General features: G+C 70.1%; 51 protein-coding genes (1 of these 51 running past the window's edge). 31 read left to right on the plus strand and 20 right to left on the minus strand.

Annotated features, from left to right (window positions below):
- On the minus strand, positions 1-3097 hold the 5' portion of the coding sequence (locus AC2XR2_RS28550; protein WP_491516661.1) for a tetratricopeptide repeat protein. Its footprint begins 110 nt before the window's first position; 3097 of the gene's 3207 nt are visible here — the first part of the coding sequence; it begins with the start codon at positions 3095-3097; its stop codon lies beyond the left edge, outside the window.
- A 222-nt stretch (positions 3098-3319) separates the two neighbouring features.
- Between AC2XR2_RS28550 and AC2XR2_RS28555 the strand changes: the two genes are divergently transcribed.
- A complete protein-coding gene (locus AC2XR2_RS28555) occupies positions 3320-5350 on the plus strand; it encodes a thioredoxin domain-containing protein (RefSeq protein ID WP_491516662.1) in 2031 nt (676 codons plus the stop codon).
- On the opposite strand, the gene AC2XR2_RS28560 is transcribed toward AC2XR2_RS28555, so the two are convergent.
- The 4 genes from AC2XR2_RS28560 to trhA all read right to left on the minus strand — a co-directional run bounded on the left by AC2XR2_RS28560 (position 5347) and on the right by trhA (position 9106).
- Entirely contained in the window at positions 5347-6084 is a 738-nt protein-coding gene (locus tag AC2XR2_RS28560; protein WP_491516663.1) for a Mut7-C RNAse domain-containing protein, read from the minus strand. The two genes, AC2XR2_RS28555 and AC2XR2_RS28560, sit on opposite strands and share 4 nt — an antisense overlap.
- Positions 6085-6117: 33 nt before the next feature.
- The gene (locus tag AC2XR2_RS28565) at positions 6118-6747 is read right to left on the minus strand and encodes a TetR/AcrR family transcriptional regulator (RefSeq protein ID WP_330264738.1); all 630 of its coding nucleotides are present in this window, start codon (positions 6745-6747) and stop codon (positions 6118-6120) included.
- A 5-nt stretch (positions 6748-6752) separates the two neighbouring features.
- Positions 6753-8297 carry an MFS transporter gene (locus tag AC2XR2_RS28570; RefSeq protein WP_491516664.1) on the minus strand — a complete coding sequence of 515 codons (1545 nt, stop codon included), beginning with the start codon at positions 8295-8297 and terminating at the stop codon, positions 6753-6755.
- Positions 8298-8398: 101 nt separating this feature from the next.
- Positions 8399-9106 (minus strand): PAQR family membrane homeostasis protein TrhA, encoded by a 708-nt coding sequence (gene trhA, locus AC2XR2_RS28575; RefSeq protein ID WP_381298428.1) that lies wholly within the window; start codon positions 9104-9106, stop codon positions 8399-8401.
- 329 nt (positions 9107-9435) lie between these two features.
- On the opposite strand from trhA, the gene AC2XR2_RS28580 reads away from it, so the two are divergent.
- Positions 9436-11259 carry a phosphoenolpyruvate carboxykinase (GTP) gene (locus AC2XR2_RS28580; RefSeq protein ID WP_491516665.1) on the plus strand — a complete coding sequence of 608 codons (1824 nt, stop codon included), beginning with the start codon at positions 9436-9438 and terminating at the stop codon, positions 11257-11259.
- 634 nt (positions 11260-11893) lie between these two features.
- Complete coding sequence (locus AC2XR2_RS28585; RefSeq protein ID WP_491516666.1) at positions 11894-13915, plus strand: calcium-binding protein; 2022 nt, start codon at positions 11894-11896, stop codon at positions 13913-13915.
- Here AC2XR2_RS28585 and AC2XR2_RS28590 read toward each other — a convergent pair.
- From AC2XR2_RS28590 to AC2XR2_RS28615, 6 genes are all read right to left on the minus strand, one after another.
- Complete coding sequence (locus AC2XR2_RS28590; protein WP_449351729.1) at positions 13902-14516, minus strand: hypothetical protein; 615 nt, start codon at positions 14514-14516, stop codon at positions 13902-13904. The genes AC2XR2_RS28585 and AC2XR2_RS28590 overlap by 14 nt on opposite strands.
- Complete coding sequence (locus AC2XR2_RS28595) at positions 14503-16056, minus strand: substrate-binding and vWA domain-containing protein (RefSeq protein WP_491516667.1); 1554 nt, start codon at positions 16054-16056, stop codon at positions 14503-14505. Before AC2XR2_RS28595 ends, AC2XR2_RS28590 begins: the two co-directional genes overlap by 14 nt.
- A complete protein-coding gene (locus AC2XR2_RS28600; protein ID WP_391191434.1) occupies positions 16053-17228 on the minus strand; it encodes a toxic anion resistance protein in 1176 nt (391 codons plus the stop codon). The genes AC2XR2_RS28595 and AC2XR2_RS28600 overlap by 4 nt, the downstream gene beginning before the upstream one ends.
- A 15-nt stretch (positions 17229-17243) precedes the next feature.
- Positions 17244-18308, minus strand: coding sequence for a hypothetical protein (locus AC2XR2_RS28605; protein WP_491516668.1), 1065 nt, complete (start codon positions 18306-18308; stop codon positions 17244-17246).
- Between the two features lie 224 nt (positions 18309-18532).
- Positions 18533-18958 carry an SCO4983 family protein gene (locus AC2XR2_RS28610; protein WP_381298439.1) on the minus strand — a complete coding sequence of 142 codons (426 nt, stop codon included), beginning with the start codon at positions 18956-18958 and terminating at the stop codon, positions 18533-18535.
- An 86-nt stretch (positions 18959-19044) separates the two neighbouring features.
- A complete protein-coding gene (locus tag AC2XR2_RS28615; protein ID WP_381298441.1) occupies positions 19045-20256 on the minus strand; it encodes a pyridoxal phosphate-dependent aminotransferase in 1212 nt (403 codons plus the stop codon).
- A gap of 126 nt (positions 20257-20382) precedes the next feature.
- On the opposite strand from AC2XR2_RS28615, the gene AC2XR2_RS28620 reads away from it, so the two are divergent.
- Both AC2XR2_RS28620 and AC2XR2_RS28625 read left to right on the plus strand, forming a co-directional pair.
- Positions 20383-21063: a hypothetical protein gene (locus tag AC2XR2_RS28620; RefSeq protein WP_491516669.1), complete on the plus strand. Its 681-nt coding sequence runs from the start codon at positions 20383-20385 to the stop codon at positions 21061-21063.
- A 201-nt stretch (positions 21064-21264) separates the two neighbouring features.
- The gene (locus AC2XR2_RS28625; RefSeq protein ID WP_449351724.1) at positions 21265-22197 is read left to right on the plus strand and encodes a S1 family peptidase; all 933 of its coding nucleotides are present in this window, start codon (positions 21265-21267) and stop codon (positions 22195-22197) included.
- A 76-nt stretch (positions 22198-22273) separates the two neighbouring features.
- Here the strand turns inward: AC2XR2_RS28625 and AC2XR2_RS28630 are convergent, their stop codons facing one another.
- Positions 22274-23878, minus strand: a complete 1605-nt coding sequence (locus AC2XR2_RS28630) for an N-acyl-D-amino-acid deacylase family protein (protein WP_381298447.1) — start codon at positions 23876-23878, stop codon at positions 22274-22276.
- A gap of 26 nt (positions 23879-23904) precedes the next feature.
- Positions 23905-25149: an amino acid deaminase gene (locus AC2XR2_RS28635; RefSeq protein WP_491518521.1), complete on the minus strand. Its 1245-nt coding sequence runs from the start codon at positions 25147-25149 to the stop codon at positions 23905-23907.
- Positions 25150-25335: 186 nt separating this feature from the next.
- Between AC2XR2_RS28635 and AC2XR2_RS28640 the strand changes: the two genes are divergently transcribed.
- The 5 genes from AC2XR2_RS28640 to AC2XR2_RS28660 all read left to right on the plus strand — a co-directional run bounded on the left by AC2XR2_RS28640 (position 25336) and on the right by AC2XR2_RS28660 (position 29701).
- Positions 25336-26361: a sugar kinase gene (locus AC2XR2_RS28640; protein ID WP_381298528.1), complete on the plus strand. Its 1026-nt coding sequence runs from the start codon at positions 25336-25338 to the stop codon at positions 26359-26361.
- Positions 26358-27119: an IclR family transcriptional regulator gene (locus tag AC2XR2_RS28645; RefSeq protein ID WP_123762788.1), complete on the plus strand. Its 762-nt coding sequence runs from the start codon at positions 26358-26360 to the stop codon at positions 27117-27119. Before AC2XR2_RS28640 ends, AC2XR2_RS28645 begins: the two co-directional genes overlap by 4 nt.
- On the plus strand, positions 27116-27526 hold the full coding sequence (locus AC2XR2_RS28650) for a RidA family protein (RefSeq protein ID WP_449351721.1): 411 nt from the start codon (positions 27116-27118) through the stop codon (positions 27524-27526). Before AC2XR2_RS28645 ends, AC2XR2_RS28650 begins: the two co-directional genes overlap by 4 nt.
- 121 nt (positions 27527-27647) lie before the next feature.
- Entirely contained in the window at positions 27648-29126 is a 1479-nt protein-coding gene (locus AC2XR2_RS28655; protein ID WP_491516670.1) for a GntP family permease, read from the plus strand.
- An 83-nt stretch (positions 29127-29209) separates the two neighbouring features.
- Complete coding sequence (locus tag AC2XR2_RS28660) at positions 29210-29701, plus strand: hypothetical protein (RefSeq protein WP_449351720.1); 492 nt, start codon at positions 29210-29212, stop codon at positions 29699-29701.
- Positions 29702-29726: 25 nt separating this feature from the next.
- On the opposite strand, the gene AC2XR2_RS28665 is transcribed toward AC2XR2_RS28660, so the two are convergent.
- Entirely contained in the window at positions 29727-31067 is a 1341-nt protein-coding gene (locus AC2XR2_RS28665; protein ID WP_381298455.1) for a M14 family metallopeptidase, read from the minus strand.
- A 440-nt stretch (positions 31068-31507) separates the two neighbouring features.
- Between AC2XR2_RS28665 and AC2XR2_RS28670 the strand changes: the two genes are divergently transcribed.
- From AC2XR2_RS28670 to AC2XR2_RS28680, 3 genes are all read left to right on the plus strand, one after another.
- Positions 31508-32407: an anti-sigma factor RsbA family regulatory protein gene (locus tag AC2XR2_RS28670; protein ID WP_491516671.1), complete on the plus strand. Its 900-nt coding sequence runs from the start codon at positions 31508-31510 to the stop codon at positions 32405-32407.
- A gap of 179 nt (positions 32408-32586) precedes the next feature.
- Positions 32587-33897 (plus strand): Nramp family divalent metal transporter, encoded by a 1311-nt coding sequence (locus AC2XR2_RS28675; protein WP_381298458.1) that lies wholly within the window; start codon positions 32587-32589, stop codon positions 33895-33897.
- Between the two features lie 1308 nt (positions 33898-35205).
- Positions 35206-35691: a hypothetical protein gene (locus tag AC2XR2_RS28680; RefSeq protein WP_491516672.1), complete on the plus strand. Its 486-nt coding sequence runs from the start codon at positions 35206-35208 to the stop codon at positions 35689-35691.
- Positions 35692-35755: 64 nt separating this feature from the next.
- Here AC2XR2_RS28680 and AC2XR2_RS28685 read toward each other — a convergent pair whose 3' ends face one another.
- Positions 35756-37453, minus strand: a complete 1698-nt coding sequence (locus AC2XR2_RS28685; protein WP_491516673.1) for a chitinase — start codon at positions 37451-37453, stop codon at positions 35756-35758.
- A gap of 255 nt (positions 37454-37708) precedes the next feature.
- Between AC2XR2_RS28685 and AC2XR2_RS28690 the strand changes: the two genes are divergently transcribed.
- The 14 genes from AC2XR2_RS28690 to AC2XR2_RS28755 all read left to right on the plus strand — a co-directional run bounded on the left by AC2XR2_RS28690 (position 37709) and on the right by AC2XR2_RS28755 (position 49071).
- On the plus strand, positions 37709-38605 hold the full coding sequence (locus tag AC2XR2_RS28690; RefSeq protein WP_491516674.1) for a hypothetical protein: 897 nt from the start codon (positions 37709-37711) through the stop codon (positions 38603-38605).
- Positions 38606-38671: 66 nt separating this feature from the next.
- The gene (gene cpaB, locus AC2XR2_RS28695; protein ID WP_381298466.1) at positions 38672-39379 is read left to right on the plus strand and encodes a Flp pilus assembly protein CpaB; all 708 of its coding nucleotides are present in this window, start codon (positions 38672-38674) and stop codon (positions 39377-39379) included.
- A gap of 9 nt (positions 39380-39388) precedes the next feature.
- Complete coding sequence (locus AC2XR2_RS28700; RefSeq protein ID WP_449351713.1) at positions 39389-40639, plus strand: CpaE/TadZ family protein; 1251 nt, start codon at positions 39389-39391, stop codon at positions 40637-40639.
- A gap of 89 nt (positions 40640-40728) precedes the next feature.
- Positions 40729-41052: a pilus assembly protein gene (locus AC2XR2_RS28705; RefSeq protein ID WP_123765151.1), complete on the plus strand. Its 324-nt coding sequence runs from the start codon at positions 40729-40731 to the stop codon at positions 41050-41052.
- A 1-nt stretch (position 41053) separates the two neighbouring features.
- A complete protein-coding gene (locus tag AC2XR2_RS28710) occupies positions 41054-41407 on the plus strand; it encodes a TadE/TadG family type IV pilus assembly protein (protein ID WP_381298470.1) in 354 nt (117 codons plus the stop codon).
- A 13-nt stretch (positions 41408-41420) separates the two neighbouring features.
- Complete coding sequence (locus tag AC2XR2_RS28715; RefSeq protein WP_330264709.1) at positions 41421-42758, plus strand: TadA family conjugal transfer-associated ATPase; 1338 nt, start codon at positions 41421-41423, stop codon at positions 42756-42758.
- Positions 42759-42777: 19 nt separating this feature from the next.
- A complete protein-coding gene (locus AC2XR2_RS28720; RefSeq protein ID WP_330264708.1) occupies positions 42778-43722 on the plus strand; it encodes a type II secretion system F family protein in 945 nt (314 codons plus the stop codon).
- A 13-nt stretch (positions 43723-43735) separates the two neighbouring features.
- Complete coding sequence (locus tag AC2XR2_RS28725) at positions 43736-44623, plus strand: DUF5936 domain-containing protein (RefSeq protein ID WP_381298530.1); 888 nt, start codon at positions 43736-43738, stop codon at positions 44621-44623.
- Between the two features lie 21 nt (positions 44624-44644).
- Positions 44645-46105: a sensor histidine kinase gene (locus AC2XR2_RS28730; protein ID WP_491516675.1), complete on the plus strand. Its 1461-nt coding sequence runs from the start codon at positions 44645-44647 to the stop codon at positions 46103-46105.
- Between the two features lie 44 nt (positions 46106-46149).
- Positions 46150-46947, plus strand: a complete 798-nt coding sequence (locus AC2XR2_RS28735) for a response regulator (protein WP_491516676.1) — start codon at positions 46150-46152, stop codon at positions 46945-46947.
- 112 nt (positions 46948-47059) lie between these two features.
- Entirely contained in the window at positions 47060-47221 is a 162-nt protein-coding gene (locus AC2XR2_RS28740; RefSeq protein WP_491518522.1) for a Flp family type IVb pilin, read from the plus strand.
- Positions 47218-47841, plus strand: coding sequence for a pilus assembly protein TadG-related protein (locus AC2XR2_RS28745; RefSeq protein ID WP_491518523.1), 624 nt, complete (start codon positions 47218-47220; stop codon positions 47839-47841). The genes AC2XR2_RS28740 and AC2XR2_RS28745 overlap by 4 nt, the downstream gene beginning before the upstream one ends.
- Before the next feature lie 19 nt (positions 47842-47860).
- Positions 47861-48439, plus strand: a complete 579-nt coding sequence (locus AC2XR2_RS28750) for a hypothetical protein (RefSeq protein ID WP_491516677.1) — start codon at positions 47861-47863, stop codon at positions 48437-48439.
- An 8-nt stretch (positions 48440-48447) separates the two neighbouring features.
- Entirely contained in the window at positions 48448-49071 is a 624-nt protein-coding gene (locus AC2XR2_RS28755) for an OmpA family protein (protein WP_491516678.1), read from the plus strand.
- 12 nt (positions 49072-49083) lie between these two features.
- Here AC2XR2_RS28755 and AC2XR2_RS28760 read toward each other — a convergent pair whose 3' ends face one another.
- The gene (locus tag AC2XR2_RS28760) at positions 49084-49761 is read right to left on the minus strand and encodes a hypothetical protein (protein ID WP_449351710.1); all 678 of its coding nucleotides are present in this window, start codon (positions 49759-49761) and stop codon (positions 49084-49086) included.
- 232 nt (positions 49762-49993) lie between these two features.
- Between AC2XR2_RS28760 and AC2XR2_RS28765 the strand changes: the two genes are divergently transcribed.
- The 4 genes from AC2XR2_RS28765 (at position 49994) to AC2XR2_RS28780 (ending at position 53911) form a co-directional block, all read left to right on the plus strand.
- On the plus strand, positions 49994-50506 hold the full coding sequence (locus tag AC2XR2_RS28765) for a hypothetical protein (protein WP_491516679.1): 513 nt from the start codon (positions 49994-49996) through the stop codon (positions 50504-50506).
- A 271-nt stretch (positions 50507-50777) separates the two neighbouring features.
- On the plus strand, positions 50778-51014 hold the full coding sequence (locus AC2XR2_RS28770) for a hypothetical protein (RefSeq protein ID WP_491516680.1): 237 nt from the start codon (positions 50778-50780) through the stop codon (positions 51012-51014).
- Positions 51015-51081: 67 nt separating this feature from the next.
- Positions 51082-53352 carry a hypothetical protein gene (locus tag AC2XR2_RS28775; protein WP_491516681.1) on the plus strand — a complete coding sequence of 757 codons (2271 nt, stop codon included), beginning with the start codon at positions 51082-51084 and terminating at the stop codon, positions 53350-53352.
- A gap of 46 nt (positions 53353-53398) precedes the next feature.
- Complete coding sequence (locus AC2XR2_RS28780) at positions 53399-53911, plus strand: hypothetical protein (RefSeq protein WP_491516682.1); 513 nt, start codon at positions 53399-53401, stop codon at positions 53909-53911.
- 27 nt (positions 53912-53938) lie between these two features.
- On the opposite strand, the gene mycP is transcribed toward AC2XR2_RS28780, so the two are convergent.
- From mycP to AC2XR2_RS28800, 4 genes are all read right to left on the minus strand, one after another.
- Positions 53939-55246 (minus strand): type VII secretion-associated serine protease mycosin, encoded by a 1308-nt coding sequence (gene mycP / locus AC2XR2_RS28785; RefSeq protein WP_491516683.1) that lies wholly within the window; start codon positions 55244-55246, stop codon positions 53939-53941.
- An 81-nt stretch (positions 55247-55327) separates the two neighbouring features.
- Entirely contained in the window at positions 55328-56710 is a 1383-nt protein-coding gene (locus tag AC2XR2_RS28790) for a hypothetical protein (RefSeq protein ID WP_491516684.1), read from the minus strand.
- The gene (locus AC2XR2_RS28795) at positions 56707-57039 is read right to left on the minus strand and encodes a hypothetical protein (RefSeq protein WP_449351704.1); all 333 of its coding nucleotides are present in this window, start codon (positions 57037-57039) and stop codon (positions 56707-56709) included. Before AC2XR2_RS28795 ends, AC2XR2_RS28790 begins: the two co-directional genes overlap by 4 nt.
- A 244-nt stretch (positions 57040-57283) precedes the next feature.
- Complete coding sequence (locus tag AC2XR2_RS28800; protein WP_381298488.1) at positions 57284-57634, minus strand: DUF192 domain-containing protein; 351 nt, start codon at positions 57632-57634, stop codon at positions 57284-57286.
- Between the last annotated feature and the right edge of the window lie 37 nt (positions 57635-57671).

Consider the following 57671-nt stretch of genomic DNA (forward strand, 5'->3'; position numbering starts at 1 on the left):
CCAGGAGGAGGGTGTAGGCCTCGACGTACTCGTCCAGCTTGCCGTCGCGGGTGGTGTGGCCGTTGCGGGCGAGGTCGGCGAGTTCCTCCGCCGCCACCGCCGCGCCCACCTCCACCCCGCCCGGCGCCGCGTACGGCAGCAACGTGCAGCGCAGGAAGCGGGCCCAGTCCTCGCCGCGGCGGTCGCCGTAGGAGGTGAACAGGGCCGTCGCCTCCTCGCACAGGGCGAGGGCCTGGGGGGTGCGGCCGTTCCCCGCGTCGACCACCGCGAGTTCCAGACAGGTCCAGGCCTCGCCGTGGGCGACACCGATGCGCTGGAAGTCGGCCCGGGCGTCGACCAGGAGCTGGCGGGCGAAGCCGGAGTTGCGCAGCGAGCCCGTCTGCGCGGCGCGCTGGTCACGGGTGACGCGGGCCGAGTGGTGCCGGGCGCAGGCCAGGCCGTAGACGTCCCGCATCCGGGAGAACATCGTGCGGGAGCGTTCCAGTTCGCGGACCGCGAGGTCCAGGTTGCCCGTCTCCTCCAGCGCCTGCCCCAGGTAGTACACCGTCCACGCCTCGCCCCGCGCGTCCTCGTTGTCGCGATGGCGGGAGGCCGCCTGGCGCAGCCCGTCCACCGCCGCCGACGGGTCCCCGGCCACCAGACGGGCCCGGGCCAGCTGGGTCAGCGCCCACGCCTCGCCACGGGCGTCGCGCGTACGGCCGTACAGGTCGAGCGCGGTCCGCAGTTCCGACTCGGCGCGCGATATGTCACCCATCCGCAGGCTCAGCTGGCCGAGCTGGAAGTGCGCCCAGGCCTCGCCGTGCACCGACTCGCCGGCGCGGTGCAGGACCAGGGAGCGGGTGAGCAGGTCCAGGGAGTCCGCCACCCGGCCGCGGTCGCGTTCCACGGCCGCCAGGGCGTGCATCGTCCAGGCCCGGTCCGTGGCCAGTTCGGGCGGCGACTGGAGGGCCAGCGCCTCCTGGAGTCTCGCGGCCGCCTCCGCCAGATTGCCCTGGTGGTGCAGCGTGATGCCCAGGGAGCACAGGGCCCGCGCCGCGCCCGCGTCGTGATGGGCGTCCATGTAGAGGTCGACCACCGAGGTCAGCGTGGTGCGGGCCTTGTCCAGTTCACCCAGCTGACGGGCGGCGATACCGGTGCGCCACTGCACCGAGCGGACCAGCAGCCCCTGGTCCACCGCCTGCGCCAACTCGCTGATCTCGCCCAGCCGGTAGAGGTCGCCGCGCAGCAGGCAGTAGTCGCACAGCGCGCCCAGGAGGTTCAGGACCGCCCCCTGGTTCACGCCCTCCGCGTGCCGCAGCGCCGCCGTGATGAAACTCGACTCGTCGTCCAGCCAGCGCAGCGCCTCGTCGAGGGAGGTGAAACCGTGCGGGCTGAAACGGTCCGAGCGGGTCGACATGTTGCCGTCCACCAGCCGCAGCACGGAGTCGGCGAGATCGGCGTAGTTGACGATCAGGCGTTCCTGCGCGGCCGTGCGCTCGGCCGGCTCCTCCTCGTCCAGGAGCCTGGCCTGCGCGAACGCGCGCACCACGTCGTGAACGCGGTAACGGCTGCCGCGCACGTTGTCGATCAGGCCCGCGCGGGCCAGTGCGACCAGGTGCCGGGTCGCCTCCGTCTCGTCGGTGGCCAGCAGCGCGGCCGCCGCGGCGGCACCGAGCGAGGCCCGGCCCGCGAGCGCGAGCCGGCGCAGAAGCCGGCGGGCCGGCTCCGACTGGTCGGTGTAACGCAGCCACAGAACACGCTCGATCGGTTCCACCGGGCCGTACGCGCTGAGATCCGTGGCCAGTTGGCGGGGCGAACGGGGACCGAGGGACGAGCCCGCGATGCGCAGCGCCAACGGCAGGCCGCCGCACAACTCCCGGATGAGATCCGCCGATTGGGCGTCGTACGGGCCGGTGGCCGACTGCGCCGCCGCGTCCAGGAGCTCCTCGGCGCCCGCCGCGTCCAGGGCGTCCACCGGCAGTTCGTGCACCTGGGCGGCGAGGTCGCCCGGCAGGTCGAGCGGCCCGCGCGCGGTGACCAGGACCAGGCTGTCGGAACGCTCCGGGACCAGGACCCGGACCTGCTCGGGGTCCGAGGCGTCGTCCAGCACGATCGTCACCGGCAGCCCGGTCAGATGCTGGTGGTACAGCTCGCTCAACCGCTTGACCTGCTGGTCCGGCGAGGAACGCTCACGGAACAGCAACTGCTCGCGCGGCGCGCCGAGCCGGTTCAGCAGGTGCAGCAGCGCGTCCCGGGTGGACAGCGGGGACTCTCCGTGGCTGTCGCCGCGCAGGTCCACGACACACGCGCCGCGGAAGTAGTCCTTGAGGTCGTGCGCCGCGCGGACCGCGAGTGCCGTACGGCCGCTGCCGGGCGGTCCGTGCAGCACGACCACCGTCGGCCGGGTCTCGGTGGTGGCACGCGAGGCCTGCACCCACTGCCGGATGCGCCCCATCTCCACCCGGCGGTCCGCGAACTCCCCGACCGGCTCCGGGAGTTGCCCGAACGACTGCTCCAGCACACTCCGCCCGCGGGCCGCCGCGCTCTTGTCGGTGCCGCGCAGTCGCGGACCGCCCGCCTTCTTCGGGCCGGTGGACGCGTTCAGCACCCGCTGCTGGTCGAGGAAGGGCCGGATGCCCCGCACCTCCAACGCGGTCAGCCACTGGAGCCGCAACTGCTCGGGGCCGCCGGGCTGGCCGAGCGCACCCGCCCGGTGGTGTGCTGCCGGCAGATGCGAGCCGGCCACCTTCACCACGGTCGCCGCCGCGCCGACGACCCCCACGACCACGCCCGCGCCCAGCGCGGTGCCCGTGTCGGTGCCGAGCGCGAGGTCGGCGACGGCGGCCGCGACCGCGGCAACCGCAGCCACCAGCAGGGGAGTTCCGGACGCTTCCTTCGCGTACCGCTGCCCGAAGGTGAGCTGACCGGCCTGCGCCTCGTCCAGCGCCCGCGTGTACGCCTCGTACTCCTCCGCGGCCGACTGCGCCATCGCGTCCAGCGATCCACGGGCCCGCGACAGCAGTACGGCCCCGTCGACCCGCCCGCCCGACCGCCGCACCTCCTCCTCCACGGCCCGCCCCAACAGCCGCTCGGCTTCCGCCCGATGACTGTCCCGCATGTCACTTCCCCCTCCGGCGGCAACGGCTTTCTTGGTCAAGTGTGCTGCGGACGGGGCATCGGGGCGAGAGGGCAGGGGCGCCGGACCCTCATGCAGGGTCGGTGAGGGCGGGCCGCGGGCCCGCGGCCCGGAGGCCGATGCCCCGCCTCCGGAAGACCCGACGTCACCCTCCGGGGCACGCCTGACGGCCGGTCGCCGGGGTACTGCGGCAGGATGGACCCCATGCCGAACCGACTGGCCCACGAGACGTCCCCCTACCTCCTCCAGCACGCCGACAACCCCGTCGACTGGTGGCCCTGGTCGGCCGAGGCCTTCGAGGAGGCCCGGAAGGCGAACAAGCCAGTCCTGCTGAGCGTGGGGTATTCGAGCTGCCACTGGTGTCATGTCATGGCCTACGAGTCCTTCGAGGACCAGGCCACCGCGGACTTCCTCAACGAGCACTTCGTCAGCGTGAAGGTCGACCGCGAGGAGCGCCCCGACGTCGACGCCGTCTACATGGAGGCCGTGCAGGCTGCCACCGGGCAGGGTGGGTGGCCGATGACCGTGTTTCTCACCCCCGAGGCCGAGCCGTTCTACTTCGGTACCTACTTTCCGCCCGCGCCCCGGCAGGGCATGCCCTCCTTCCGGCAGGTGCTGGAGGGGGTGCGGGCCGCCTGGAACGACCGGCGGGACGAGGTCGCCGAGGTCGCCGGGAAGATCGTGCGGGATCTCGCCGGGCGGGAGATCTCCTACGGCGACTCGCAGGCACCCGGTGAGGAGCAGCTCGCCGCGGCGCTGCTCGGGCTGACGCGGGAGTACGACGCACAGCGCGGCGGGTTCGGCGGGGCACCGAAGTTCCCGCCGTCCATGGTCGTGGAGTTCCTGCTGCGCCACCACGCCCGCACCGGCGCCGAGGGCGCGTTGCAGATGGCGCAGGACACCTGTGAGCGCATGGCCCGCGGCGGTATCCACGACCAGCTCGGCGGCGGTTTCGCCCGCTACTCCGTCGACCGCGACTGGGTCGTGCCGCACTTCGAGAAGATGCTCTACGACAACGCCCTGCTGTGCCGCGTCTACGCCCACCTGTGGCGCGCCACGGGTTCCGAGCTGGCCCGGCAGGTCGCTCTCGACACCGCCGACTTCATGGTCCGTGAACTGCGCACCGAGCAGGGCGGTTTCGCCTCCGCGCTGGATGCCGACAGTGACGACGGGAGTGGCAGGCACGTCGAGGGCGCGTACTACGTGTGGACGCCGGAGCAGTTGCGGGAGGTGCTCGGGGAGCGGGACGCCGAGCTTGCCGCGCGGTACTTCGGGGTCACCGAGGAGGGGACCTTCGAGCACGGGCAGTCGGTGCTGCAACTCCCGCAGCAGGACACCGTGTTCGACGCCGAGGCCGTCGAGTCGATCCGGCGGCGGCTCCTCGACGCGCGGGCGCGGCGGCCCGCCCCCGGCCGGGACGACAAGGTCGTCGCCGCGTGGAACGGTCTCGCCGTCGCCGCGCTCGCCGAGACCGGCGCCTACTTCGACCGTCCCGACCTGGTCGACGCCGCGCTCGGGGCGGCCGACCTTCTCGTACGGCTGCATCTGGACGAGCAGGCCCGGCTGTCCCGTACCAGCAAGGACGGTCAAGTCGGTGCCAACGCCGGGGTGTTGGAGGACTACGCCGATGTCGCCGAGGGCTTCCTCGCGCTCGCGTCGGTGACCGGGGAGGGCGTCTGGCTCGACTTCGCCGGGTTCCTGCTCGACCACGTGCTGAGCCGGTTCACGGGGGAGGACGGGGCGCTCTTCGACACCGCAGCCGACGCTGAGCGGCTGATCCGGCGGCCGCAGGATCCGACCGACAACGCGGTGCCGTCCGGGTGGACGGCCGCGGCGGGGGCGTTGCTGTCGTACGCCGCGCAGACCGGGTCCGAGCCGCACCGCGCCGCCGCGGAGCAGGCCCTCGGGGTGGTGAAGGCGCTCGGGCCCCGGGTGCCGCGGTTCATCGGGTGGGGCCTCGCGGTGGCGGAGGCGAACCTCGACGGGCCCAGGGAGGTCGCGGTCGTGGGACCTTCCCTGACCGACCCGGCGACAAGGACCCTGCACCGTACGGCACTTCTGGGGGCCGCGCCGGGGGCGGTGGTCGCCGTAGGGACTCCGGACAGCGGTGAGCTCCCGCTGCTCACCGACCGGGTCCTGGTGGGCGGCGAGGCCACCGCGTACGTCTGCCGGCACTTCACGTGTGACGCGCCGACGACGGACGCGGAGGCGTTGCGGGTGGCGCTGGGCGGTTAGGCGTCCGCCGGGCCGCCGAACTCGGCCTGGGCGCGCTCCACGATCGCCTCCAGCTGGTCGTGGTGGGCGCCCTTCCAGTACGCCCTGCCGCAGTCCTGGCACTGGGCGAAGACGTCGTACGACCGCTCCGTCCCGCCCTTGAGGCGGTCGGCGACCTCCTCCTTGGTGGCCTCCTTCAGCAGGCCGTTGCAGGCCGTGCAGCGGGACCACGGCTTCAGCTCGGGGCGGAAGCGGTCCAGGACGTCGTGGAGCTGGTCGTCGGGGCGGGTGCTGTAGACGTAGGCGCCGGCCCAGAGTTCCCTGCGGTGCAGCAGGCCCCGGTCGCGGCTGAGCATGACCCGCTTCTCGGTCGCGGAGCGGGTGGCGAGGGCGGGGTCGCCGATGTCCGTGGACTCGTACGCCGTGTCCACGCCGAGCAGGCGCAGCCGGCGGGCGAGGGTGCCGAGGTGGACGTCGAGGAGGAAGCGCAGCGGGGCGCCGGGGACCTGCTGGGGGCGGGTGACCGGGGTGATCTCCACCGCGTCGCCCGCGACGGGGACGTAGGACCTCGGGACCTCGCGGCCGCCCACCCGCAGGGCGCCGACCTCGGTGAGCGGGACGCCGGTGGACTCGACGACATGGCCGAGCGAGGAGACCCCGTCGGTGGTGAGCGGGGTGGCTCCGCTCCGGCGTCCGTGCGGGAGGAAGAGGGCCAGTTCGGGGGCGAATTGGATGTGGATCTCCGGTGCGCTCACCCGGTCAGGATGCCATGCGGTACGGCGGTGACCTCAGGGTTTTTTCGTGGGCAGGCCGTGCTCGATGACCGTGAGGGCGCGTTCGAAGAGGTCGGCGAAGTCGTCCTGGAAGTCGTTCTCCGCCCAGTACAGGGAGACCTCCGCGAGGCCGCCGATGAGGGACATGGTGTAGACCCGGACCTCCAGGCTGTCCCCGGGCCGGCCGCTGCGCTCGGCGACGGCCTCGCCGAGCATGCGGCCGGTGACGGACATGCTCTCCAGCATCCGGGCGCGCACCGCGGGGACCTGGAGCATGAGGTGGGAGCGGATCCGGGTGGCCTCCGGGTCCTCCGCGATCCCGACCTCGACGGCCTTGCGCAGCACGTACCGCAGCGACTCCATCCACGGTTCGTCGGCGGGCCGGTCGTGGAGTTCCCGCACCAGGATCGGGTCGTACTCGTCCGTGAGGACGATGTCCTCCTTGGTGGGGAAGTAGCGGAAGACCGTGGACGGTGACACCTCGGCCCGCTCGGCGATCTGCTCGACGGTGGTGGCTTCGTAGCCCTGCTCCCGGATGAGGGCGTAGGTCGCGTCGCGGATCGCCGTACGTGTCTTGATCTTCTTCCGCTCGCGAAGTCCCAGTTGGGGGCTGTCGGAGAGGGGGAAGGAGCGTGCCGGTGTCATGGGAGTCATTGTCGGGCATCGGCCTCCTCGGCAGCCATGTCCGGGGCTGTGGAGGTCTCGGTGGGACGGGGTGTGGCCGGCAGGAAGGCCGCGGCGAGCAGGGCGGCGACGAGGGCCGCGATCCCGCAGACCAGCAGGACGAGGCCCATGCCGTGGACGTACGCGCTGTTTGCGGAGGTCAGCAGATCGGCTGATCCGGTGTGCTGGGCGACCATGTGGGCCGCGACCACGGACTCTTCCGCGGTGTGGGCGGCCGCGGCGGGCAGCCCGGTGACGTCGAGGTGGTCCCGGAAGGTGGCGGCGAGCAGGCTGCCGAGCAGGGCGATGCCGATCGCGCCGCCGACCTGGCGCATGGTCATCAGGAGTCCGGAGCCGCTGCCGGCGCGGTCGCGGGGCAGGGCGCTCAGGCCGCTGTTCATGGCGGGGATGAGGGAGAGGCCGAAGCCGAATCCGGTGAGGGAGAGCCACAGCGCGACGAAGCCGTAGCCGGAGTCGATGGTCGTACGGCTGCCCAGGATCCCGGCGAAGGCCAGGACCACCAGGCCCGCGCTCACCGTGGCGCGGGCGCCGAAGCGGGCGACGACCTTCGGGGCGAGGCGGGAGGCGACCAGCAGTCCGCCCATCATCGGCAGCAGGCGGACGCCGGTGCCGAGGGCGTCGTGGCCGAGGACGGCCTGGAGGAAGGGCGGGAGCACGAACAGCAGGCCGGAGAGGATGAAGTTGACCAGGGTCGCGGCGATGGTGTTGAGCAGGAAGCCGCGGTGGGTGAGCAGGGTCATGTCGAGCATGGGGCGCTGGACCCGGCGTTCGCGCACGACCAGGGCGGCGATCAGGACGACGGACGCCGCGAGCATGCCGAGGACCAGCGGGTCGCCCCAGCCGCGGGTGGGTGCCTCGATGATCGCGTAGACCAGGGTGCCGAGGCCGGTGACGGTGAGCGCGGCGGACCGGGCGTCGACCCTGGGGGAGGCGGGGTCGCGGGTCTCGGGGAGCAGGAAGACGCAGGCGGCGATGCCGAGCGCGGCCATCGGGACGTTGACCAGGAAGACCGAGCCCCACCAGAAGTGGTTCAGCAGCCAGCCGCCGATGATCGGGCCGAGCGGCAGGCCGAGCGCGGAGGCGGCGGAGACGATGCCGACGGCCTTGGTGCGCTCGTCGGGGGCGAAGAGCGTGGGCAGGACGGACAGGGCGAGCGGGGTGACGAGGGCGCCGCCGACGCCCATCACCGCGCGGGCGGCGATCACCGCGTTCACGTCGCCGGCCAGGGCGCCGATCAGGGAGCCGGCGAGGAAGATCCCGAGCCCGGTGATCAGCATGCGGCGCCTGCCGAACCGGTCGCCGAGGAGGCCCGCGGGGAGCATCAGGGCCGCGAAGACGACGACGTACGCGTCCGCCATCCACTGCTGGGCGCCGGTGCCGGCGTCGAGGTCGGCGGCCATGGTCGGGAGCGCCACGTTGAGGATCGTCAGGTCGAAGCCGAGCGTCAGCATGCTCGCGACGAGGGCGGCCAGGGCCCACCAGCGGCGGGGGTCCGGAGTGAGAGTGTCCATGAAATGAGAGTAGCTCTCAAAAGATAGGAGCTGTCAATCGATTTCGGCATGCAAAAAGGGCCACGGCTGGGAAGCCGTGGCCCTGGAAGACGGGGAAGGGGCTATGCGTGCTGGTACGCCACCAGCGAGATCCCCACGTAGTGGACGACGAACGCGGCCAGTGTGAGGGAGTGGAACACCTCGTGGAAGCCGAAGTAACGCGGTGACGGGTTCGGTCGCTTGAGGCCGTAGATCACCCCGCCCGCGCTGTAGAGCAGGCCGCCGACGATGACCAGGACCAGCACCGCGATGCCGCCGGCGCGCATGAAGTCGGGCAGGAAGAAGACGGCCGCCCAGCCCATCGCGATGTAGCAGGGCGTGTAGAGCCAGCGCGGGGCGCCGACCCAGAAGACCCGGAAGAGGATGCCGGCCAGGGCGGCGCCCCAGATGCCCCACAGCAGCCACTGCCCCTTGCTGCCGGGCAGGAGGAGCATGGTCAGCGGGGTGTAGGTGCCCGCGATGATCAGGAAGATGTTGGCGTGATCCAGCCGTCGCAGGACGCCGTCCATGCGGGGGCTCCAGTTGCCCCGGTGGTACAGCGCGCTGACGCCGAACAGCAGGCAGGCTGTCAGGACGTAGATGCTGCAGGCGATCCGGCCTCTGGTGGAGTCCGCCAGGGCGGTCAGGAACAGGCCGGCGATCAGTACGGCCGGAAACATGCCCAGATGCAGCCAGCCGCGGAGCTTCGGCTTGATCGGCTCGGCCAGGTGCTGAGCGGTCTGCTTGATCTGGTGAGGCAGGGATGGCGTGTCGTGGGCGGGCAGCGTCATGACCCGAATCGTACCTACGCAGCCGTAGGCAGCGGATGAGTGCGGCAGGGCCGACGGTCGAGAGTGGCCATCGTCTCAGGGGAGTTGGCCGGTAAAGAGACGGTCATGCGAACTCTACGTGCACGCAAATAAACGCGCCGTGAACGGAGAGAGCGTGGCGATCCTCACTCCGCTCACCTGTGATGCCCTCTGGACAGATGGGCGCTTCGGTCGGATGATCAAATGAGTGCGGTCGGCACCGGATGAGCGCCAAGGTCACCACCGAAGAAGCATCCGGGTCGCAGCCCCCACGGGGCCTCCAACAAAAAATCCCTCATCTAGGAGCAATCGTGGCGCGCGACATCGCGGCTCCCTCTGTCATCCCCACCCAGCACAAGGAACTGATCTCGTGGGTGAACGAGATCGCCGAACTGACCCAGCCGGACAGCGTGGTCTGGTGTGACGGATCCGAAGCGGAGTACGAGCGCCTGTGCGGGGAGCTCGTGGCGAAGGGCACCTTCAAGAAGCTCGACCCCATCAAGCGCCCCAACTCGTACTACGCCGCCTCCGACCCGACCGACGTCGCGCGCGTCGAGGACCGGACCTTCATCTGCTCGGAGAAGGAGGAGGACGCGGGGCCGACGAACCACTGGAAGGCCCCCGCCGAGATGCGGGAGATCTTCCAGGGCGAGAAGGGCGTCTTCCGCGGCTCGATGAAGGGCCGGACGATGTACGTCGTCCCGTTCTGCATGGGCCCCCTCGGCTCGGACCTCTCCGCGATCGGCGTCGAGATCACCGACTCCGCCTACGTCGCGGTGTCCATGCGCACGATGACCCGCATGGGACAGCCGGTCCTGGACGAGCTCGGCTCCGACGGCTTCTTCGTGAAGGCCGTGCACACGCTGGGCGCCCCGCTGGCGGAGGGCGAGGCGGACGTCCCGTGGCCGTGCAACTCCACCAAGTACATCTCGCACTTCCCCGAGGCCCGCGAGATCTGGTCCTACGGCTCCGGCTACGGCGGCAACGCGCTGCTCGGCAAGAAGTGCTACGCGCTGCGCATCGCGTCGGTCATGGCCCGGGACGAGGGCTGGCTGGCCGAGCACATGCTGATCCTCAAACTCACGCCTCCGCAGGGCGAGTCGAAGTACGTGGCCGCGGCCTTCCCGAGCGCCTGCGGCAAGACCAACCTCGCCATGCTGGAGCCCACGATCTCCGGCTGGACCGTGGAGACCATCGGCGACGACATCGCCTGGATGCGGTTCGGCGAGGACGGCCGCCTCTACGCGATCAACCCCGAGGCCGGCTTCTTCGGCGTCGCGCCCGGCACCGGTGAGCACACCAACGCCAACGCGATGAAGACGCTGTGGGGCAACTCGGTCTTCACCAACGTGGCGTTGACGGACGACAACGACATCTGGTGGGAGGGGATGACGGAGGAGACTCCCGCTCACCTCACCGACTGGAAGGGCAACGACTGGACGCCGGGCGCGGAGACGCCGGCCGCCCACCCCAACGCCCGCTTCACCGTGCCCGCATCGCAGTGCCCGATCATCGCGCCCGAGTGGGAGGACCCGCGCGGGGTGCCGATCTCCGCGATCCTCTTCGGCGGGCGGCGCGCCTCCGCGGTACCGCTGGTGACCGAGTCCTTCGACTGGAACCACGGGGTGTTCCTCGGCGCCAACGTGGCCTCCGAGAAGACCGCCGCGGCCGAGGGCAAGGTGGGCGAGCTGCGCCGCGACCCCTTCGCCATGCTGCCGTTCTGCGGCTACAACATGGGCGACTACATGGGGCACTGGGTCGACGTGGCCAAGGGCAAGGACCAGTCGAAGCTGCCGAAGATCTACTACGTCAACTGGTTCCGCAAGAACGACGAGGGCACGTTCGTCTGGCCCGGGTTCGGCGAGAACAGCCGCGTGCTGAAGTGGATCGTGGAGCGGCTGGAGGGCAAGGCGGAGGGCGTCGAGACGCCGATCGGCGTGCTGCCGACGTCCGCGGCGCTCGACACCAACGGTCTCGAACTGGCCGAGTCCGACCTGGAGTTCCTGCTCACGGTCGACAAGGAGGTGTGGCGGGAGGAGGCGTCCCTCATTCCCGAGCACCTCAACACCTTCGGTGACCACACGCCGAAGGAACTCTGGGACGAGTACCACGCGCTGGTGCAGCGCCTGGGCTGACGTCCCCCCGAATACCCCCGCGGCCGGCCCCGATGGGAGCCCTGACCCGTGATCGTCACGGGCCGGCCGCGGGCGGCGGCACAGTAGTCACGAACCGGCCCCGCACAACGGCGTGCGGGGCGTGCTGCCGCCCCTACGGGACGCGCTGTCTTTCACCCCTGCGGGGGGCCGCCCCCGTCCCACCTGTGGTCTCGGTCGCTGTACGGGGCTGCGCGCTCGCACCTGCGGTGCGCGTCGTGCCTGCGGCCGGCGTCGCGCTGCGGGCCCCGTTGGGAGCTGCGGGGCTGACGGGGCCTGCCCGAGCCCCATCACCCTGCGGGTCGCCGCTCATTTTGGGCCCCGCGCTGCGCCCGCCTGCGGCTCGCGTCGTGGCCTGCGGTCGGCGTCGCGCTGCGGGCTCCGTTGGGACCTGCGGGGCTGCGCTGCCACACCCACCTGGGCCCCTGCACATTGCGGGGCGCCGCTTCTTTGCGGGTCCCACCCGCACTGTGGCCCCGTCCCACCTGCGGGACTGCCCCCACCCACCGGTCCCCAGCCCACCCCCCTCACCCTCCGGGATGGATTCCTGCGTCCGGCCAGGGCAACGCTGCTCGTGGCGGGCGTCCCTGTGGGGCGGCGGCGTAAGGCTGCGGGCATGTTCACAGTTCATGCGCGACCGGCGCCGCGGCGGCAGGACGTGTGCCGTCGTCGGTCTCTCCTGGCCCGGGCCGGGACCGTCACGGCGACCGTGCTCGCCCTCATCCTGACCCTGCCCGGCACCGCGGCCGCCGCCCCCGGCGACCTGGACACCTCCTTCAGCGGCGACGGCAAGGTGCTCACCCGCTTCGCCGACGACGACCAGGCCAACGACGTCGCGGTGCAGCCCGACGGCAAGATCGTCTCCGTCGGCTCCTCCGGCGACCAGTCCGTGATCGAGGGCCGCTGGGCGCTCACCCGGCACAACGCCGACGGCACCCCGGACACCGGCTTCGGCGACGGCGGCACGGTGACCACCGCCATCAACAACATGGACCCGAACCTCCAGTGGAGCGAGGCCAACGCCGTGGCGCTCCAGCCCGACGGCAAGATCGTCGTGGTGGGCTACAGCTGGCGGGAGTACGAGAACTGCTGCTGGTTCGTGGTGGCCCGCTACAACGCCGACGGCACCCTGGACAACGGCTTCAGCGGCGACGGCAGGTACTTCGCCGACATCGACGGCCCGACCGAGGCCCGCGACGTCGCGATCGACCCGTCAGGGCGGATCGTCGCGGCCGGCTACACCGGGGGCGACATGGCGGTGCTCCGCCTCAACGCCGACGGCACCCCGGACACCAGCTTCGGCGGCGACGGCACCGTGACCGCCAACCCCGCGGGGCCGACCCTTCAGGAGGGCGGTGACGGACGCGCCCTGGCACTCCAGTCCGACGGGAAGATCGTCGTCGGCGGCGAGGTCGGCTCGACCCGCTTCGACTTCGCCCTGATGCGCTTCAACCCCAACGGCAGCGTGGACACGAGCTTCGACGGCGACGGCATCGTACGCACCGACTTCGGCGACTACGAGGCCGTGGAGGCGCTCGCGATCCAGCCCGACGGGAAGATCGTCGCCGCGGGCGGCAACAGCCTGGCCCGCTACAACCCGGGCGGCTCCCTCGACACCGGCTTCGACGGCGACGGCAAGGTCGTCCCGAGCGGCGTCGGCGTCTGGGACCTGGCGCTCCAGCCGGGCGACGGCCGGATCGTCCTCGCCGGTGGCGGCGGGCCGGGCGACTTCGCCGTCCAGCGCTACAACCCCGACGGCAGCCAGGACACCGGCTTCGGCACCGGCGGCACCGCCACCGCGGACTTCGGCGGCGCCGACAGCGCCCGTGGTGTGGCCCTCCAGCCCGACGGCAGGATCGTCGCCGCGGGCCGCGGCGGACCCGACAGCGGCTTCGCGCTGGCCCGCTTCCTCGGCGGCGGCACCGTCCCGCCGCCCCCGGCCGGCGTGGACCTGTCGGTGACCAAGTCCGGACCCGCCACGGTCAGCATCGGTGACCGGGCCACGTACACCGTCACGGTCACCAACAACAGCACCACCACCAACGCCACCGGCGTCTCCCTCACCGACACCTTCACCGGCCCGCCCGGCACGGTGATCTCGGCGACCCCCTCCCAGGGCACCTGCACCACCGCCGTGACCTGCGCCCTCGGCACTCTCGCCCCGGGCGCCAAGGCCACGGTCACCGTCGTCGCCGAGCCCCGCGCCACCGGCATCCTCACCGAACGCGCCACGGCGACCGCGACCCAGAGCGACCCGGCCACCGCGAACAACACCGCCACGGTGACCACCACCGTCAACAACGCCCGCGGCTGCACCCGCATCGGCACCAGCGGCAACGACAGCATCACCGGCACCTCCGGCAACGACGTGATCTGCGCCCTCAGCGGCGACGACACCGTCAACGCGGGCTCCGGCAACGACACCGTGCACGCCGGCCACGGCAACGACCGCGTCGACGGCGGCCTCGGCAACGACACCCTCAACGCAGGCCCGGGCAACGACACCCTGACCGGCAACTACGGCACCGACAACCTCAACACCGTCGACAGCGTCTCCGGCAACGACACCGCCAACGGCGGCCCCAACACCGACACCTGTACGACCGACCAGGGCGACATCCGCGTCAGCTGCCCCTGACCCCGTGCGGCCCGCCCCGGTCCTCCAGGTACCGGGTGTGGGTCTCCTGGCGGCGGGCCTCCGTGTCCCGGAGTCCCGCCGCCAGCTGCTGTGCGTCCCGCTTCATCAGCCCGAGCTGCTGCTCCAGCTGGAGTTCGGGGGACTCCGCGCCCGGGGTCATCCGCGTCCACCACCTGGTCCGGGCGAAGCTGTCGACCGCCTCCGGCAGGTCCCGGCGCACGATCCGGGACAGCGCGTGGACGCCCTCCGGGTCGTGGGCCAGCAGTTCCGTGGACCAGGTGCGGTCCAGCAACGCGGCCAGCAGCTCGGTGAGTTCGCGCAGCCGGGCCGCCGCCGTGACCGACAGGTCGATGTCCGTCAGATAGGCGCACAGCTTCTCGAAGTCCGCCCGCACCTCGTCCAGTTGGGCCGACGGGTCCGGGAAGTCCGGCAGCACGGGACGCTCCGGCGGGGCGATCAGGGCGCCCGCGCCGTAGAGCCCGGCCACCACCACGGGCCAGTACGGGCCCGCCACCCCCGTGAAGGTCAGCACCAGGCCGACCAGCCCGCACGCGCTGCCCGCGAGGTTCTTGCGGGACTCCAGGTACCTACTGATAGCCACGGATCTCCTCGAAGGCGCCGTCCAGTGAGCCCTGTCGGGCGTCGAAGAGACGGCCGCCGGTCAGGTCGGCGATGTGGGCCAGCTCGGAGCGGTCGGAGTCGCCGAACAGGATCGGGAAGACGGGGATGTCCCGCCGGTTTCCGTCGAGCCCGGCGTAGAAGGCGTCGAAGTCCTGCGCCTTCGCGCCCGCCGTGTTCTCGCCGTCCGTCATCAGCACGATCGACGTGAACGTGTCGTCGTCGGCGCCGAGATGGCCGTACGCCTTCTCCAGCGAGGTGTAGATCGCGGTGTCCCCGTCCGCGGAGAGCGCTGCCGTGTCCGCGCGGATCGCGTCCAGGCCGGACCCGGGGTCCGACGGCTCGACCACATGCGTCCTTACGTCCTTCACCTTCGACCCGAACGGCATCAGCGTGACCTCCTCGCGCTCGCGGAAGTCCCCGGTGAGGTCGGTGAGGGCCGACTTGAGGCGGTCCAGGCGGTCGCCCTCCATCGAGCCCGAGGTGTCCAGGACGTACACGGTCCGCGACGGGCGGCGCAGTTCGTTCTCGTACGAGTCGAGCAGGCCGTCGGCGACGGAACGGGTGCCCGGGAAGGGGAGTTCGCGGCGGCGGGCCGTGTCGAGACCGGCGGCCGGGGGTACGGAGGCGACGACCGGGCGGCGGTGGGTGCGCTCGGTGATCTCCCGCTGGACCTTCTCGGTCCGCAGGTCCTCCGTGACCCGGCGGACGTCCTCGCGGGTCCGCGCGCTCGTGGACTTCAGCGAGGTGAGCGGGTAGTCGGCGGTGATCACGCCGTCGCGGGGGCGGATCACGGTCAGGCCCGGGATGCCCTTGAGGACGGACTCGTAGTTGAGCAGGGCGTCCACGTCACCGCGCCGGCCGTAGGCCGCGGCCAGCCACCCCGAGGAACCCGAGGTCAGCTTCTGGCCCTTGAAGAACTCCTTCAGCCGGGGCGTGGCCTTGGCGACGTCCCGGTCGGTGAGCGCCGACTGGGCGCCGGAGAGGGCGGAGGCCACCGAGACCAGCGTGGCGAAACCGGAGTGGGAGCGGGCCGGGTCCGTCATGCCGTACGTCAACCCGCCGTCCTGGACGGCCTGTTCGACCTGCGACCAGGTGACGTCCGCGGGCTTCCAGCCGAGCCGGGTGACGGTGGCCCGCTTGACGCCGATCGCGACCGGGCTGGACATGACCGGGGTCTCGGAGAGGACCTTCGCGGCGGCTTCGGGCCGCAGCCGCAGGTAGTCGTTGGACGACAGCCACAGCGCGTCGTAACGGCCGTCGACCGTCCCCTTCGCCAGCATGTCCACGGCGTCCAGGGTGCCGGTGTACGTCGGCCGGATCTTCACGCCGGTGTCCTTCTCGACCAGGGCGAGGACCGGGGCCATGTCGCTGAGCTCGCTGGACGCGAGGACCCGCAGGGTGCCCGGTTCGGCGGGGCCGGGGACACCGGGCGTCGGAACGCCACCCGTACCGTCCTGCGTCGTGCAGGCGGTCAGCAGGCCGAGCGCCGCGAGGCAGCCGGCCAGTGCGCGTCGTCTCATCCGAGGCCCCCTTCCAGGGCGCCCCGCGACCGACTGCGCTCCAAGTACCCGCTCGCCTGCTGGAGTTCGGAGGTGAGCGACTCCACGGTCGCCGCCATCGCCTCGGTGGCCTGCACCTTGTACGTGTCGATCGCGTCGAGGGTCCGGTAGATCTGCTGGAAGGCGGAGCGCAGCGTCTCGGCACCGACCGCCGGGTCGGCGGCGATGCGCTGGATCTCCCCGCTCTGGGTGGCCAGCATCTCGGCGTTGCCCCGGATCAGGTCCTCGGTCGTCCCGCGCAACGCGTTGACCTGCTCGACGACCTTCTTCTGGTTGTCGAGCGCGGAGGCCAGCATCACGGAGATCCTGAGCGCGGAGACCGTGGTCGTGGCCGCCCGGTCGACGCCCTTGATCAGCTCCTCGTTGTTGCGCCGTACGACGTCCATCGCCAGGTATCCCTGGGCGCAGACGGCGAGTTGGGTGAGCAGGTCCTGGTGCTTCTGCCGCACCGGGAAGAGCACGTCGGCGCGGAGCGAGTCGGCCGCCCCGGGATCTCCCACGGCGGCGATGTGCTGTTCGACGGCCGTGTCCAGCGCCTGAGTGAGCACGACGTACTCCTGGAGCTTGCCCATGGTCTCCCACAGCCGGACCCGCTCGGTCTGCAACGCGGCGTTGTCCCGGCGCAGTTCGTCCTGGCCGCCCCGCAGCGAGCCCACGATCCGGTTCAACGTGCCCTGCGCGGACGCGTACTTGGCGACGTGGTCGCGCAGCTTGTTGCCGCCGGGCAGCCGGGAGAGGAACTTGCGGCCCTTGGAGGCGGGCAGGTCCCTCGGGTCCAGGTCCTCGACCACGCGCCGCAGTTCGACCAGCGAGCCGGCCACCTGCGACTGGGCGTCCCCGCCCTTGTCCGGCAGGCTGCGCACGGTCCGCTCCAGCATCCGGTTGGACTGCGCGGCCGCGCTGCGCATCTCGCCGGCACCGAGCCCGGTGATCTCCCCGACCTTGCCGGCGAACTCGGGCGAGCGGGCGTCGAGCGCCGCGAGCCCCTCGACGTACGCGGAGGCCTTGTCGGCCATGGCCGTCCGCACCGAGTCGTCGACGGGGACGAGCCCGCCGGCCTTCTCGCGCGGTACGGCGGCCACCGGCTCGGGCGGAGTCAGCGTGAAGGTGTCGTTGTCGTTCATGGATGTCATCAGTGGTGTCCCCCGTTATCCGCGCGCACGTCGCGCCAGCTCGTGCAGCACCGCGGAGGTGGGCACGGGCGCCTGGCGGACGCCGGTCAGTCGCTGCTGGAGATAGGTGCCGGCCGAGGCGAACTCGGTGGCCTCGCCCTGCGGCCGGAACCCGTGCCGGACCTCCAGCTCCCGCAACCGCGGGTCGGTGGACAGGAGTTCGGCGAGGGCCTGGCCGTTCTCGGTCAGCGGTACGACCGTGTGGTCGCTGTTGACCGTGGTGTCCGGGTAGAGGACGACCAGGTCGTCAGGTCGCTGCCCGTCCGCGAGGAGCGAGGCGACCTGGGACTCGTAGACGAGGACCAGCGGATTGCCGGCGCCGCTGACGAAGTCCCGGAAGGCCGCGTCCGTGCTGGACTGCTGGGCGCCCTGCACGCTGACGAGCTTGTGCAGCAGGGGAGTTGCCCTGGTGACCTCGGTGCCGCTCGCGACGACCTTGCCGCCGTTCGCCACGTAGGAGGCGGCGGCGAGGTAGAGGGCGCCGGAGTTGGAGGTCTCCGGGTCGGTGCTGGAGAGGTACAGGGTGCCGGTGAGCTCCCCGTACCTGTCCGCTCCCTTGAGCTGCTGCCAGGTGCGGTCGGCGCGGGCCGCGTCGAGATAGGCGGCCATCCTGAGGGTGCCGCGGTGCTCCTCGTCCAGGGTGGCCAGGCCGTTGCCCGCGAGGACCCCGGCGGCGTTCCTGTGCGCCACGACGACGAGCGGCGAGTAGAAGGGGCGGGGGAGGGTCCCCCGTACCTTGTACTTCGCGGCGAGCTCGGCGGCCGGGGCCTGACTGGACGGGAACGCGAAGTCGTACCCCTCGAGGTCGAGGCCCTCCATGGCCCAGGACCCGGAGGTCTCGGCCTTCACGGTGAAGCCCTTGGCGGCGAGGGCCTTCACCACGTCGGGGTCTTCGAAGAACTCCGCCTTCTCCGACCCGATCACTCCACGCACGGTCTTCGTTGCCGTGCTCGTGTCCTCGTTGCTGCGGCCCGCCACGACGGCGGCCACCACGCCACCGATCAGCAGCACCGCGAGGACGATTCCAACGATTCGTCTCACGCTGTGGAGAGTGCTCGCGGAACCCAACATTCCCCGGCGACCAGGGTGAACGGCAGGTGTAGTACCGGTCCCGTCTTGAAACGGACTGGCTGGAGGTGCCCCGTCAGGGGCGCGGGGCTGCATCGGTGTGCGGCTCCGCCGCGTGGGCGCGACAAGCCACGACGAACCCGCACCCGCCCGGCCCACAGGAACCCCTACGGCGACCAGGCGCAAGGCCCAAGCACCTAACGCGAGGTCAGTTCCCGCCGCTCAGCCAGCGCGGCGCTGTGCGCGTCCATCCGCTCCGCCGCCAGGATCGCCGCCGCCGTGTCCGCACGGGACGCCGCCACGAGCAGTGCGCGCCCGGCCACCGCGTGGGCGCGGCGGTGCAGGTCGGCGAGGTGGGGTGCCGAGGTGACGGAGGTCAGGGACGCGCGAGCCGGTGCGCCGGAGCCCCGCAGCCGGGCCACCTGCCCGGCGAGCCGCTCGGCCGCGGTGTCCAGGTCGGCGGACGGCTCCAGCGCACGCAACTCGTCGGTGACGGCGAGCAGCGCGGCGAGGTGGCCCGCCAGCTGGATGTCCAGCTCTTCCTCACGGGAACGGTGGGGGAAGTCGGAGGGGGCGTCGGCCATCGTGGAGTGGACCGACTTGGTGCGGATCGGCTCGTACATGGGGATGGCCTCCTGTGCTGTCAGGAAACCATCCTAGCTTAGATTTCGTCTAAAGTTGAGCGAGCTGAAAAACCGGACCGAAAGATCTATGGCTGCCCGTACCCGTCCAGGAAGTTCCCGATCCGCCCCACCGCGTCCCGCAGATCGCCGACCGTCGGCAGGGTCACCACCCGGAAGTGATCGGGCTCGGGCCAGTTGAAGCCGGACCCCTGGACAACCATGATCTTCTCCTGGCGCAGCAGGTCCAGGACCATCCGCCGGTCGTCCTTGATCTTGAAGACCTTGGGGTCGAGCCGCGGGAAGAGGTACAGCGCCCCCTTCGGCTTCACGCAGCTCACGCCGGGGATCTGGGTCAGCAGCTCGTACGCCACGTCCCGCTGCTCCACCAGCCGCCCGCCCGGGAGCACGAGGTCGTTGATCGACTGGCGGCCGCTCAGCGCGGCGACCACCCCGTGCTGTCCCGGCATGTTCGCGCACAGGCGCATGTTCGCCAGGACGGTCAGGCCCTCGATGTAGGAGTCGGCGTGCGCGCGCGGGCCGGAGATCGACATCCAGCCCACCCGGTAGCCGGCCACCCGGTACGCCTTCGACATGCCGTTGAAGGTGAGGGTGAGCAGATCCGGGGCGATCGACGCCGTCGGGGTGTGCGTGGCGCCGTCGTAGAGGATCTTGTCGTAGATCTCGTCGGAGCAGACCAGCAGGTTGTGCCGGCGGGCGATGTCGGTGAGCCCCTTGATCATGGTCTCGTCGTAGACCGCGCCCGTGGGGTTGTTGGGGTTGATGATGACGATCGCCTTGGTGCGGTCGGTGACCTTCCGCTCCACGTCCGCGAGGTCGGGCATCCAGTCGGACTGCTCGTCGCAGCGGTAGTGCACGGCCGTACCGCCGGACAGGGAGACCGCGGCCGTCCACAGGGGGTAGTCCGGGGCCGGTACGAGGACCTCGTCGCCGTCGTCGAGCAGGCCCTGCATGGCCATCACGATCAGCTCGGAGACGCCGTTGCCGATGAAGACGTGCTCGACGTCGGTCTCGATGCCGATGGTCTGGTTGTGCATGACGACGGCCCGGCGCGCCGCGAGCAGGCCCTTCGCGTCGCCGTAGCCGTGGGCCGTCGACACGTTCCGCAGGACGTCCTCGAGGATCTCCGGCGGTGCCTCGAACCCGAAGGCCGCGGGGTTGCCCGTGTTCAGCTTGAGGATGCGGTGCCCGGCCGCTTCCAGGCGCATCGCCTCCTCGAGAACCGGGCCCCGGATCTCGTAACAGACATTGGCGAGCTTGGTCGACTGGATCACCTGCATGTCTGGGAGCTTACGGCCCGGTAACGCTCACCGGTCCGTGTTTTCCGCCACTTGAGACGTGGCGGTTTGCGCTGTTATCGGCGGTAGCTGTCCCACAGGCCTCATCCGTCCCTACAATCCTTCGCCATGTCGAGGCCAGTCGAATACGAGTCCAGTGCGCCGAACGTGTATCAGCCACAGCCCGGACCGGTCCCGGCCTACGACGAGTACACGGACCCCGCGGCCGCGCACGGCTGGCAGAACGCGTACGACGCGACGGCCGAGCTTCCCGTGATCGATTCCGAGGACCCGGGGTCCCGCGACCGGGAGTCCGGCCGGGTGCCGAGCGACCGGGCACCCGGCGGTCCGGATTCCGGCGGCCGGGCGGCCCGGCGGCGGGCCGCCCGCGGCACGGGGGGCCTGCGCTCGCGCCGCGCGGTCGTGGTCGTCGGGGCCGTAGGAGCCGTCGGCGCGGCGGCGCTGATCGCGGGGCTGTCCCTGCCGGGCTCCGCCTCCGGGCCCGGGCGGGAGCCCGGGAACAGCGCCCCCTCGGTCTCCACGGGGACGGGTGACGCCACGCCCCCGGCCTCCTCCGCCCGTCCGGCGTCCCCGGGTGCGCCGGCGGCCGACGCCTCCGGTGCCCCCGCTTCCGGCCCCGGCGACTCCGCGGACCCGTCCGGGGACCCGCAGGCGTCCGCAAGCCCGTCCGCCCAGGCGTCCTCGGGTGCCTCGGCCTCCCCTTCGGCGAGTGCCACGGCCGCCGCCGGCGGTCCGGGGAACTCCGACGGCAAGGGACGCGGACAGGGCGGCTCCAAGAGGCCCAAGTAGCCCTACGACTGGGTAAGTTGATCTCACCGGGCGGCAGCGGAGTGTGCGTACCGTCCCGGTTGTGCAGGTGTCGCCCGTCGAGAGGCGCGGGCTCGGCACAGCTTCTTGCCCAAGTGACCACCCTTCTTCACAATGTGCATGACAAACTCACGGGCGGCCGGAAGATTTCCGGTCGCCCAAGTCGCAAGAGGGGACCCCCACATGAGAAAGCCTCTCGTCGCCGCGCTCAGCGCCCTGGCCCTGGCCGGGATCGGCGCGGCACCCGCGGTCGCCGCCGAACCCGCCGCGGCGGGCGTCGGCAAGAGCGCGGACACGGACACCGTCACCTCGGTGGTCCACGACGTGGTCACGTCCGCCACGGCGGGCCTGTCCCAGCTCACCTCACCGTCGCCGTCGCTCAAGGCCGTGACCCTCGCCGGGACCGTCTCGCTCAGCAACTGCTCCGGCTCGGTCATCCGGTTCCCGAACTCCGTGGACACCGACCCGGCGTTGGTGCTCAGCAACGGGCACTGCCTCACCACCGGCTTCCCCGAGCCGGGCGAGGTGCTCACCAACCAGGCCTCCAGCCGGACCTTCGGACTGCTCAACTCCGCCGGCACCAAGGTCGCCACGCTGCGCGCCAACAAGCTCGCCTACGGCACGATGACCGACACCGACGTGTCGATCTACCAGCTCACCACCACGTACGCGTCGATCAAGAACTCGTACGGCATCTCCGCGCTCACCGTGCAGGACACCCACCCGACCGCCGGGACCGCGATCACCGTGGCCTCCGGCTACTGGAAGCGGCTCTACAGCTGCAACATCGACGGGTTCGCGTACCGGCTGAAGGAGGGCGACTGGACCTGGAAGGACTCGGTCCGCTACACCTCCGCCTGCCAGACCATCGGCGGCACCTCGGGCTCGCCCGTCGTCGACCAGGCCACCGGCAAGGTCGTCGCCGTCAACAACACCGGCAACGAGGACGGCGAGCGGTGCACGGAGAACAACCCGTGCGAGGTCGACGCGAACGGCAACGTGACCGTCCGCGAGGGCATCAACTACGCCCAGGAGATCTACAACATCCCGGCCTGCTTCACGACGGGCAACCAGCTCAACCTGAACGCGAGCGCGTGCACGTTGCCGAAGCCGTAGCGCCCACCGGGGTGCGGCCGGGGTGCGTCCGGCGGCTGCGGGTCCGTCGTGGCTTGTCGCGCCGTTCCCCGCGCCCCTAAAAGCGTCGGGCGTTCCGTTGCATGGGACTGCGACGGACCGCCCTGCCCGCCAAGACCTCTGTGCGTTCGCCTTCCTCGATCACGAACTCGCCGTCGATCAGGACGTGGGGGATGCCCGTCGGGAGTCGGCGTGGGTTCTCGAAGGTCGAGCCCGGGGCCACCGTCTCCGGATCGAACAGCACCAGGTCCGCGCGGTAGCCCTCCTTGACCAGGCCCCGGTCCGGCAGGCGGAGCCTGGACGCCGGGCGCGAGGTGAGGTGGGCGACGCACTCCTCCAGGGAGAGGACGCCCAACTCCCTCACATACGTGCCGAGATAGCGGGGGAACGTGCCGTAGGCCCTCGGGTGCGGTTTCGCGCCCTGGAGGATGCCGTCCGAGCCTCCGGTGTGGACCGGGTGGCGCATGATCTGCCGGACGTTCTCCTCGTGGCCGACGTGCTGGAGGATCGAGGGGGCCAGCCGGTCGGCGAGGAGCAGGCGGCGGGCGGTCGTCCAGCCGTCCAGGCGGCGGCCGACGTACTCCGCCAGCGCGGGGTCCGTGACCCCCGAGATCTCGATGGTGTCCCAGTCCACCGGCACCCCGTGGCAGCCGTCCGCACCGACGACCTCGAGGTCGTGGCGGATGCGCTCGGCGGTGTCGTCGTCCGCGAGCCTCTTCAGGACCTCCTCCGGACCGCCCTCGCTCGCCCAACTCGGCAGCAGCGCCGCCAGGGTGGTGGAGCCGGGGGTGTAGGGGTACGTGTCGAGGGTGAGGTCGGCGCCCGACGCCAGCGCCTCGTCCAGGAGGGCCAGCAGCTCCGGCGCCCGGCCCTTGTTCACCCCGAAGTTCATGGTGGCGTGGGCGAGATGGAGGGAGCAGCCGGCCTCCCGGGTCAGGGCGACCATCTCCGCGTAGGCCTCCAGGGCCCCCGCGCCGTACGAGCGGTGGTGGGGGCAGTAGTAGCCGCCGTACCGCGCCACCACCCGGCACAGCTCGGTGAGTTCGGCGTCCTCGGCGTACATGCCGGGGGTGTAGGTCAGCCCGGACGACATCCCCACCGCGCCCTGTTCCATGCCCTCCGCGACCAACCGGCGCATACGGTCCAGCTCTTCGGGCGTCGCCTCGCGGTCCTCCCAGCCGACGACGAGGGCGCGGACCGTGCCCTGCGGGATCAGATAGGCCGCGTTGACGGCGATGCCCCGGTCCAGGCGGTCCAGGTACTCGCCGACGGTCCGCCAGTCGAAGTCGATGTCGTCGCCGTGGCCGTTCCAGCCCGCGATGGCCCGGCGGACCTCCTTCAGGGTGCGGTCGTCGACCGGGGCGTACGACAGCCCGTCCTGGCCCAGGACCTCCAGCGTGACCCCCTGCGCGGCCTTGGCGCTGTGGTCGGGGTCGCGCAGGAGGGCCAGGTCGCTGTGGGCGTGCATGTCGATGAAGCCGGGGGAGAGGACGAGACCCTCCGCGTCCAGCTCCCGGCGGGCCTTGGGGCGCTGGCAGCCCGCGTCGGCCGCCTCCTTGACGATCGACACGATCCGGCCGCGGTCCACGACCACGTCGGCGCGGTACGAGGGGTCGCCGCTGCCGTCGACGACGTCCACGTCCCGGATGACGAGCTCTTCCATGCCGGACCTCCCGCTCCTGGAAACCTCTAGAAGAACGTACGGATGTATGCGACGACCGTGCCGTCCGCCTCCGCGACCGGGATCAGCTGCCATTTGTCGAAGGACGTGCACGGGTGGGACAGGCCGAGGCCGACCCAGTCGCCGACCTCCAGCTCGGCCCCGGGGGCGGTGCGCAGCCACGCGTGCTGGTCGGACAGGGCGGTCACCTCGATGCCGGTGGCGGGGCGCTCGGCGCCGTCGCGGCGCACCACCTGGGCGAAGGGCAGGTCGAGGTCGTAGGCCGCGTCCCGCTTGCCCGCGTTGGTGAACGCCTGGTCGGGGGAGGGGCGCGAGACGACCTGGGTCCACAGCCGGAACGCGGGCTCCAGCGCGCCTTCCTCCGGGATCCGGTTGAAGGGCGTCAGCTTGCGGTAGTGGCCGTCGTCGTGCGAGACGTAGGCGCCGGAGCGCAGCAACTTCAGTACCGGGAGCGAGAGTTCGGGGATCTCGGCGAAGACGTCGGCGACCGCGTCGAACCAGGCGCTGCCGCCGGCGCTGACCACGATCTCGTCGAGTCCCGCCGCCGCGAAGCGCCCCGCCTTGTCGAAGTCGGCGGCCAGGGCCACGAGTCGGCGCAGCCAGGCGTGCACCCGCTCCGGGTCCGCCCGCGGGACCTCGCCCTCGTACCCGGCGACCCCGACCAGCCGTAGCGTCCCGGTGGCCGCGACCGCGTCGGCGACCGCCGCGCACTCCGCCTCCGTACGCACGCCGGTGCGGGCGCCCTCACCGGCGGCCAGTTCGACCACGACGTCCACCGGGCGGGAGGCCCCGCGCAGCGCCGCGTCCATCAGCTCGACTCCGCGCACGGAGTCGACGTAGCAGACGAAGCGGAAGGTCTCGTCGCCCGCCAGCTCGCCGGCGATCCACCTCAGGGCCGCCGGGTCCACCAGTTCGTTCGCGAGGAAGACCCGCTGGACGCCGTACGCCCGCGCGACCCGGACCTGGTGGGGGACGGCCAGGGTGATGCCCCAGGCGCCGTGCTCGATCTGCCGCTGGAAGAGCTGGGGGGCCATGGTCGTCTTGCCGTGCGGGGCGAAGGCGAGGCCGTGGCGGGTGGCGTACGACTCCATGAGCGCGAGGTTGTGTTCCAGGCGCTCGGCGGACAGGGCCAGCACGGGGGTCGTGAAGCCGTCGGTGAAGAGGTTGCGGCGCTGGGCGGTCAGCTCGGCGAAGGTCAGGCCGTCCGCGTCCGGGGGGAGGCCCTTGAAGCGGTGGTCGACGCGGTCCTCCATGAGGCGGGCGAGCGCTTCGGTACCGGACACGAGGCCTCCTGGTGAGGTGCGTTGCAGTGTGTGCAACGTTCATTGCGTATAACGCTTACTGCTGTCTAACATCCTGGCGAATGCCGGGTCAATGAAGGAGCTACGACCATCGTGAATGCCCCCGACGCCGTGGACGTCGTCGCGCTCGGCGAGTCCATGGTCACGTTCCTGCCCGGTCGGCCGGGGCGGCTCGCCGACGTGCCGTCCTTCTCGCGGGCGATCGGCGGGGCGGAGTCGAACGTGGCGTGCGGGTTGGCTGCCGCCGGCTTCGCGGTGCGGTGGGTCAGCCGGGTCGGGGTCGACGGGTTCGGGGATCACCTGGTCGAGACGGTCGGGGGGTACGGGGTCGATACCTCTGCGGTCGGGCGGGATTCCGAGCGGCCCACGGGGGTGTATTTCCGTACCGCGGGGGATCGGGCGACCGATGCGCATGAGGTCGCGTACTACCGGGCGGGGTCGGCGGCTTCGGCCATGTCGGTGGCGAACGTGGACATGGCTTCGGTGCGGGCGGGGCGGGTGCTGCATCTGTCGGGCATCACGGCTGCTCTGTCGGATACGTGCCTCTCGCTGCTGCGTGAGTTGACGGCTCCCCGGTCGGACCGTCCCCTTGTCTCCTTCGACGTCAATCACCGGGCCGGGTTGTGGCGGGACGCGGAGGGACCGCGGGTGCTGCTGGAGCTGGCCCGGGGGGCGGACATCGTGTTCGTGGGGGAGGACGAGGCGGAGGAGGCGTGGGGGGTCACGGGGGGGCCTTCTGAGGTTCGTGCGGTACTGCCTGAGCCTTCGGTGCTGGTGGTGAAGCAAGGGGCGAAGGGGGCGACCGCATTCGTTTCGGGTGCGGCTGAGTGGGGGCTGGTCGCGCAGTTCCCCGCGCCCCTTGAGTCGGTCACCTGGGCCTCCGCCTTGGACGTGGACGTCGTCGCCACCACCGGGGCCGGTGACGCCTTCGCCGCCGGGTTCCTCTCCGCGACGCTCCGGGACCTGCCCCTCCGGGACCGGCTCCGGCACGGTCATCTCTGGGCCGCCGCCGCCCTCACCGTCCCCGGTGACCTCGCCGTACCCCCCTCCCGCGCACACGCCGACCGCCTCGCCGCCCTCGGGGACGACGCGTGGGGGAGACTTCGTCTCGGTCCCGGCTGGACGCAGGTCGGGACCGCCCCGGAGGAGGTACGCACCCCATGAGTCAGACCGTCGATCGCGCGCTGAGCATCCTGCCCCTGCTCGCCGAGGGCCCCGCCGACCTCGGACAGGTCGCCGAGCGCCTCGGCGTCCACAAGTCCACTGCGCTGCGACTCCTCCGCACGCTCCACGAACACGGCATGGTCTACCGGCAGTCCGACCAGCGCTACCGCCTCGGCGCCCGCCTCATCGCCCTCGCCCAGGAGGCGATGGAGAACCTCGACATCCGCGAGATCGCCCACCCCCATCTCGTACGGCTGAACGAGAGCTGTGGGCACACCGTCCACCTCGCCGTGTACGAGGAGGACGAGGTGCTCTACATCGACAAGGTCGAGAGCCGCTACCCCGTGCGGATGTACTCGCGAATCGGCAAGCCCGTCGCCATCACCGTCGCCGCGGTCGCGAAGCTGCTGCTCGCCGACCTCCCCGAGGCCGAGCGCCAGGCCCTCGCCGACAAGCTCGAATACCCCCTGTACACGGCCCGTTCGACACCCAACGCCCCCGCTTTCCTCAAGGAGTTGGAGCGGGTGCGCGAACAGGGCTGGGCCACCGACCTCGGTGGCCACGAGGAGTCCATCAACTGCGTCGCGGCCCCGGTCCGCGGCGCCGACGGCAGGGTCGTCGCCGCGATGTCGGTCTCTGCGCCGAACGTCGTCGTCACCGCCGAGGAACTCCTCGCCCTGCTCCCCCAGGTCCGCCGTACGGCCGATGCCATCAGCGGCGAGTACTCCGGCAGAACAACAGCGAAGGAACCTGTATGACGGACAAGATCGCGCTCACCCCGAAGACCCACACCACCCCGCCCGCGAAGTTCTCCCACGGGGTGCGCAAGGGCAACATCCTCCAGGTCGCCGGGCAGGTCGGGTTCCTGCCCGCCGTCGAGGGGCAGCCCCCTACGCCCGCCGGGCCCACCCTGCGCGAGCAGACCCTCCAGACCCTCGCCAACGTCAAGGCGATCCTGGAGGAGGGCGGCGCCACCTGGGACGACGTCATGATGATCCGCGTCTATCTGACGGACGTGGACCACTTCGCCGAGATGAACTCGATCTACAACACCTACTTCGAGGAGCAGGGCCTCACCCAGCCTCCCGCCGCGCGCACGACGGTCTACGTCGGTCTCCCCGCGGGCCTGCTCATCGAGATCGACGCGCTGGCCGTCCTCGGCTGACACCTCTCCGCCGAAGATCCCCCAACTCCCGCACGACGTACACGGCATGACCCCCGCACGGGCGGTCATGCCGCGCTCCCCCCTGCCCGAAAGCCGGATGTACTTACCCAGAGGACCCCCCATGTCGTCCCTTCCGCTCGCCGCCACCACCCCCGAGGCCCCACCCCACACCGGTGGCCTGCTCCTCCTGATCGACGGCACCGCGGGTCTGCTGACCGTGGCCGCCCTCGGTATCGCCCTGCTGCTCTTCCTGATCATCAAGGCGAGGCTCCAGCCCTTCGTCGCCCTGCTCGGCGTCTCCATAGCCGTCGGCCTGCTCGCGGGCCTGTCGGTCACCGAACTCTTCGGCACGGTCCAGCGCTCCGACGCCGTGTCCACGATCGAGTCCGGGATGGGCGGCATCCTCGGCCATGTCGCCATCATCATCGGCCTCGGCACCATGCTCGGCGCGATCCTCGAAGTCAGCGGCGGCGCCGAGGTGTTGGCGTCCCGGCTGCTGAACCTGTTCGGGGAGAAGCGAGCACCGCTGGCCATGGGCCTGACCGGTCTCATCTTCGGCATCCCGGTCTTCTTCGACGTCGGCATCTTCGTGCTCGCGCCGATCGTGTACGCGGCGGCCAAGCGCAGCGGCAAGTCGATCCTGCTCTACTGCCTGCCCCTGCTGGCGGGCCTGTCGATGACCCACGCCTTCCTGCCCCCGCACCCCGGCCCGGTCGCGGCCGCCGGTCTGCTGCACGTGGACCTCGGCTGGGTGATCCTCATGGGCATCGTCTGCGGCATCCCGGCGGTGCTGGCCGCGTGGGCCTGGTCCGCCTGGGTCGGCCGGCGCATCTTCGTCGCCGTACCGCAGGACATGGTGGAGGCGGCCGCGGAGGCCAGGCAGGCGGTCATCGAGGAGCAGCGCGCCCAGGGCGTCGTACCGCGTGAGGACCCCGTCCCCCTGGGCACGGTCCTCGGCATCATCGGTACGCCCCTGGTCCTGATCCTCGCCGCCACGTTCTCCTCGATCGCGCTCGCCCCCTCCACCGGCCGCTCGGTCATCGAGTTCTTCGGCAGCCCCTTCGTGGCCCTGACGATCGCCCTGGTCCTCGCCTACTACCTGCTCGGCATCCGCCGCGGCTGGTCCCGCAAGTCCCTGGAGACGGTGTCGACGGCGTCCCTCAAGCCGGTCGGCAACATCCTGCTGGTCGTCGGTGCGGGCGGGGTCTTCGGCGCGATCCTCAAGGCCAGCGGGGTCGCCCAGGCCCTCTCGGACACCTTCAACGACGTCGGACTGCCGGTGCTCGTGCTGTCGTACCTGATCTCGGTCGTCCTGCGCGTCGCCCAGGGCTCGGCGACGGTCGCGATCGTGACGACGGCCGGCATCGTGGCGCCCCTGCTCTCCGAGGGCCACCACTCCCAGGCCTTCGTCGCCCTCGTCATCATGGCCATCTCGGCCGGCTCCATCTTCGCCTCCCACGTCAACGACGGCGGCTTCTGGATGGTGGCCAAGTACTTCGGCATCAGCGAACGCGACACGTTGAAGACGTGGACCGTACTGGAGTCGGTGCTGTCGGTGGCGGGGTTCGTGGTGGCGGCCGTACTGAGTGTGTTCGTGTAGGTGTTGTAGCCCCATGTAGGCGTCCGATAACGATGTAGGGGCCGGCTGTGTGCCGCACAGGATCGTCGACCATACTGCCCGCTGTGGAGCAGCGCATAGGTTCGAGCAGCCAGCCCCTGGAAGGCGCCGGGTTCGACCCGGCCTTCATCCCCGGGCTCACCTCACCCGTGTCCGGCGAGGCGGAGTCCGGCCCGGAGAAGGCGGAGGTGACCGCGGAGGAGGTCGTCGAGGAGCCTGCCGAAGAGGCCGCCGAGGAGCCCACCGAGGAGGAGGCTTCCGAGGGCCCCGTCTTCGAGGCCGCCGACCGGCGCGCGAGGATCGTCGCCGACCACCGGGGCGTCCGCCTCTCCCTCGACGACCAGTCCTGCGAGTTCCGCTGGGACGAGATCGGCGCGATCGAGACGGAGACACCCCGGTTCGGGAAGCGCTACACCATCACGGTCCACACCCCCGACCGCCGCTGGTACCCGATCGAGATCGAGGCGGCGTCACGATCCGACTTCGCCCAGTGGGACGGGCAGTTGGACGCGGTGATGGACGAGTACTTCGAAGAGGAGCCGACGGAAACCGACTAGGACGCCGGGAACCGGCGCTGTCGGCCTAGCAGTACTGCGCCTGCTTCCCGATGGACCGATACATACAGTCCGAGTTCTCCAGCAGTTGCAGCACCGCGTCCCGGTTCCGTGACGTCTCCCGCTCGATCACCTCGTCGGGCGGGTAGAACCCGCCACCGCCGGACGACGGATACATCTCGAAGGTGTACGAGAAGATCTTGTGCGTGCCCCAGAGATAGTCGTCGATCGACCCGTCGGTGATGTACAGGTCGCTCGCCTGCTCCGCCGTGTACCCGTTGCTCGCGGCCATCTTCTGCCCGACCGCCTTGAACACGGCGTTGTCGTCGGCGGTCATCCCGGTCGCCGTGTCGGAGTACGTGTACCCGTAGGGCCACAGCACCAGTTCGCTGTACGTGTGGAAGTCGATGTTCGTCTTGATCTGCTGCACCCCGCCGACGACCCGGCTGCGCACGAAGTTCGCGACCACCTTGACCTCGGGCGCCGACTCCGCCGCCGTACCCCGGTAGGTCTCGGAGGACGTCGAGGAGGAGGAACCGCCGCAGCAGCCCCAGCGGTAGGCCCAGTTGCGGTTGAGGTCCGTACCGACCGCCGAGGAACCGGAGTTGGGCTGCCGGTTCTTGCGCCACGAGCGGTACGAGCCGGACGCGATGTCGTACTCGCCGCCGTCCGGGTTGAGGTCGGGGATGATCCAGATCTCCCGGTTGTTCACCATGTCGGTGACCCGGGAGTCGCTGCCGTAGCCCGCGCCGAGTTCGCGCAGCAGGTACAGCGCCATCTCCACGGTGAGGTGCTCACGGGCGTGCTGGTGGTGGGTGAACAGCACCTCCGGCTCGGCCTCGTCGGTCGCCACGTTGTCGCTGATCTTGATGGCCACGATGTTCCGGCCCTGGTACGACGTGCCGATGACCCGCTTGCTCATGATGTTCGGGTAGGCGGCGATCCGCTGGTCGATCTCGGCGTTCATCTCGGCGTAGTTGTGGTACCGCGAGTCGGCCGAGGGGAAGTCGAAGAGCCGGGCCTCACCGGGCGCGACCCGGTCCGGAGCGGCTCCCAACGGCTCGACCTCGTAGCCGAGTTGGCGCAGTCTCTTGATCTGTGAGGCCCGCCCGGAGACGACCACCGTCTCCTCGTCCGCCTCGTCGACCGTCACCCCGCTCTGCTGGATCGCCGTGCGGGTCACGGGAGTCGTGTGCTGGTGGATCTCGTACTGCCGGACGTCCTCGGCGCTCGGGGCCGCCTTCGGGGCGCTGTCGGCGTTCGCGGAGAGCGGGGCCGCGAGCGCGAAGGTCATGAGGGAGGCGACGGCGGCGAGGGTGGCGTAGCGGGTGCCGCCGCGGGTGCCGGAACCGCGTATGCGAAGTCGCATGAAGTCTCCTGTGTTCTCCAGGGATTCCGGGATCTCCGGAAGTGGGGAGTGGAGCGGGGGGTGGTTCAGCGACGTACAGGTGCGGGTGTGCGCTCATCGTCTGCGTATGACATGGTCAGGTCAAGAGCGAATAAAGCCGGGATGGCCTGAACTGTGCGTCCGCTGTGTGTCCTTGGTGGGGCGAGCGGCGGCGGAGTGTACGCGGATCGGCGCACCACGGCGCGGTCCCGGCGGAAGTGCACCCGCGGGTGTGAGCCGTACGTGCATATATGTGAGAACCGGGACCACGGTGGGATCTCCGCCCCCACTCCGGAGGACTGGCTGATCATGCGGCACCTGCCGGTCGAGACGACCCGTTTCGTCGACCGGCGCCGAGAGCAGGCCGCGGGCCGCGAACTGCTCACCCGCGCCCGCACCGTCCCGGCGACCAAAGGACCTCCATGTCCCGACCCCCCACCCCCTTCGACCACCGCATGTCCGTCCACTCCACCGACGAGGAGTTCCTCACCGCGGCCCTGCCCTTCCTCGGCGAAGCCCTCGACGCCCCCGGCGAACCCCCGCCCGCGGCCATCGCCTCCCCCCACCACCTCGGCCTGCTCCGGGACGCCCTCGGCCCGGACGCCGAGCAGGCGGTCCTCATCGACCACACCGACTGGTACACCGGGTCCGCCGCCAACGCCGTCGCGCAGGGGGCCGGTTACCTCGCCTCCCACGCCGGACCCGGTGGGCGCATCCACCTGCTCATGGAGCCCGTCTGGAACGGCAGGGCCGGTCGCTCCCCGCGGGAGGCCACGGAGTGGATCAGGTACGAGGCGCTCGCCAACCTGCTGTTCGCGCCGCTCGCCACCACCGCCCTGTGCGTCTACGACACCCGCACGGCGGGAGCCGCCATCGTCGAAGCCGCTCGCCGGGCCCACCCGGGGACCGGCGTGTACGAGGATCCCGTACGGCTCACCGCCGAGCTGAACGCCGTACCCCTGGCTCCGCCGCCACCGGACGCGGAACTGCTCGGCGACCTGGGCGCCGACGCCGTACAGCGCAAGGCGCGGGACCGTGGGCTGGCTCCGGCGGACGCGGAGCTGTTCGCGACGGCCGTGGACGAGGCGGCCCGGGCCCTGGGGCAGCGGTCCGGTACCGCGCTGCTGTGGGGCCAAGGGGCGCACTGTGTCTGCGAGTTGCGCGCGGAGCGGCGGGTCGACGATCCCCTCGCCGGGTTCGTCCCACCGGACGCCACCGACCTGGAGCCCGGCCAGGGGCTCTGGTACGCGCGCCAGGTGTGCGCGTACGTAGACGTACGCGACGACCGGGACGGGGCGACCGTACGGCTTCAGTATGCGTAGCCGTACAGGTGGGGCGGCGTACAGGTGGGGTGCAGGTAGGGAATGAGCCGCCCACCCCCAACCGCCGCTGGGAGGAGCGAACTGGCCACCAACGCCCTGGACACGCTCCCGGCGGGGTCTGATTTCCTTCACAGCACGCCCTCTTGCCCGTCCCCGATCTTTAGGGTTTCTTGACCTTCATGGCGGACACCACGGACAACACAGTGACCGGTGAGGCGAGTTCCGTACCCCGCAAGTCCAGTTGGCGGTACATCGGCCCGGGGATCGTCGTCGCGGCGACCGGTGTCGGCGCCGGTGACCTGGTCGCCACGCTCATCGCGGGCAGCAACTTCGGCTACACGCTGCTGTGGGCGGCGGTGATCGGCTGTCTGGTGAAGATCTCCCTCGCGGAGGCGGCGGGCCGCTGGCACCTGTCCACCGGCCGCACCCTGTTCGACGGCTGGGCGAGCCTGGGCCGTTGGACCACCTGGTTCTTCGCCGTCTACGTGGTGATCTGGGGCTTCGTGTACGGCGCCGCGGCGATGTCGTCGAGCGCGCTGCCGCTCCAGGCGCTGTTCCCGGACGTGATGGACCTCGAATGGTGGGGTGTCGCCTGCGGCCTCGTCGGGCTGGTCTTCGTCTGGTTCAACAAGTACGCGGTCTTCGAGAAGGTCATGACGGTCCTGGTGGGCGTCATGTTCGTGGTGACGGTGTACCTGGCGATCAGGGTCACCCCGAACCTCGCGGACGCCTTCGCGGGCCTCCTCCCGGTCCTGCCCGACGAGAAGGACTCGATCCTCAACACCCTCGGCCTGATCGGCGGGGTCGGCGGCACCATCACGCTGGCCGCGTACGGCTACTGGGTCAACGCCAAGGGGTGGACCGACACCGGCTGGATGAAGGTGATGCGGCTCGACAACCGGGTCGCGTACATCACCACCGGCATCTTCGTCGTCGCCATGCTCTTCGTCGGCGCGGAGCTGCTGCACTCCGCCAACGTGGCGATCGCGAGCGGCGACAAGGGGCTCATCCAGCTGAGCGACATCCTGGCGGACGAGTACGGCTCGGCGACCGCGAAGTTCTTCCTGATCGGCTTCTTCGCCACCTCCTTCACCTCGCTGATCGGGGTCTGGCACGGGGTGAGCCTGATGTTCGCGGACTTCGTGGCCCGCTTCCGGGGCCAGGGCGAGCAGAAGGGCGCGGAGGTCGCCTCCGGGGCCCGCGAACGCTCGTGGCCGTTCCGCGCGTACCTGCTGTGGCTGACCTTCCCGCCCATCGTCCTGCTCTTCCAGGGCCAGCCCTTCCGCCTGATCATCCTCTACGGCGTCCTGGGCGCGGCCTTCCTCCCCTTCCTCGCCGGCACCCTGATCTGGCTCCTCAACTCCGCCCGCACGCCCAGGGAGTGGCGCAACGGCCCGGTGAGCAACGGGATGCTGGTGATCGCGGGCCTGCTGTTCCTGATCCTGTGCGTGAAGCAGATCTGGGACCAGCCGTGGTCGGAGTTCTTCTGACGCGGAGTTCTGTTGCCGGGGTCCCTTTGACGGCCGCGAAGGCGCGCCGGGGGCGCCTTCGGCAAGGGGACGACGCGGGGGTGGCGGGGCCGGACGGACCTCCTTGCGCCGCGAGGGTGACGGGACCGACAGATCTCGTTGCGCCGCAACGGCGACGGACGCGTGCCGTGTCTGTCACCCCAGCCCTCGGGGCCCGGTCTGCTTCGGCTGCCGGGGGCTTGGTCTGCTTCGGCTGTCTGGGGTCCGGTTTGCTCTGGTTGCCGGGGGGCTTAAGCGTCCGGGGCTGGTCCGGTTCGGCTGCCGGGGGTTCGGTCTGCTTCGGCTGCCTGGCGTCCCGTGTGCTCCGGCCTTGGGGGCCTGGCGCACCCCAGCCCCCGCAAGGGTCCGGTCTGCTTCGGCTGCCTGGCGTCTGCTGTGCTCCGGCCGAGGGGGCCTGGCTCACCCCAGCCGCCGCAAGGGTCCGGCACGGTTCGGCTGCCGGGGGCTTGGTCTGCTTCGGCTGCCTGGCGTCTGCTGTGCTCCGGCCTTGGGGGCCTGGCGCACCCCAGCCCCCGCAAGGGTCCGGTCTGCTTCGGCTGCCGGGGGCTTGGTCTGCTTCGGCTGCCTGGCGTCTGCTGTGCTCCGGCCGAGGGGGCCTGGCTCACCCCAGCCCCCAAGGGTCCGGCCCGGTTCGGCTGCCGGAGTTCCGGCCCGCCCCAGCCCTCGGGGCACGGCCTGCTTCGGCTGCCGGGGTGGCCGGATATCCTCGGCCACCGGGAACCACACCAGCGACGAGGGCCGACGAAGATGACCACGCCACCGACTCCCTCCGGGCCGACCCCACCCACGGACCCGGTTCCGGACGCGCCGGGCGCCACCGCACCCTCCCCGGAAGCGGACTGGGTCATCGCCCCACCGACCCCCTCGACCGCGACGCCACCGTCGGCCACCGCACAGACTCAAGCCGAGCCGACCACCCCGGTCCCGCAGACACCTGCCGAGCAGCCGCCCACCCCTCCGGCCCCGGTTCCGTCGCCACAAGCCCCCACCGACCGACTCCCGGGAGCGTGGGCACCGGTCGAGCCGTCTTCGGTTTCCCAGGCTCCCGGCCCACATGCGCATGCCGCGCAGCCCCCGGTTTCACCGGCCCCCGGTCCGTACCCTCCGGTCGAGCCGCCCTTGATGCCTCAGCCTCCCGGCCCGCATGCGGCTGTCCCGCAGCCCCCGGCTGCACCAGCCCCAGGTCAGACCGTCGAGGTCGTACCCGCTTCACCGGCCGGGGCCCCGCCCACGCCCGCACCGCCTGGCTTCGGACCGCCCCCTTCCGCGATGCCCGGGTTCGGTGTGTCGATGCCACCGGTGGCGCCTCACTACGGCCAGCCCGCCCCGCCGCCCCCGCCGTACGGCCAAGCCGCCCCGCCCCCCTACACGCCCCCGCCCTACGGTCACCCCACCCCACCCCCGTACGCCCACCCGGTCGCCCCGCAGCCGTACCCGCAGCCCGTGCCCCCGCCGTACCCCCGACAACCCACCGAGGGGCCGGAGTTCATGGCGGTCGACCGGCACAACTCCATCGTCGTCGACTCCGCCGGTGTCGCCTTCGAGGACCACGGTCACTCCGCCGAGTTCCCCTGGCACGAGATCCGCAGCGTCCACTACAAGGCCGGCCCCAACGGCAAGACGCTGATGATGGCCGTCATCCACCTCGACGGACGCGTCTACGAATGCGTCGTGGACGCGAAGGGCCGGGACCCGCTGGGCGCGTGGTTCGCCCAACTGGCCCCGGTCCTGGGGTACTACAAGCCGCTGGTGTGAGCGTGGAAGGGTCCGCGGAGCTCAGGTTCTGCGGCCCCCGATCCAGCCGCGCCGCGGGCGACCGCTACGGCAACCCGTGCACATGCGGCCCCACCGCGTTGGACCACGCGTTCCCCGCCGCCGCGTCCCAGTTCGTCGACCAGGTCATGGCGCCGCGGAGGTCGGGGTAGGTCCGCGAGGGCTTGAAGGACCCGCACCCCGTGCCCCTCGTCAGGCAGTCCAGGGCGTTGTTCACCACGGTCGGGGAGACGTAACCGCTGCCCGCCCCGCTGGGTGACGCCGGGAGTCCCAACCCCACCTGGGACGGCGTCAGTCCGCCCTCCAGCTGGATGCACGCCAGCGCGGTGAGGAAGTCCACCGAGCCCTGCGAGTACACCTTGCCGTCGCAACCGAGCATCGAACCGCTGTTGTAGTACTGCATGTTGACGACCGTGAGGATGTCCTTCACGTTCAGCGCGGTCTGGAAGTACGCGTTGGACGTGGACTGCATGTCGATCGTCTGGGGCGCCATCGTCAGGACCAGACCGGAGCCCGCCTTCGCGGCCAGCGACCTCAACGCCTGTGACATGTACGTCGCGTTGAGCCCGTTCTCCAGATCGATGTCGACCCCGTCGAAGCCGTACGTCTGCATCAGCCCGTACACCGAGTTCGCGAAGTTCGCCGCCGACGCCGAGTCGCTCACCGACACCGTGCCGTTCTGGCCGCCGACGGAGACGATGACCTTCTTGCCCGCCGCCTGCTTCGCCTTGATGTCCGCCTTGAACTGGTCGACCGTGTACCCGCCGAGCCCCGCCGAGTCCAGGTTGAAGGTCACCGCCCCCGGCGTCGTCGTCGCGTCCGCGAACGCCACCGCGATGATGTCGTACTGCGACTGCACGGCCGACAGCTTCTGGACCGTCGCCCCGTTGTTGAAGTTCTGCCAGTACCCGGTGACGGCGTGCTTCGGCACCGCGCCCCCGCCGCCGCCCGTCGCCGAGGTCCTGCCCGTCACCGTCCCGGACTTGGCCGACTCACCCGCCGAGTTCGTCGCCGTGACCTGGAAGCCGTACGACGTCGACGCGGCGAGCCCGGTCACGGTCGCCGAGGTCCCCGTCACCGCCGTGACCTTGGTGCCGTCGCGGTAGACGTTGTACCCGGTCGCCCCCGACACCGCGTTCCAGGCGAGCGAGACCGACGAGGACGACGTACCGGAGACCGTCAGGCCGCCCGGCGCCGCGGGGATCGTCGGGACCGGGGCACCGCCACCGCCGCCGTCGGGGCCGTACACCGACACGTCGTCCGCGAGGTACGCGGCCTGGCCGTACCAGCCGTGGGTGTACACCGTCACCGAGGTCGTCGCGGCGCCCGTGGTGAAGGTGGTCGTCAGCTGCTTCCAGGAGGCGGAGTCCGGGGTCCAGGTCGACACGTCGGTGGTGCCGGTGCCGGTCGCGCCCAGATAGGCGTAGCCGCCCTGCACCCACGCGCTCAGCGTGTACGTCGAGCTGGGCCTGACCGCCACCGTCTGGACGCAGCGCGCGTTGTCCTGCCCGGCCGGTGTCGCCTTCAGCGCGGCCGAGCCGCCGTGCACGGGGGAGGAGACCGTCGTACCGCTGCTCGCGGAACAGGTCCATCCCGACAGGCCGGACTCGAAGCCGGCGTTCTTCGCGTTGTTGACGTCGGCGGCGGAGGCGGGCCCCGCGAACCCGAGGGCGAGGGCCGCGACGGCGGTCGTCGTCCAGAGCGTCCGGAGCGCCCGGAGCCGTGTGCTGCTGAGTATGGGCATGACAAGAGAGTTGGTCCAGACCAATGCCCTGTCAAGGAGGTCGGCGCGAATGGCTGCGCAACTCGCCCTTCTCCGGCCCACGCACGTGGCAAGTGCGCCCCATCTGGGCGGTAATAGCCCGGTTTTGATCCCGCACGCAGGTCAGGAAGTCACAGATTCGCTGTTCTCCGGTCACAGACCCGTGGTTACAGTGCTCAGGTAGTCACGCAGTGAAGTCGACCGGGTGCGCCGGAGTGATCCGTCGGGCCCTCGGGCATGGGATACGGGGAGCTGCGCGTGCCAACTGCCATCGCAGTGACCGGCGCCGACATGGCGCTGCCGGCGCAGGACGAGCGGACCCTGCCCGCCGTCGTGCTCGACGGCCTCGACCGGCAGCCGCTGGACCACTCGCTCGCCGCGCTCCAGACGCTGATCGACCAGCACGGCCATGTGATCGTCGTGTACTCCCGTGCCGTGCCCCCGGCGGTGGACCAGCGGCTGCGCACCGTCCGGTCCCTGCTGGAGAGTGACCGGATCGCCCTGTTCCAGCCCGATCTGCCACCCCTCGGACTCGCCGTCCTGGCCCGCCAGTTGAGACAGCTCGCCTCCTGCGACCTCAGCCCCGGCGTCCTCGCCTCGGCGGGCCGGCTGCTCACCCACTACATCCACGCGGGCGCGCTGCTCGGCTCGGTGGCGAGGCTCGACCGGGTCCCCGTCGGGCTCAAGTCGCACGCCAAGTCCTGGGTCTCGGGCAGCCAGTTCGCCGTCCTCGCCCACCCCCAGCCGCAGCTCGTGCGGATCGCCCCGGACGCCACGCTGGCGGGACCGGAGTTCGCCACCTCGATGCTGGTCGCCCGCGGCCAGCTCCAGTCCGACTGGGTCTCCGGGAGCCTCGCCAAGTCCTGGCGGATCCAGGGGCTGCGCGAGGCCCCGCTGCCCGCCGAGTCCGCCGAGTGGTGGGGCACCGGCAAGCTGATCGAGTTCTGCACCTTCCTGCCCGACCTGTCCGTCCTTTACCAACTGGTCACCTCGGTACGGCAGAACATCTGTCACTGGTGCGGTATCGACGTCATCGGAGACCGCTGCGTCTTCTGCTCGGCCACCGCACCGGTGGCACCCGTACCCCAGTTGCAACAGCGGCAGGAACACCAGCACCAACTGCCCGCCGGGTGATCCGTACCGGATCGCCCCCGTCCCCGACTCCGCTCGACCGAGCCCCCCAACGAGGTTGTACGGTTCATGAACTCCCGTCAGCGCCGCGGCGTGATACTCCTGCTCCTGTCGGTCCTGGGCGCCCTCGCGGCCTTCGCCGGCGTGCTGTCCGTCATCAACGACGTGAAGTCCAAGGTCGGTCCCGAGGTCACGGCGTACGAGGTCAAGGACGACATCCAGCCGTACACCAAGCTCACCGCGGCGCAGTTCGTGAAGACCGAGATGCCCGAGCGCTGGCTGTCCGCCAACGCGGTCACCGATCTCGCGGCCCTCAAGGACAAGATCGCGGTGACGACCCTCAAGAAGGGCTCCCTGCTCCAGAGCGACATGATCGTCGCCCAGCCCGCGCTCCAGCCCGGGCAGCAGGAGGTCGCCATCATGATCGACGCGGCGACCGGAGTCGCCGGCAAGATCACCCCGGGCTCCGCGGTCAACGTCTACGCCACCTTCGAGGGCCAGAAGGAGGGCGACCCCGACCAGTCGAAGATCATCGTGACGAACGCCCGGGTCCTGGACGTGGGGGAGATCAAGGCCCTTACGCCCGACGCCGACGACCGTACGCGCGAGCCCACGGACGGCGTCCCGATCACCTTCGCCCTCTCCGCCCTCGACGCCCAGCGCATCACATACGCCGAGTCGTTCGCCAAGCGGGTCCGGCTGGCGCTGGTCGCCCCCGGCGAGACCGGGACCGTGCCCGAGCAGGAGCGCACGTACGAACTCGCGAAGGACAAGTGAGAGGCCGCCATGCCCACGAGGATCCTCCCGGCAGTCGGCGACGCGGACGCGGTCCGCTCCCTCACCACGCTGCTCAGCCAGCTCCCGGACGCCGAACCGGTCGCCCCGGTCACCGACTCCACCCAGCTCATCGACACCCTCGCGCGCCTCGCCTCCGAGTCGATCGACGAGCTGCCCGAGGTCGTCGTGGTGCACGAGCGGATCGGCCCCGTCCCGGCCCTGGAGCTCATCCGTGAGGTCGCCCTGCGCTTCCCGGCCGTCGGCGTCATCCTCGTCACCTCCGACGTCAGCCCCGGCCTCTTCCAGGCCGCCATGGACTACGGCGCCCGCGGCCTCATCGCCCTCCCGCTCGGCTACGAGGAGCTCGCCACCCGGGTGCACGCGGTCGCCCAGTGGTCGGTGGGCGTACGACGGCACCTGGGCGCCGCCACCGACGTGTTCACCGGCGTCGGCGGCACCGTCGTCACGGTCAGCGGCGCCAAGGGCGGCGTCGGTGCCACCACCACCGCCATCCAGCTCGCCCTCGCCGCCCAGGCGTCGGGACGCGCCACCGCCCTGCTCGACATGGACCTCCAGACCGGTGACGTGGCCTCCTACCTGGACGTGCAGTTCCGCCGCTCGGTCGTCGACCTCGCCGCCATCACCGACATCTCCCCCCGCGTCCTCGCCGACGCCGTGTTCGCCCACGACACCGGCCTCGCGCTGCTGCTCGCCCCCGGCGAGGGCGAACGCGGCGAGGAGGTCACCGAGCGGGCCGCCCGCCAGATCGTCTCCGCCCTGCGCTCCCGCTACGAGGTCGTCGTCGTCGACTGCGGGGCCCAGCTCAGCGGAGCGGGCGCGGCCGTCGTGGAGATGGCCGACACGGCCCTGTTGGTCACCACCCCGGACGTGGTCGCCGTGCGCGGCGCCAAGCGGGCCGTGCGGATGTGGGACCGGCTCCAGGTGCGCAAGGCCGAGGAGACCACCGTCGTCGTCAACCGGCACAGCCGCGGTACGGAGATCCAGGCCCCGCTCATCCAGAAGATCACCGGCACGGGCGTCGCGGCGACCGTGATCCCGGCGAACTTCAAGGAACTCCAGGGCGCGGTGGACGCCGGCCGGGTCCATGAACTCGACGCCAAGAGCACGGTCAAGCAGGCCCTGTGGACGCTCGCCGGTGAACTGGGCCTGGTCAAGGGCACGGAGGCGAACTCCCATCGCAACGGCGGCCGGGAGCGCGGCTCGCTGGGCTTCCGGCGGCGCAGGGAGCTGGGGAGGTGAGGGCCCGGCCGCTCCGGAGCTTCCGGCACTTCCGGAGCTTCCGGCACTTCCGGCGCGATGAGGGGCAGGTGACGATCGAGTTCCTCGGGATGACCCCGCTGATCCTGGTCACCCTGGTGCTGCTGTGGCAGTTCGTGCTGCTGGGGTACACCTTCACGCTCGCGGGGAATGCTGCGGACGAGGCGGTACGGGCCGCGACGGCGGCGGCGCCGGGGGAGCGGGAGGCCGCGTGCGAGCAGGCGGGACTGGACAAGCTGCCCGGCGCCTGGAGCGGCCAGGTGAGTTGCAGCACCGGCGGCGGCTATGTCACGGCCGATGTCCACCTGGACGTCCCCGTCCTGTTCCCGGGCGCCCTCGCCTTCCCCTTCCAGGTCGACGGACACGCGGGCGCGGTGGAGGAGGACAAGGACTGAGATGTCGTACCCCCACAGGAGCCTTCGCGACCGCGGCCAAGTGGCCATCGAGTACCTCGGCTTCATCCCGATCCTGATCCTCGTCGCCATGGCCGGCGTCCAGATCGGGCTCATCGCCTACACCGCCCAGCAGGCCGGTACGGCGGCCAGGGCCGGGGCGCGGGCCGCCTCGCTCGACCTGAGCGCGCAGGACGGCTGTGTCAACGCGATCAGCGACTGGCTGTCCGTCTCCTGTGCCGAGGGCGGGGGCGGCGACTCGGTCACCGTCACCGCCACCGTCCAGATCCCGTCGATCGTCCCCGGCTGGGACTTCGACCCCGCCGTCAAGACCGCCACCATGCCGCTCGACCACTGAACGAGGTACCCCCATGAGTCTGCGGTCCCGCATCAACACCCCCGAGGAGAACGGCAGTCGGGGCGAGGACGGCCACCTGGTCGCCTCCTACCGGGCCAAGCTCCTGGAGGAGATCGACCTCGCGGAGATGAGCTCGCTGGCGGCGGCCGAGCGCCGGGCCCGGCTGGAGCGGGTGCTCGGGCACATCATCAGCCGTGAGGGACCGGTCCTGTCGACGGTCGAGCGCTCGCAGCTGATCCGGCGGGTGGTCGACGAGGCGCTCGGCCTCGGCATCCTGGAGCCGCTGCTCGAAGACGCCTCCATCACCGAGATCATGGTCAACGGACCGGACTCGATCTTCGTCGAACGCGGCGGCCGGGTCGAGCAGTTGCCTTTGCGCTTCCCGTCCCACGACCAGTTGATGCAGACCATCGAGCGAATAGTCTCCACGGTCAACCGGCGCGTGGACGAGACCAACCCGATGGTCGACGCCCGCCTCCCGTCCGGCGAGCGCGTCAACGTCATCATCCCGCCGCTGTCCCTGACCGGCGCCATTCTCACGATCCGCCGCTTCCCCCGCTCCTACACGCTCCAGGAACTGGCCGGCTTCGGCTCGCTCGACGAGCACATGCTGTACCTGCTGGCCGGCCTGGTGCAGGCCCGCTTCAACATCATCGTGTCGGGCGCGACGGGCACCGGGAAGACGACCCTCCTCAACGCCCTCTCGGGGCTGATCCCCGAGGGCGACCGGATCATCACCATCGAGGACTCGGCCGAACTCCAGCTCCAGCAACGGCACGTGGTCCGCCTCGAGTCGCGCCCGCCGAACGTGGAGGGCCAGGGCCGGGTCACCATCCGCGACCTGGTCCGCAACTCCCTCCGTATGCGCCCCGACCGGATCGTGGTCGGTGAGGTCCGCGGCGGCGAGTCCCTCGACATGCTCCAGGCGATGTCGACCGGCCACGACGGCTCGCTGGCCACCGTGCACGCCAACAGCGCCGAGGACGCCCTGATGCGGCTGAAGACCCTCGCCTCCATGTCCGAGGTGGAGATCCCCTTCGAGGCGCTGCACGACCAGATCAACAGCGCGGTCGACGTGATCATCCAGCTCACCCGGTTCGCCGACGGCGCCCGTCGCATCACCGAGATCGCGCTGCTCGAGAGCAACGGCAGCGAGCCGTACCGGCTGGTGACGGTGGCCCGCTTCAACGCCCAGCCGATGGCGGCGGACGGCCGGATCTACGGCCGGTTCGAGTACTTCCCGCTGCCCCGCCGTACCGTCGACCGCCTCTACATGGCGAGTCAGCCCACGCCCCAGGCCTTCGGCGTGGCCGAGTCCGCAAGCCAGTTGGCCATCCGAGAAGCCCGGTAGGACAGGTAGGAACCACCCCATGGACCTCGCGACCCTAGTCGATCTCACCACCGGTGCAGCCCTGCTGACCTGCGTGGTCGCCGTCGTCGGCGTCCACGTCTACGCCAAGGGCCGGGCCCAGCGGGCGGCCCTCGTCGACCGGCTGACGGCCGCGGGGCAGGTGTCGTACACCGGCCGCCGGCGGCACTTCCGCGACCTGGACCGCAGACTGCGCCGCACCCGGCTCGGCCGGCAGCTCGAACTGCGGCTCGCGGCCACGGGGTTGGACGTGACCCCGGGAGAGTTCTTCGCCGCGATGATCGGGCTGGTCGGGGGGCTGTGGCTGATCGGCCAGGCGACCCTGGCGCCCTTCTTCGGCCCGCTCGCCGGACTGGTGGGCATATGGGCGGCGGTGCAGTTCCTCAACTGGCAGCGCCAGAAACGCATCGAGAAGTTCATCAACCAACTCCCCGAACTGGCCCGCATCCTGGCCAACGCCACCCACGCCGGCCTCGCCCTGCGCACCGCGATCGGCATGGCGGCGGAGGAACTGGAGGCCCCGGCCGGGGAGGAACTGGGCAAGGTGGCCAACGAGTTGGCGCTCGGCGTGTCCATGGAGGACGCGCTGGACGAGATGGCGAAGCGGCTGCCGTCCCGGGAGCTGGTGGTCCTGGTGACGACCCTGGTGCTGTCGAACCGGGCCGGCGGCCAGGTCGTCAGCGCCCTGCGCAACCTCACCGAGACGCTGGAGGAGCGCAAGGAGACCCGGCGCGAGGTCCGTACCCAGCTCTCCCAGGTGAACATGACGTCGTACGCCGTCCCGGTCCTCGGCATCGGCTCACTCTTCCTGATGAACGGCGTCAAGGACGGCGCGCTGGACCGCATGACGGGCTCACCACTGGGCCAGGCCGCGGTGATCATCGCGTTCGCCCTGTACGCGGTGGGCTTCATCCTCATCCGCCGCCTGTCCCGCATCGACGTCTGAGGGGGCGGCCGTGATCGCACTCGGACTGGCCCTGCTGATGGCCGTGAGCGTGTGGGGCGTCTTCACCGGCCTCCGCATGTACCGCGCGGAGGCGAAACTGCCGAGCGACCTGGTGCTGGCACTGGAGGTCGGCTCCACCCGCACCGGCGCGGTCGACTCCCTGATCGACCGCATGGGCATGCGCTACGCCCCCGCGGTCCTGCGCCTGATGGGCCCCAAGCAGGTCGCGAAGTACCGCCGCAAGATCGACCTGGCGGGCAACCCCGGCGGCCTGACCATCAACCGCTACGCGGCCCGCAGGGCGGTCTACGGCTTCCTCGGCGCCCTGGGCTTCCTGGTGTTCCTGCTGCGGGGGCAGGTGCTCGTGGCGTTGTTGCTCCTGGCCTTCGGGGCGTTCTGGACGGAGGTCGGCATCTGGTCGGCGATCCGGGTCCGCAAGGACGTCATCGAGCGCACGCTCCCCGACTTCCTGGACGTCCTCGCGGTGGTGGTGAGCGCGGGCCTCGGCTTCCGCCAGGCCCTCGACCGGGTGGCCTCGAAGTACGAGGGTCCCTGGGCCGACGAACTCCGCATCACACTCCGCCAGATGGACCTCGGCATGAGCCGCCGCCAGGCCTTCGCGGAACTGCGCCGCCGCAACGACTCCGAACAGGTCGCGATGTTCGTGACGGCACTCCAGCAGGGCGAGGAACTGGGCGCGCCCATCGTGGACACCCTGGTCTCCCTGGCCAAGGACATGCGCCGCACGGACGCCCAGAACGCCCGCCGCAAGGCCGCCCGCGCGGTCCCCAAGGCCACGATGATGATCACCACGTTCATGGTCCCGGCGACGATGCTGCTGCTGGCGGCGGGCCTGCTGCTGGGCTCGGGGACGGACTTCGGGTCGATCACGGGGGAGTAGAGGAAAAGAGGGGGTGGGGAGATGACGATGACGGACGCACGAAGGCCGAACCGGGCCCGAGCCCTGCGGCGCGGCCGCGCGGCCGCCGATGGCGCTGAGCCCCCACAGGGGCCACCCGCACCCGACGACGAAAGCAGCACGGGTGGTGCGGGTGGAAACACAAACCACGCGCACCCCCACGCACCCGCATCCGAACCCGCACCCTCCGCACCCGAATCCGCACCCTCCGCATCCGAACCCGCACCCTCCGCATCCGAACCCGCACTCGCCATCCAGGTCAACGCCCTCCAGGCCATGTGCCGCCAGGTCTTCGGCTTCCGCCTGGCGATGATCGCCCTCGCCGCCCCCGCCGCTCTCCTCAACGCCAACCCCGGCCTCGGCACCCGCCTGGTCGGCGCAGCGGTCGTCGTCACCTTCATGGTCTCGTACGCCCTCTTCAGGGACTGGGAACGCTTCGGCCCCCTCCTCCTGCGCCACCCCACCCTCCTCGCCGCCGACACCCTCTTCGGCAGCCTCCTGCTGATCTCCGCCGGCCCGGACACCACGCTCGCGTACGTCAGCGTCTGCACCCCCCTCCTGGCCGGCATCGCCTACAGCTGGCGGGGCGCCGCGGTCTTCGCGTCCCTCCAGTCCCTGATCCTCCTCCTCGCCCAGACCGCCCTCCCGCACTCGGACACCACCCCCGCGGACACCCTCCTCCTCCCCGGCTTCTGCGTGATCACCGGCGCGGTCGGCTCCACCCTCCGCAACCTCCTGCTCCGCTTCGGGACGGCCACCCAGGCCCTCACCGCGATCCGGGCCCGCCTGGCGGTGACGGAGGCGATCAGCGAGGAACGGGCCCGCCTGGCCAGGGAGATGCACGACTCGGTGGCGAAGACCCTGCACGGCGTGGCGCTGGCGGCGGAGGGCCTGGCGACGTCGGCCGCCGCCACCACTCCCGACCCGGCCCTGCTCAAGCAACAGGCCGAACTGGTGGCCCGCGCGGCCCGCAGAGCGGCGACGGAGTCCCGCGAACTCCTCACGGACCTGCGCAGCGAGCAGCCCGAGAGCACCGACGTACTGGAGGAACTGGCGGTACGTACGGCGGAGTTCGCCACCCGCACCACGCTCCCCACCACCTACCGTCCCCCCACCCGCCCCCACCCCGCACCCGCGATCCCGCAGCCGGTGGCCCGCCAGCTCCTCTCCATCACCGAGGAGGCGATGGAGAACGCCCACCGTCACGCGGAGGCCACCCGCATCGACGTGAGCGCGGAGCTCGAGGACGGCCGGCTCAGGATCAGCGTCCGTGACGACGGCCGCGGCCTGCCCGCCGACACCACCCTCGACGACCTCCGCAGGACCGGCCACTTCGGCCTGGTCGGCATGGTGGAACGGGCCGCGTCCGCGGGCGCCCACCTCCACCTGGGCGAAGGCCCCCACGCACAGGGCACGGAAGTACTCCTGGAACTCCCGTTGCCGCCCCCGGGACCGGCCCGATGACCCCCCACCCGAACGCGAGAGCAAGCACGAGAGGAGGCCGCGCCATGCAGAACGACCCCCAGCACGCCGTCACCCCGTTCGCACTGTTCCCGACGGCCCCGCCCACCCCCGCCGTCCGGATCGTCGTCGCCGACGACAACCCCGTGGTCCGCGCGGGCCTCACCGCGCTCCTCTCGGGCCGCGAGGACATCACGGTGGTGGCGGAGGCGGCGGACGGCAGGGAGGCGTACGAGGCCGCGAGCCGCCACCGCCCGGACGTGATCCTGCTGGACGTCCGGATGCCGGGCGTGGACGGCATCTCGGCACTGCCGTACCTCGTCCCGATCGCCCCGGTGCTGATGCTGACGTACAGCGGAGAACCGGAGACGGTCCGCGAGGCACTGCGCGGCGGAGCCGACGGCTACCTGGTCCACGGCGAGTTCACGACGGACCAGCTCGTGACGGCCGTACGGGACACCGTGCGGGGCCGCACACATCTCACCCCGACGGCGGCGAGTGCGCTGATGCAGCAGCTGCGCGATGCGAATGCACACGTAAAGAACCACTCAACCCATGAACTATCACCTACATCTGGCAAAGCGCTTTCGCAACTGCAACCATCTGTGGGACAGTCGTCCTCGGACCGGTCGCGTTACCAACTCAGCGCGAGGGAGGCGGAGATCATGAACCTCATCGCATCCGGCATGACCAACCAGCAGATCGCCGCCGCCTGCTTCATCAGCGAGAAGACCGTCAAGAACCACATCAACCGCATCTTCGCCAAACTCCACAGCACCAGCCGCGCGGAGGCAGCGGCGAAGTGGCTGGGCACGGCGCCGAGTTCGGGCCGAGGGGTGGGATGACCCGTGCCGAAGCCAGGTTGGGCCCGGATTTGGGCCCAGGGGCCCTGCGCCGACCAGGATCAGCAGGTCTACGTTCCGGTTGTCGATGGCGGCGACACCGAAGGGTCACACGATGAACAACCGGTTCAAGCGCGACGAGGGTCAGACCGCGGTGGAGTACCTCGGCATCATCGCGGTGGTGGTGGCGATCGTGCTGGCGATCACGGGGACGGACATCGGCCAGGCCATCTACGACGCGATCGTGGACAAGATCGACGAAGTCATCGGCGCCTGAACCAGGTTCGGCGGCACGGCGACGCAGGGCAGGCTTTCCCCATCTACATCACGGTGGTGGCGGGCCTGCTCTTTCTCGCGTTCGCCTTTCTGGCGGTCGGGCAGGCCGGAGCCAATCGGAACGGCGCCCAGACGGCGGCCGACGCCGCGGCACTGGCGGCGGCTCTGGACACCAGGGACCAACTCACCGACGAGTGGGTGCGAAACGTCCGGGACCCGACCAAGTGGCAGGACATCTTCGACGGCCTCGGGGTGCCGTTCGACGGCTGCGCCCGGGCTGACCAACTGGCCGCACAGAACGACGCTACGGTCGCCTGCACGCCGCTGCAGGGAACGCCGCCGGGCTACGAGGTCGAAGCCACCACCAACAAGACGGTCGGTGACTCCATCGTCCCCGGCACCGAGAACAAGAGGTCCAAGGCGCCGGCCACGGCGGTCATCGAGTCGGCTTGCGAGTTCGTGCTCCCAGGGGAGGCGGCCGACGCGGAGGCGGCCGACGCGGACCTGCTGCCGACGCTCACATGTGACGACGGCAAGTGGACCCTGGACCCGGAGGACCTCACCGACCTCCCCGGGCCCGAGGATCTCTTCGACGTCCATCTGGCCGATTCGAACAACTAGTGGTGAAGGAACAGCAGTGATGAGCATTCGGTTCACGGCGAAGGCCCGCAGGGGGATGGTCGCGCTGACGATCGCGGCCGGTCTGGCCGTCGGCGTGGCCGGCTGTGGAGGCGGGGGCGGCGACGACAAGAAGCCGGAGGCGTCCGCGTCCGCATCCAAGGGCGGCGGTTCCGGAGCGAGCACGCAAGAGGGCACGGACGAGCCGATCGCAGAACTCAAGGGAGAGGACGGACTGACCCTTCAGATCGACTCCGTGCAGCGGGACTCCGGAGGGTTCCTCACGGTGAGCGGAGAGATGAAGAACGACGGCGCCAAGGCGGCCCGGGTCTCGGTGCGGACAGCGGGAGACGAGACCGAGATCATCCGGCACGGCTCGTCGCTGGGTGGGGCGACCCTCGTCGACTCCAAGTCCAAGAAGCGTTACTACGTCCTGCGCGACACGGACGGCCGCCCCCTGACGACCACGGGCATGCCGAGGATCGACGCGGGCGCCTCCATCCCGGTGTTCATGCAGTTCCCGGCACCCCCGACGAGCACCACCGACGTCGACTTCCAGCTCCCCACCTTCGCCTCGGCCACCATCCAGATCTCCGGATGAGGCACCCCATGACGACGACCACCCCCCGCCTGGCCCTCACCCTCACCACGGCCGCCCTCCTCACCGTCACGCTCGTCCCCACCGCACACGCCGACGACAGCCCCAGCGTCCCCCCGGGCACCGAACCCTCCGCCACCGCCCCCGTCGAGGTCGACCCCAACGACCCCGACCTCAAGCTCCCCGAAGGCGCCACCCTGGCGGAGCCGAAGGTGCTGGACATCAAGCAGGTCGTCGAGGACCAGAGCGGGGACGAACGCCGCGAGGACACCAACGCGGACGTGAAGTTCGCCCTCCAGGCGGAGGTCCTGTTCGGCAAGGACAGCGCGAAGTTGAACGGCGAGGCGAGAGCCCGCATCTCCGCGATCGCCGCGGAGATCAAGAACCAGAGCGCCACCCAGATCCGCGTCTTCGGCTTCACCGACAACCTGGGCAGCTACGCCCACGGCCTCACCCTCTCCCGCCAACGCGCCAACGCCGTACAGGACGTCCTAGACCAGGAACTGAAGGACTCAGGCATCACCTACGAGGTCCGCGGCTACTCCGAGGACTACCCGATCGCCTCCAACACCACAGAGACGGGCCGCAAGAAGAACCGCCGGGTGGAGGTGTCGTTCCCGCGAGGGGAAAGCTGAAGTGGAGGCAGTTCACGTCGCTGAGGTAGGGATATCCGGTGTGTTTGCGCAGCCCACCTTGCTGGACATCCAGCGGGCGACCGAAAGGACAACTTTGTTGACTTCAGCCTGCGCATCCACCGCATCGGAAATGTCTGTGGAGAGATCGACTTCCAGCGTGTAAGTTTCACCCGCCTTTCCTTCGCTGGTGATTCGACACGGGAAGTAAACGTCGACGCGCCCGCTCCCTCCCCTCTGGATGATCGTGTCAGGGGAGACTCTGAGGTACTTCTTCGATCCCTTGTCGACTTCCGCCGAGGCCTGCGTGAAAGACACCAGGGACCAAGACGACCCGATACCCAGCGTCTTCTTACCGTCCCGGTCGCCGACGGAACAGAACCACCGCTCTGTGTTGCTCTTCCAGGGGTCTCCGTCGGCCCCCCACTCCAGCGCCCTGCTCCGCAGCTCCTGGGGAGTGTAGGAAGCAGATCCCAACGTGGAGGACACCGTTGAACTCCCGGTCAGCTTTGCAAGGGCTGCTCTGGCTGAGGAGTCCACGGCACCATCGCAAAGCTTCTCTGCCTTCGCGGGATCCTCGTTGCCTGAGCCTCTGGAACAGCCGGTCGTCATGAGCGTCAGCACCACAGCGATCAAGAGGCTCCACGCTTTGAGAGGCGACGGGGAGAACGTCGAAACCGCTTTGTATCCCATGTGGATCTCAACTCTTCGCGTACTGAGCGCCTTGCAACGAATCCGGATGGCCGACGTCCGTACCGCCTGAGAGTACCGCAAGAAGATCAAGCGGGTTCGCTGCATCGTCCCGCCACCCGTCGGCTGCGGCGCTGCGCGGCCGCGGGCAAGAGATCGACCCCTCCTCTCTGGCGTGCTCCAGGCCAACTGGCGCGTTTTGCAACGGCGATCACGTGCTCATACGGTGACTCCCATGGGACTCCTCGACAAACTGACCGGCACTCGACGCCCGGCTGACGGTGTCGTGCCGGCCCGAGCCGAGGACGTGCTGACAGCCCTCCTCGGCCTCAGTCGCCCGGACGTTCCCTACGTCGTCCGCGACGGCACCCCTGAAGACGCCGAACTGGTGGCGGAGTGGCGGCTGTCGGAGCCCGTCTGGCAACCCTTCTTCGTCGCGTCGCAACTGTCCCGCGCTGTGAGGATCAGCATGCGCCTCGACCGCGAGGACCATGAAGTGCGGGCCCTCGAGGAAGGCTGGACGGTCGAACGCGTAGGGAATCCGCCGAGGATTCAGATCTCCAGCGAGTACACGCGTGGCCCGAGCCGGACCGTCTCCAGCTACCGGAAGATCCAGCAGGGGGGTGACGGGCGGCTTGAAGCCAAGGAGTATTTCCACTTCGACAGCTCGGAACTACGCGACCCCCTGCGGGACACCGTCCTTGCACTCGGCTGGACCTGGCGGGGAGTCGTCTTCGGCAAGCTGTGAGACGGACCTGGGCGCACGGAGGGGGAGCCGGGCGACCAACCCGACCGGGAACGGGCCATGTCTCGGTTGCATCGCAGTGATACTTTGCTTACGCACCGCAGCTGAACTCGCTTAACACACCGAAGACTTCCGCCGCCCAGGGAGCGGAAGCGGACACGGGGGACAGGACATGTCAGGCGCCACGGACATCGACGATCCTGCAGCCCTGAATCGGGCGGGCACCGGAGCACGTGAGACGGCGGGGCAGACGCGTACGGCCGGAGCTCACCCGGTGGACGAGACGCGGTCAGCGGCACGCGACTTCAGCGGCGGCAACTGGAACGGCGGCCTGGGCGGGGCGCTCAGCGGCTTGACGCAGACCTGGTCCAGTCAGGTCTCCGCGCTCGCCGCAAAGTGCGACAGCCTCGCCGGCCAGTGCGGAGGATCGGGCCTGCTGTACCAGAACACCGAGGCGGCCAACACGCAGACGATGCGCTCGATGTCGGCCGGATCCTCGCCCTTCGGGTGAGCCGGCCCCGCCGACCGCGGTCGCAGCACGATTAGCGACACCACACCACGGGGGACTCACCACCGTCATGCCGACATACGAGCAGCTGTATCACCTCAATCTGAGCAACCTCGGCGCCGCCGCCGACCGTTGGGAGGAGACGGTCACCAAGTTCAAGAGCCTGCACACCGCTTTCGGCGACGAGGTCGCCAAGCCCTTCAAGCAGGCCGGCTGGAGGCAGCCCGCGCTGACCGCCGCCAAGGCGGACAACGACGTACGCGCCGCCCAGCAGGAGTTCGCTGATGCGCAGAAGGAAGCGGAAGGCATTGCCGGTGTGCTCACGACGCTGCACGCCGAGCTGAAGAAGGCCAAGGACGACCTCCACCACCTCGCGGAGGTAGAGGCCAAGAAGCAGGACCTGCACGTCAGTGCCGCCGGTGTGGTCACCCCGCGGAACGACGCCAATCAGCAGACCTGGGCTCATCACGACCCCGATGGCCAGGCCCTCATCCGCGAGCAGCAACAGGCCTGCGACGCCTTCGCCCGCCGTATCGAAGCCGTCCTCCAACGGGCCGCCGACGCGGACGAGACCGCATGCTGGGCTCTGCGCCGCGACCTCGGCGCCTACACCGACAACTTCAACTCCCAGGTCGTCACCTCCCTGGACGCCGCCGACGCCACCCACGCGGCCGAACTGATGAAGAAGGGCGACAAACTCACCGACGCGGAGCTGACCGAGCTCAACCACCTGATGAAGGCCAACGCCAGTGACCCGGTGTTCGCCACCAGCTTCTACAAGCAGCTGGGCCAGGAAGGCAGCCTCCAGCTGTACGGCCAGCTCGCGCTGCAGACCGCCGACGCCGACGACGAACGCAAGGCACTGCTCCAGCAGATGCAGCGCAACATGGGAAACACACTCGCCACCGCTACCAACCCGGGCAACAACCCGCACCTGGACGAGCAGTGGACTGCGCAATTCCGCAAGCTCGGCACTCAGCACATCCCGCTCTACCCGGACAGCATGCGCGAGGGCCCTTACGGCTACCAGCTCCTCGGTGGCATCCTCCGCTACGGCGACTACGACTCCTCCTTCCTCACCCCGATCGCCGAGCACGTCACCCAACTCCACTCCAAGGACCCGTACTTCTTCGCGAACACCAAGTACGACATCGGCGACCCCCAGTACGGCTTCAACCCGTCCGGCAAGAACGGCGCGGGCTTCGATCCGATGAACAGCGTGCTGGAGGCGTTGGGCCACAGTCCGGAGGCCGCCACGGACTACTTCACCCCGCCGATGGAGAAATACGCCGAGGACGGCACCCACGCGGGTGAACTGGCCGCGATTGACGGAGCAAGCGGCTACCTGGACTACTTGGTCAACAAGGACTACGAGTCCTTCCCGGACATCACCGGACATGATCCAGCTGCCGTTGAGAAGTCGATGAACGACTTCCCTGACTCCCTCGGCCACGCCCTGGAGGCGGCCACGACCGGCCGCCCCGCCGGGTCGGACCCTGACACCGGTCCACTCGGCCACACTCAGGAGCAGGCAGCCCTCGCAAGTCAGGTGATCAGCAAGTTCAGTGGTCCTGAAGCCGGAGAGCTCCTCAACAGTGATGAAGGGAAGGCTCCTTACGGGGCCCTCAGCGACAGCCTCGGCAACATCGGCGCCGATTACATGGGTGACGTTCAACGCTCGATCAGCGGCCAGAGTGGTCTGCCCGTCCAAGGCGCGAGTGCTGATCTGGATCCGGAAGCGACCAAGGAGTTCCTCTACCAGGTCAGCCAGGACCCTGACGCCTACGCGGCGCTCACTGGTTCCCAGCAGGCCTACACCTCGGCGGTCATCGACGCGGAGATCAAGGGGCCGGACGACAGTGATGTCTCCCTCACACAGCGCGTTTCCTCCGCCGCGCACCCGGGGGCCGAAGTCGCGGGCATCATGAGCGCGGCCCGTGCCCATGCCGTTCACGACTCCCACGCACACGATGATGCCGATTACAACGAAGGTGTCGACACCGCGAACAAGTGGGTCGGTCGTGGCCTGGGCCTCGCCACGGGTGCCATCAAGGTGCCCGTCGTCGGCGATGTCGCAGGCTGGGCGATCGAGGACATCCAGGAGAGCGTTGCCAACAGCCTGTACAGGGACACCACCAACGAGGCTCAGAGCGAGGCAGGGCGCGACTACACCAACGGGGAGTCGGCGGTGCGTGAAGCAGTCCGGGCCGACATCGCGCGTTCCGCCTCAAGCGGCTCCTACAGCTCGAACACGATCTCGGACCTGCAGGACGCCGTGGGCCGAGAGGTCGACCAGAGCCACACCACCGGTGCTGAATGGGGGGACCAATACCATGGGTGACCATTTCCGCAGCCCTCGTATGGGCTGTGCAGTGCTGTCACTTGCCGTGCTCCTGCTCGCGGCCTGCTCCGGTGAGAAGGAACCGGAAGTCGAATACGCTGTGCCGGACGCTCTGTGTGGAGTGCCTACCGGGAAAGAGGCCGTCGAGCCCTTCTTTCCGCCCGGAAGCAAGCTCACAAAGACTGGCGCCGCCCTGGACGACGGCAAGTACGCTTCAGGGTGCGACTATGCGGTCGACAATGCCAAGACCCTCATGGTCAGTGACTTCTTCCATGAGGACATCCCAACGGCTCGGCAGATCGCTCAGAAAAGGGCTGCCGATTACGGCAATGGGGACACCAAGGTCGTCGTCTCCGACAACGTCGCTGTGTACTCCCGCGGCGCTGTGGCAGTCGAACCGTGTCCCGGGTACCCGTCCGATACGGATGGTCTGCCTCGCAAGAGCTTCTCTGTGGAGGTCGTGGCGTACTACCCGAAGGACCTGGCCAAGCAGGAGAAGACGCTCACACGCTTGGTGACCAAGCTGGTCCCGGCTGTGGCCAAGGCCAACGGCTGCTGATCGAGGCGGCGTGGTGCGTCTCTGTGTTCACTGCTGGGACGGCCACTGGTTCTGCGCAGTGGTCGGCTGCTGCTGGTAAGGGTTCTGCGGGGGTGCGACCGGGTGCTGGTAAGGGTTCTGATGGGGCGTGGTCTGGAAGCCGGATGATGGGTAGCCGCCGCCCGGGCCGCCGCTGTCGTGCCGGTTCCGTCTGGTCCGCTTGACGATCACCATGACGATCAGGCCGATCACCACCAGCCCCACGATGCCGATGCCGCCCCAGATGAGCATCGCCTTCTGGTCGGCCTTCGCCTGCTCGTCATCGGACGAGGCTGAGGAGACGTCGGCAGACCTGTCTTTGAGGGACTCGGGGACAGTGAGGGGGCCGTACTTCGAGCCTGCCGGGATATTGTCCCTCAGTGCGGCGAGTGGCTGGATGATGCCATAGCCGTAGTGCTTGTCCGGGAGTGTCAGGCTCTTCTCCGAGTCGGGGAGGGCGGCCGTCTTGACCAGGCGGTTGGCGATCTGGCCGGCGGTCAGGTCGGGGAATTTGGAACGGATGAGGGCGGCGGCCGCGGAGGTATAGGCCGCTGCGTCAGATGTGCCCGATGCCGCATGATATCCGTCACCGGCACCATTCGCGGAGACGATGTTGGTGCCGGGTGCTGTCAGGGAAACGAATTCTCCCGGGTTCGATCCTTCCCAGATCAATCCGTCATTTTTTACCGCTCCAACGCCCAGAGCCCCCGGCGAAGCCGCTGGGTAGCATTTTCCACCCTTGTCATCTTCATTTCCAGATGCGCCGATGACTAGTACATCGTGCTGCAAAGCGTAAGCCACGGCGTCCGAAACTGCCTGCGTTTCTTGAGGGTCGCTGGAGTCGAAGCACATGGAAACATTGATCACGGAAGCGCCATGGTCAACCGCGTATCGGATGGGCTCTGGGAGCCCTGGGCCGTCAGTGCTGAATTCCCGGATAGGCAAAATCTTCGCCCCTGGTGCGAGTCCCATCACGCCATCGCTTGCACCGTGACCATGTCCCGCAATGATGGACGCCATGGCTGTGCCGTGATTGTCCCCTGGGTTCGGGGTCGCGCTGCCGCCGTCCATGAAGTCTTTGCCTGTGAGCACGTTGCCTTCGAGGTCGACATGGTCGGCGTTTACTCCGTTGTCGATGACGGCGACCGTTACACCGTTTCCCCTGGAGAGCTTCCATACGGATTCAGCATTGAGCGCCTTGAGCGCCCACTGATCGTCTCTTACTTGATCGGCGGCAGCCTGCGGCGCGAAAGCGATGAGCAGCGCGCTGGCCAACGCACCGCAGCTCACCGTGCGAAGTGCCCGGGTGAAGTCCATCCGTATGTCCTCTCCAGGGTCGGGTGAAATCGCCAGGGCAAGCTTCCCCGCGCCATTCCGGCAATGCGATCTGCCGTGGCCCTAGCCCTCGATGACGCGGGGTGCCACATTACGTTGCGGGACCCAAGTCTCCTCGTCTTCGATCAGGTAGTCGGGCCGCTCACGCTCGCGAGTCCCCCCATCCCTGGGGCGACCGGTGCGTGCGCCGGGGGCGCCCACCACTCCGCCCTTTTGGACGCCATTGGCTTCTCGCCCTGCGGCGCCACGACTACTGTGCAGACCCGACCCACCGGCCGTGCCCCGGCCTGTGCCGGTTCCAGAGCGAGGTGTTCCACCGGAAATGCCACCCGACTGGGGAACCGCACTTCCGGGTCGTCCCGCGCCGCTCTCGGCGGCACCTGTCCGGCCGACCATGCCGCTGGCCCCGGCGCGTCCTGCCATGCCGACTCCCTTTGGACGGCCCGTCATCGCTTCCGGGGCGGCACCGGCTCCAAGAGCGCTGCCCCCGAGGCCCGCTCCGCTGCCGATACCGACGCCACCACCGGCGGAGCCGGATCCAGCTGGGGTTCCTCCACCTACCGTCGGTGCTCCGGAGATGCCGTCGATCGCCGTGCCCACGTTCGATGTCGGCGCGGTCGCCTTATGTCCTCCGCCGGTAATGCCGGAAGGCGGAGTCACGGACTTGGGTGAGCCGAGCCTGCTTGCATTGACCGATCGAGCCGTACTCGACGACGTGCTTTGCGGGCTACGCGATGAGCCGGCGATGGGAACGGCCACGGGCGTGGGAGTGATGCCACCGGGATCTCCCGGATAGTCCTGGACGTCTTCCCGTGCCGGAATCTTGTTCCACGACCCCATGGCCTTCGCCTGCGAGTTGTAAGCCGCCCCCAGCGTCTCCATCCTCGCCGCCATCTTCAACTGCGCCTCCCGCCCCGCCGACAGATCGTCGTGGTTGCGGTCCAGGGCCTCGCTCGCGCCGAGACCGGCGGCGATGTCCTTGTCGGTTGCTTCCCTGCTACGGGTGAAGCCGTCGCCCGCGGAGTTGAGGAGACTGGAGAACCGGCCCGGTTTCTCCATCGCCAGGACCTCGTCCTTGATGGGGCCCAGCGCGGAGCCGGCGTTCGTCATCGCGATCGACGTGTGGCTCGCGTACTTCGCCGTGTTGCCGATGCTCGTGCTGACCCGTTTGGCCTTCGCGGCGAATCCGTCGGCGGCCGCGCCCGTCCAGTGCTCCTGGATGCGGGCCACCTCCCTATCGAATTCAGCCTGGATCGCCGTCAGTTGGGTTGCCAGGCCTTTCCAGCCCGCCGCGACGTCCGTCACCAGGTCCGGCCTGGCATTACCGAGCATGGCCTTCATCTCGTCCATGTTCTTGGCGCCGGCGAAGTTCGTCGTGTGCCTCTCGTTGAAGCACCTGTTCATCTCGGTGTAGTCGTAGTCGATCCGGCCGTCGCCGTCAGTCATGCCCCCGTGCCCCGTCCCGCGTTCGGGAAGCTCGCCTTCGCCTCGTAGTCGGAGTCCTGGTACGCCCCGTGCGTGTACTTCGTCTTCCGGCCGAACTCGTCCATGACGGTGTTCAGATACCGCACGGCGTCCTCGATGTACGTCTTGATCTCCGTGTGCGCGTGGGCGAGCCTGTCCGCCTCGTCGAAGCCGGTGCCGAGGGCGCCCGGTGGCAGGTGGGTGTTGGTCGCGGTGGCCGTGCTAGCCCTGCCGAGACCGCTCAGCACCTGGTTCAGCGCGGTGACCGTCTTCTCCAGCTCGTCGAGGTCGACCCTCACCTCTTCGGCCATGCACAACTCCCCGTTGCTCCCCGTCACTTCACCTGTGATCCATGTGAAGCGGCATGAGATCCAACTCTAGTCACGACCGCACACACAGCGAACGCGGAGCGGTGATCAACAGGTCGCGGCGCGATCGAGTCGCCGTGCGTGTAAGCGCAGTTCAGGGCATCTCCACCCGGCGTGCTCCGATCCGCCGCCACGTTCACCCATTTGCGTAAGCCTCCGCACACACCCCCGACCTCGACACCCGCCCCTACCCCACGACAACCTCCACCCGAACCCCCACCCCCACCCCCCACCCCTCCATCCCCCCGACCCCCGCCTCCAGCACATGCCGCGACCGCAGCCGTGGTAGACCCAGCCGCCCCGGCTGCATCGTGTGTACGGCGATCACGCGGAGGTGTCGGTCGAGGTAGGCGACGTCGATGGGGAACCGCATCCGGAAGGTGTGCACGCTGCTCGCGGGGGAGAGCAGCAGTGCCCCCTCCACGGAGTCCCGGCCGAGCAGGCCCTTCGTGCGGGCCCGGTAGGACGTGGCGATCTCCAGCGGGACCCGGACCTCGCCGACGACCAGTTCTCCGTGCCCGTCCCGCCAGCGTCCCATGTCGCAGCCACCTCTCTCGGTACCGTGAGAGGCCATC

It is taken from the genome of Streptomyces sp. LS-MS-L19, assembly GCF_058382285.1.

Coding starts and splice junctions, on each gene's coding strand:
- AC2XR2_RS28585 (WP_491516666.1), top strand. CDS start 11,894: ATGTTCACAGTTCATGCGCGACCGGCGCCGCGGCGGCAGGACGTGTGC.
- AC2XR2_RS28795 (WP_449351704.1), bottom strand. CDS start 57,039: ATGGCCGAAGAGGTGAGGGTCGACCTCGACGAGCTGGAGAAGACGGTC.
- AC2XR2_RS28670 (WP_491516671.1), top strand. CDS start 31,508: ATGTCCCGACCCCCCACCCCCTTCGACCACCGCATGTCCGTCCACTCC.
- AC2XR2_RS28615 (WP_381298441.1), bottom strand. CDS start 20,256: ATGCAGGTGATCCAGTCGACCAAGCTCGCCAATGTCTGTTACGAGATC.
- AC2XR2_RS28640 (WP_381298528.1), top strand. CDS start 25,336: ATGGTCACGTTCCTGCCCGGTCGGCCGGGGCGGCTCGCCGACGTGCCG.
- AC2XR2_RS28705 (WP_123765151.1), top strand. CDS start 40,729: ATGACCCCGCTGATCCTGGTCACCCTGGTGCTGCTGTGGCAGTTCGTG.
- AC2XR2_RS28675 (WP_381298458.1), top strand. CDS start 32,587: ATGGCGGACACCACGGACAACACAGTGACCGGTGAGGCGAGTTCCGTA.
- AC2XR2_RS28680 (WP_491516672.1), top strand. CDS start 35,206: ATGCCCGGGTTCGGTGTGTCGATGCCACCGGTGGCGCCTCACTACGGC.
- AC2XR2_RS28555 (WP_491516662.1), top strand. CDS start 3,320: ATGCCGAACCGACTGGCCCACGAGACGTCCCCCTACCTCCTCCAGCAC.
- AC2XR2_RS28730 (WP_491516675.1), top strand. CDS start 44,645: ATGACGATGACGGACGCACGAAGGCCGAACCGGGCCCGAGCCCTGCGG.
- AC2XR2_RS28610 (WP_381298439.1), bottom strand. CDS start 18,958: ATGTACGAGCCGATCCGCACCAAGTCGGTCCACTCCACGATGGCCGAC.
- AC2XR2_RS28625 (WP_449351724.1), top strand. CDS start 21,265: ATGAGAAAGCCTCTCGTCGCCGCGCTCAGCGCCCTGGCCCTGGCCGGG.
- cpaB (WP_381298466.1), top strand. CDS start 38,672: ATGAACTCCCGTCAGCGCCGCGGCGTGATACTCCTGCTCCTGTCGGTC.
- AC2XR2_RS28790 (WP_491516684.1), bottom strand. CDS start 56,710: ATGACTGACGGCGACGGCCGGATCGACTACGACTACACCGAGATGAAC.
- AC2XR2_RS28685 (WP_491516673.1), bottom strand. CDS start 37,453: ATGCCCATACTCAGCAGCACACGGCTCCGGGCGCTCCGGACGCTCTGG.
- AC2XR2_RS28600 (WP_391191434.1), bottom strand. CDS start 17,228: ATGACATCCATGAACGACAACGACACCTTCACGCTGACTCCGCCCGAG.
- AC2XR2_RS28800 (WP_381298488.1), bottom strand. CDS start 57,634: ATGGGACGCTGGCGGGACGGGCACGGAGAACTGGTCGTCGGCGAGGTC.
- AC2XR2_RS28735 (WP_491516676.1), top strand. CDS start 46,150: ATGCAGAACGACCCCCAGCACGCCGTCACCCCGTTCGCACTGTTCCCG.
- AC2XR2_RS28595 (WP_491516667.1), bottom strand. CDS start 16,056: ATGAGACGACGCGCACTGGCCGGCTGCCTCGCGGCGCTCGGCCTGCTG.
- AC2XR2_RS28715 (WP_330264709.1), top strand. CDS start 41,421: ATGAGTCTGCGGTCCCGCATCAACACCCCCGAGGAGAACGGCAGTCGG.
- AC2XR2_RS28760 (WP_449351710.1), bottom strand. CDS start 49,761: ATGGGATACAAAGCGGTTTCGACGTTCTCCCCGTCGCCTCTCAAAGCG.
- AC2XR2_RS28740 (WP_491518522.1), top strand. CDS start 47,060: ATGAACAACCGGTTCAAGCGCGACGAGGGTCAGACCGCGGTGGAGTAC.
- AC2XR2_RS28690 (WP_491516674.1), top strand. CDS start 37,709: ATGGGATACGGGGAGCTGCGCGTGCCAACTGCCATCGCAGTGACCGGC.
- AC2XR2_RS28630 (WP_381298447.1), bottom strand. CDS start 23,878: ATGGAAGAGCTCGTCATCCGGGACGTGGACGTCGTCGACGGCAGCGGC.
- AC2XR2_RS28635 (WP_491518521.1), bottom strand. CDS start 25,149: ATGGAGGACCGCGTCGACCACCGCTTCAAGGGCCTCCCCCCGGACGCG.
- AC2XR2_RS28665 (WP_381298455.1), bottom strand. CDS start 31,067: ATGCGACTTCGCATACGCGGTTCCGGCACCCGCGGCGGCACCCGCTAC.
- AC2XR2_RS28645 (WP_123762788.1), top strand. CDS start 26,358: ATGAGTCAGACCGTCGATCGCGCGCTGAGCATCCTGCCCCTGCTCGCC.
- AC2XR2_RS28655 (WP_491516670.1), top strand. CDS start 27,648: ATGTCGTCCCTTCCGCTCGCCGCCACCACCCCCGAGGCCCCACCCCAC.
- AC2XR2_RS28775 (WP_491516681.1), top strand. CDS start 51,082: ATGCCGACATACGAGCAGCTGTATCACCTCAATCTGAGCAACCTCGGC.
- AC2XR2_RS28565 (WP_330264738.1), bottom strand. CDS start 6,747: ATGACACCGGCACGCTCCTTCCCCCTCTCCGACAGCCCCCAACTGGGA.
- AC2XR2_RS28710 (WP_381298470.1), top strand. CDS start 41,054: ATGTCGTACCCCCACAGGAGCCTTCGCGACCGCGGCCAAGTGGCCATC.
- mycP (WP_491516683.1), bottom strand. CDS start 55,246: ATGGACTTCACCCGGGCACTTCGCACGGTGAGCTGCGGTGCGTTGGCC.
- AC2XR2_RS28620 (WP_491516669.1), top strand. CDS start 20,383: ATGTCGAGGCCAGTCGAATACGAGTCCAGTGCGCCGAACGTGTATCAG.
- AC2XR2_RS28720 (WP_330264708.1), top strand. CDS start 42,778: ATGGACCTCGCGACCCTAGTCGATCTCACCACCGGTGCAGCCCTGCTG.
- trhA (WP_381298428.1), bottom strand. CDS start 9,106: ATGACGCTGCCCGCCCACGACACGCCATCCCTGCCTCACCAGATCAAG.
- AC2XR2_RS28765 (WP_491516679.1), top strand. CDS start 49,994: ATGGGACTCCTCGACAAACTGACCGGCACTCGACGCCCGGCTGACGGT.
- AC2XR2_RS28700 (WP_449351713.1), top strand. CDS start 39,389: ATGCCCACGAGGATCCTCCCGGCAGTCGGCGACGCGGACGCGGTCCGC.
- AC2XR2_RS28650 (WP_449351721.1), top strand. CDS start 27,116: ATGACGGACAAGATCGCGCTCACCCCGAAGACCCACACCACCCCGCCC.
- AC2XR2_RS28755 (WP_491516678.1), top strand. CDS start 48,448: ATGACGACGACCACCCCCCGCCTGGCCCTCACCCTCACCACGGCCGCC.
- AC2XR2_RS28750 (WP_491516677.1), top strand. CDS start 47,861: ATGAGCATTCGGTTCACGGCGAAGGCCCGCAGGGGGATGGTCGCGCTG.
- AC2XR2_RS28570 (WP_491516664.1), bottom strand. CDS start 8,297: ATGGACACTCTCACTCCGGACCCCCGCCGCTGGTGGGCCCTGGCCGCC.